Origin of the sequence: Erythrobacter longus, from assembly GCF_000715015.1 — a bacterium.
Classification (GTDB): Bacteria; Pseudomonadota; Alphaproteobacteria; order Sphingomonadales; family Sphingomonadaceae; genus Erythrobacter; species Erythrobacter longus.
The window spans coordinates 574,405-632,075 of the sequence record NZ_JMIW01000003.1; the positions used below are offsets into that span (position 1 = coordinate 574,405).

At 56.0% G+C, this 57,671-nt stretch carries 42 protein-coding genes and 1 pseudogene (2 of these 43 only partly in view); 30 read left to right on the top strand and 13 right to left on the bottom strand.

All coding sequences use genetic code 11. The features are described from left to right. Positions 1-316, bottom strand: partial view of a nucleotidyl transferase AbiEii/AbiGii toxin family protein gene (locus tag EH31_RS09885; protein ID WP_034959985.1) — the start only. Its footprint begins 602 nt before the window's first position; only the first 316 of its 918 coding nucleotides appear in the window; the start codon lies at positions 314-316; the stop codon falls past the left edge of the window. 6 nt (positions 317-322) lie between these two features. Next, complete coding sequence (locus tag EH31_RS09890) at positions 323-1,108, bottom strand: type IV toxin-antitoxin system AbiEi family antitoxin (protein WP_081853326.1); 786 nt, start codon at positions 1,106-1,108, stop codon at positions 323-325. 396 nt (positions 1,109-1,504) lie between these two features. On the opposite strand from EH31_RS09890, the gene EH31_RS09895 reads away from it, so the two are divergent. From EH31_RS09895 to arsH, 4 genes are read left to right on the top strand one after another with little or no spacing between them, the layout of a single operon-like run. Beyond that, complete coding sequence (locus tag EH31_RS09895) at positions 1,505-1,885, top strand: ArsR/SmtB family transcription factor (protein WP_034959986.1); 381 nt, start codon at positions 1,505-1,507, stop codon at positions 1,883-1,885. An 8-nt stretch (positions 1,886-1,893) separates the two neighbouring features. Continuing rightward, on the top strand, positions 1,894-2,400 hold the full coding sequence (locus tag EH31_RS09900; RefSeq protein ID WP_034959987.1) for an arsenate reductase ArsC: 507 nt from the start codon (positions 1,894-1,896) through the stop codon (positions 2,398-2,400). Beyond that, on the top strand, positions 2,397-3,446 hold the full coding sequence (gene arsB / locus EH31_RS09905) for an ACR3 family arsenite efflux transporter (RefSeq protein WP_241765889.1): 1,050 nt from the start codon (positions 2,397-2,399) through the stop codon (positions 3,444-3,446). The genes EH31_RS09900 and arsB overlap by 4 nt, the downstream gene beginning before the upstream one ends. Positions 3,447-3,473: 27 nt before the next feature. Next, positions 3,474-4,214 (top strand): arsenical resistance protein ArsH, encoded by a 741-nt coding sequence (gene arsH / locus EH31_RS09910; protein ID WP_034959988.1) that lies wholly within the window; start codon positions 3,474-3,476, stop codon positions 4,212-4,214. 144 nt (positions 4,215-4,358) lie between these two features. Here the strand turns inward: arsH and EH31_RS09915 are convergent, their stop codons facing one another. Next, the gene (locus EH31_RS09915) at positions 4,359-4,805 is read right to left on the bottom strand and encodes a nuclear transport factor 2 family protein (protein ID WP_034959989.1); all 447 of its coding nucleotides are present in this window, start codon (positions 4,803-4,805) and stop codon (positions 4,359-4,361) included. A gap of 78 nt (positions 4,806-4,883) precedes the next feature. On the opposite strand from EH31_RS09915, the pseudogene EH31_RS17965 reads away from it, so the two are divergent. Continuing rightward, a pseudogene (locus EH31_RS17965) lies at positions 4,884-5,033 on the top strand (helix-turn-helix domain-containing protein); the annotation flags it as partial. Positions 5,034-5,093: 60 nt separating this feature from the next. Continuing rightward, positions 5,094-5,651: an MmyB family transcriptional regulator gene (locus EH31_RS09920; RefSeq protein WP_034959990.1), complete on the top strand. Its 558-nt coding sequence runs from the start codon at positions 5,094-5,096 to the stop codon at positions 5,649-5,651. A 250-nt stretch (positions 5,652-5,901) separates the two neighbouring features. On the opposite strand, the gene EH31_RS09925 is transcribed toward EH31_RS09920, so the two are convergent. Then, positions 5,902-6,897: a hypothetical protein gene (locus EH31_RS09925; RefSeq protein ID WP_152553528.1), complete on the bottom strand. Its 996-nt coding sequence runs from the start codon at positions 6,895-6,897 to the stop codon at positions 5,902-5,904. Between the two features lie 178 nt (positions 6,898-7,075). Between EH31_RS09925 and EH31_RS09930 the strand changes: the two genes are divergently transcribed. Beyond that, positions 7,076-8,101: a DUF4238 domain-containing protein gene (locus EH31_RS09930; RefSeq protein ID WP_034959994.1), complete on the top strand. Its 1,026-nt coding sequence runs from the start codon at positions 7,076-7,078 to the stop codon at positions 8,099-8,101. A gap of 10 nt (positions 8,102-8,111) precedes the next feature. Then, positions 8,112-12,482: an NACHT domain-containing protein gene (locus tag EH31_RS09935; RefSeq protein WP_034959995.1), complete on the top strand. Its 4,371-nt coding sequence runs from the start codon at positions 8,112-8,114 to the stop codon at positions 12,480-12,482. Between the two features lie 374 nt (positions 12,483-12,856). On the opposite strand, the gene EH31_RS09940 is transcribed toward EH31_RS09935, so the two are convergent. Further along, on the bottom strand, positions 12,857-14,485 hold the full coding sequence (locus EH31_RS09940; RefSeq protein WP_034959996.1) for a right-handed parallel beta-helix repeat-containing protein: 1,629 nt from the start codon (positions 14,483-14,485) through the stop codon (positions 12,857-12,859). A gap of 185 nt (positions 14,486-14,670) precedes the next feature. Here EH31_RS09940 and EH31_RS09945 point away from each other — a divergent pair, with 185 nt between their 5' ends. The 9 genes from EH31_RS09945 (at position 14,671) to EH31_RS09980 (ending at position 28,521) form a co-directional block, all read left to right on the top strand. Beyond that, positions 14,671-17,724, top strand: coding sequence for a TonB-dependent receptor (locus tag EH31_RS09945; RefSeq protein WP_051699131.1), 3,054 nt, complete (start codon positions 14,671-14,673; stop codon positions 17,722-17,724). Between the two features lie 26 nt (positions 17,725-17,750). Further along, positions 17,751-18,533, top strand: a complete 783-nt coding sequence (locus EH31_RS09950) for a 2-keto-4-pentenoate hydratase (RefSeq protein WP_051699132.1) — start codon at positions 17,751-17,753, stop codon at positions 18,531-18,533. Next, complete coding sequence (locus tag EH31_RS09955) at positions 18,530-19,555, top strand: TRAP transporter substrate-binding protein (protein ID WP_241765890.1); 1,026 nt, start codon at positions 18,530-18,532, stop codon at positions 19,553-19,555. Before EH31_RS09950 ends, EH31_RS09955 begins: the two co-directional genes overlap by 4 nt. Next, entirely contained in the window at positions 19,555-20,046 is a 492-nt protein-coding gene (locus tag EH31_RS09960) for a TRAP transporter small permease (RefSeq protein ID WP_034959997.1), read from the top strand. Before EH31_RS09955 ends, EH31_RS09960 begins: the two co-directional genes overlap by 1 nt. Continuing rightward, on the top strand, positions 20,046-21,323 hold the full coding sequence (locus EH31_RS09965; protein ID WP_034959998.1) for a TRAP transporter large permease: 1,278 nt from the start codon (positions 20,046-20,048) through the stop codon (positions 21,321-21,323). The genes EH31_RS09960 and EH31_RS09965 overlap by 1 nt, the downstream gene beginning before the upstream one ends. Positions 21,324-21,369: 46 nt before the next feature. Further along, complete coding sequence (locus tag EH31_RS17870) at positions 21,370-21,537, top strand: hypothetical protein (protein ID WP_206742023.1); 168 nt, start codon at positions 21,370-21,372, stop codon at positions 21,535-21,537. 109 nt (positions 21,538-21,646) lie between these two features. Further along, on the top strand, positions 21,647-22,279 hold the full coding sequence (locus EH31_RS09970) for an RpiB/LacA/LacB family sugar-phosphate isomerase (RefSeq protein WP_034960000.1): 633 nt from the start codon (positions 21,647-21,649) through the stop codon (positions 22,277-22,279). Positions 22,280-22,313: 34 nt separating this feature from the next. Continuing rightward, a complete protein-coding gene (gene kduD / locus EH31_RS09975; RefSeq protein WP_034960001.1) occupies positions 22,314-23,072 on the top strand; it encodes a 2-dehydro-3-deoxy-D-gluconate 5-dehydrogenase KduD in 759 nt (252 codons plus the stop codon). 745 nt (positions 23,073-23,817) lie between these two features. After that, positions 23,818-28,521, top strand: coding sequence for a CARDB domain-containing protein (locus EH31_RS09980; protein WP_034960002.1), 4,704 nt, complete (start codon positions 23,818-23,820; stop codon positions 28,519-28,521). 47 nt (positions 28,522-28,568) lie between these two features. Here the strand turns inward: EH31_RS09980 and EH31_RS16940 are convergent, their stop codons facing one another. The 3 genes from EH31_RS16940 to EH31_RS09995 all read right to left on the bottom strand — a co-directional run bounded on the left by EH31_RS16940 (position 28,569) and on the right by EH31_RS09995 (position 35,831). Next, a complete protein-coding gene (locus EH31_RS16940; protein WP_051699134.1) occupies positions 28,569-31,160 on the bottom strand; it encodes an EAL domain-containing protein in 2,592 nt (863 codons plus the stop codon). A 176-nt stretch (positions 31,161-31,336) separates the two neighbouring features. Continuing rightward, on the bottom strand, positions 31,337-32,395 hold the full coding sequence (locus tag EH31_RS09990; RefSeq protein WP_034960004.1) for a tetratricopeptide repeat protein: 1,059 nt from the start codon (positions 32,393-32,395) through the stop codon (positions 31,337-31,339). Positions 32,396-32,456: 61 nt separating this feature from the next. Next, positions 32,457-35,831 carry a S8 family peptidase gene (locus EH31_RS09995; protein ID WP_034960005.1) on the bottom strand — a complete coding sequence of 1,125 codons (3,375 nt, stop codon included), beginning with the start codon at positions 35,829-35,831 and terminating at the stop codon, positions 32,457-32,459. Between the two features lie 606 nt (positions 35,832-36,437). On the opposite strand from EH31_RS09995, the gene EH31_RS17815 reads away from it, so the two are divergent. Genes EH31_RS17815 through prfH form a run of 3 tightly spaced genes read left to right on the top strand, consistent with a single transcriptional unit; the run spans position 36,438 to position 38,892 of the window. Continuing rightward, on the top strand, positions 36,438-37,175 hold the full coding sequence (locus EH31_RS17815) for a hypothetical protein (RefSeq protein WP_034960007.1): 738 nt from the start codon (positions 36,438-36,440) through the stop codon (positions 37,173-37,175). Then, positions 37,175-38,278, top strand: coding sequence for an RNA ligase RtcB family protein (locus EH31_RS10010; RefSeq protein ID WP_051699137.1), 1,104 nt, complete (start codon positions 37,175-37,177; stop codon positions 38,276-38,278). The genes EH31_RS17815 and EH31_RS10010 overlap by 1 nt, the downstream gene beginning before the upstream one ends. Further along, complete coding sequence (gene prfH, locus EH31_RS10015; protein WP_034960010.1) at positions 38,275-38,892, top strand: peptide chain release factor H; 618 nt, start codon at positions 38,275-38,277, stop codon at positions 38,890-38,892. Before EH31_RS10010 ends, prfH begins: the two co-directional genes overlap by 4 nt. Before the next feature lie 20 nt (positions 38,893-38,912). Here prfH and EH31_RS10020 read toward each other — a convergent pair whose 3' ends face one another. Then, positions 38,913-40,460 carry a sodium:solute symporter family transporter gene (locus tag EH31_RS10020; protein WP_034960204.1) on the bottom strand — a complete coding sequence of 516 codons (1,548 nt, stop codon included), beginning with the start codon at positions 40,458-40,460 and terminating at the stop codon, positions 38,913-38,915. A 223-nt stretch (positions 40,461-40,683) separates the two neighbouring features. Here EH31_RS10020 and EH31_RS10025 point away from each other — a divergent pair, with 223 nt between their 5' ends. From EH31_RS10025 to galK, 4 genes are read left to right on the top strand one after another with little or no spacing between them, the layout of a single operon-like run. Then, positions 40,684-42,858 carry an alpha-galactosidase gene (locus EH31_RS10025; RefSeq protein ID WP_051699139.1) on the top strand — a complete coding sequence of 725 codons (2,175 nt, stop codon included), beginning with the start codon at positions 40,684-40,686 and terminating at the stop codon, positions 42,856-42,858. Continuing rightward, positions 42,858-44,348 carry a glycerol-3-phosphate dehydrogenase gene (glpD, locus tag EH31_RS10030; protein WP_034960012.1) on the top strand — a complete coding sequence of 497 codons (1,491 nt, stop codon included), beginning with the start codon at positions 42,858-42,860 and terminating at the stop codon, positions 44,346-44,348. Before EH31_RS10025 ends, glpD begins: the two co-directional genes overlap by 1 nt. Next, entirely contained in the window at positions 44,345-45,427 is a 1,083-nt protein-coding gene (locus EH31_RS10035) for a galactose-1-phosphate uridylyltransferase (protein ID WP_051699140.1), read from the top strand. Before glpD ends, EH31_RS10035 begins: the two co-directional genes overlap by 4 nt. Continuing rightward, complete coding sequence (gene galK / locus EH31_RS10040; protein ID WP_034960013.1) at positions 45,424-46,455, top strand: galactokinase; 1,032 nt, start codon at positions 45,424-45,426, stop codon at positions 46,453-46,455. The genes EH31_RS10035 and galK overlap by 4 nt, the downstream gene beginning before the upstream one ends. Here the strand turns inward: galK and mobA are convergent. Further along, the gene (mobA, locus tag EH31_RS10045) at positions 46,452-47,051 is read right to left on the bottom strand and encodes a molybdenum cofactor guanylyltransferase (protein ID WP_034960014.1); all 600 of its coding nucleotides are present in this window, start codon (positions 47,049-47,051) and stop codon (positions 46,452-46,454) included. The two genes, galK and mobA, sit on opposite strands and share 4 nt — an antisense overlap. A 107-nt stretch (positions 47,052-47,158) precedes the next feature. Between mobA and EH31_RS10050 the strand changes: the two genes are divergently transcribed. The 3 genes from EH31_RS10050 to EH31_RS10060 all read left to right on the top strand — a co-directional run bounded on the left by EH31_RS10050 (position 47,159) and on the right by EH31_RS10060 (position 51,819). Further along, a complete protein-coding gene (locus EH31_RS10050) occupies positions 47,159-48,388 on the top strand; it encodes a saccharopine dehydrogenase family protein (RefSeq protein WP_034960015.1) in 1,230 nt (409 codons plus the stop codon). Between the two features lie 133 nt (positions 48,389-48,521). Then, complete coding sequence (locus tag EH31_RS10055) at positions 48,522-50,390, top strand: DUF1800 domain-containing protein (RefSeq protein WP_081853331.1); 1,869 nt, start codon at positions 48,522-48,524, stop codon at positions 50,388-50,390. Between the two features lie 10 nt (positions 50,391-50,400). Beyond that, positions 50,401-51,819, top strand: a complete 1,419-nt coding sequence (locus tag EH31_RS10060) for a DUF1501 domain-containing protein (RefSeq protein WP_034960017.1) — start codon at positions 50,401-50,403, stop codon at positions 51,817-51,819. 238 nt (positions 51,820-52,057) lie between these two features. Here the strand turns inward: EH31_RS10060 and EH31_RS10065 are convergent, their stop codons facing one another. Continuing rightward, positions 52,058-52,753, bottom strand: a complete 696-nt coding sequence (locus EH31_RS10065) for a Crp/Fnr family transcriptional regulator (protein ID WP_051699141.1) — start codon at positions 52,751-52,753, stop codon at positions 52,058-52,060. 89 nt (positions 52,754-52,842) lie between these two features. Between EH31_RS10065 and EH31_RS10070 the strand changes: the two genes are divergently transcribed. The 3 genes from EH31_RS10070 to EH31_RS10080 are packed head-to-tail and all read left to right on the top strand — an operon-like array spanning position 52,843 to position 56,130. Then, positions 52,843-53,547, top strand: coding sequence for a hypothetical protein (locus tag EH31_RS10070; RefSeq protein ID WP_051699142.1), 705 nt, complete (start codon positions 52,843-52,845; stop codon positions 53,545-53,547). Further along, complete coding sequence (locus tag EH31_RS10075) at positions 53,540-54,487, top strand: YdbT family protein (RefSeq protein WP_034960019.1); 948 nt, start codon at positions 53,540-53,542, stop codon at positions 54,485-54,487. The genes EH31_RS10070 and EH31_RS10075 overlap by 8 nt, the downstream gene beginning before the upstream one ends. Beyond that, positions 54,484-56,130: a Dyp-type peroxidase gene (locus EH31_RS10080; RefSeq protein WP_034960020.1), complete on the top strand. Its 1,647-nt coding sequence runs from the start codon at positions 54,484-54,486 to the stop codon at positions 56,128-56,130. The genes EH31_RS10075 and EH31_RS10080 overlap by 4 nt, the downstream gene beginning before the upstream one ends. 10 nt (positions 56,131-56,140) lie before the next feature. Here the strand turns inward: EH31_RS10080 and EH31_RS10085 are convergent, their stop codons facing one another. Both EH31_RS10085 and EH31_RS10090 read right to left on the bottom strand, forming a co-directional pair. Then, positions 56,141-57,442, bottom strand: a complete 1,302-nt coding sequence (locus tag EH31_RS10085; RefSeq protein WP_034960021.1) for a cytochrome P450 — start codon at positions 57,440-57,442, stop codon at positions 56,141-56,143. Between the two features lie 55 nt (positions 57,443-57,497). Beyond that, positions 57,498-57,671, bottom strand: the 3' end of a protein-coding gene (locus tag EH31_RS10090) for a hypothetical protein (RefSeq protein WP_034960022.1). The gene runs 732 nt beyond the window's last position; the window shows 174 of its 906 coding nt (coding positions 733-906); the start codon falls outside the window, past its right edge — the gene reads right to left on this strand; the stop codon is at positions 57,498-57,500.

The window sequence follows — 57,671 nt, forward strand, 5'->3', positions numbered from 1 at the left end:
CGTCAGCGCGAACGATGAGCTTGGTCAGGATTGTGTCCTGCGGGGAGGGCAGGCCTGTGACCGCCGCGCCGGGTATCTCTTGTTCGATCCGCTCTTTTATGCGGGTTAGAGAGCTGTCGATGGTTGCAAGTGAAGTCGCTCGATCCTGCACCGGAAGATAAGTCAGATCGATATCCACCGAGAGGCGGGGCAGGTCGCGGACAAAGAGATTGATTGCGGTGCCTCCCTTTAGCGCGAATACGTCCTCATCGGCGACAAACGGCATGGTGCGGATTAACAGCTCAACCTGCCGCCGATAGGACTCCGAGAAGGCCACGCGTCGCTACTCGAACAGCTCTGCTGGCAGCATAATGCCGTAGCGGGTATCGAGCTTTCCGCCCTCGACCAGCGCACGCTTTCCGGAACCAAGATCGATCTTCGAGAGGTCAAGATGTGAACGCCATGCATGGTTGTGCCGGTCAGCAAAAAAGAGAAACAAGCGCTTCACTTTCACACTGGAGCAGTTCTCAAGAAGAGGCTGCAATTTGCGTGGGCTAAGAGTGCTCATCCCCTCGAACAGCATATCGACTTGATGGAAGCTTTCATGCTTTGGCAATTCATCGAGAAGCTCGAGGGCCGCACGCTCTTTAGTCGAGTATCGTATGGGAAGCTGCATTCCGGATGCGCTGTATACGACCGGTGTCGGAAGCGGCGGCGCTTCTGCGTCTTTGGGAAACAGGCGGCGGTTGTTACGCCACTCAAATTCAGTCTCTAGGGGCAAATCGTCCAGCCATGTTGGCGGTTTTTTCGGCCCATAAAGATAGACGCGCTGGGTGACCGCCGAGATATAATGCGAATAGCCTTGTTCTTCGAGTGCGGTTCGCCCGCCGACTGTTAGTGGGAGGTCAAGCAATGACTGGAGGGAGATCACCGTCTGTTGCCAGGTGAGGTGGCCTCTTGATCTGCGATATACTCGCCGGGTCGGGCTATCGAGCCAGCCTGAGCTGAGATAATGGCTGCGCAGGGCCGACGAATAGCCCTTTGCCTCCAACCAGGCGGCATCGACCAAGAGGCCCTCAGGGAGCTCTTGCAGAAGCTGGTTTAGTTTACCGTCTGAACGCGTAGCCATATTTAGCGTTTTAGACTATAATCAAACCAATGTCGAGTTTAAAGTGAGCAGGAAACACTAAACTTGGTTTAACGAATGGCCGGTCGGGCAAACTGCAGCTGTTGCTCTCGATTGTCCATATTTTTTGGAACGCCGGGCAGAGACGCCGGTGCTTGAGATCCAGTGCGCGTCAGTAGAACCAATGTCGAGATCATGATCATTCTATCCCTTCATGTTGGCATCAGGCTCTGGGCCGGGTGCGGACTGTCCGGCTTCAGACCCTAAAAACGGGATAGCTGTCTTTCGGCACGCGATCCACCAACGACCATTAAGCAGTGCCCCAGACGTTTCGATAGTTTTCGAATTTTGGCTTGACCTCGAGCGCGGCTCACGTATTTCGATATTTCTCGAAAGGTGATGCTGGTGGACGATCTCAACTCTCAGATCTGGGCCGTGGATGCGCTTGGCGCGCTCGCCCATGAAACGCGCCTGTCGGTTTTCAGAGCTTTGGTGAAAGCGGGGGCGCAAGGCATGGTTGCGGGCGCCATTGCCGAATATTGCAGCGTACCGCCATCGACCATGTCGCATCATCTGGCGACCTTGGAACGGGCCGGGCTGGTGCATTCGGAGCGCGAAAGCCGGTTAATCCACTATCGCGCTGACTTTGCCGGGATGCGGCGCCTGCTGACATTCCTGATGCAGGATTGCTGTCAGGGCGCGCCTGAAATGTGCGGCGACTTGCTGGGTGAGTTTCAGGGCGATCTTGCCTGCCTCGCCGAACAACCCGCCAACGCTTGAGGCCGATCATGACCGACAAACCTTTCACCGTTCTCGTCCTGTGCACGGGCAACAGCGCCCGCTCGATCCTCGGCGAGGCTTTGTTCAATTACCTCGGCGGCGGCGATGTTCGCGGATTCAGTGCAGGCAGCAAGCCCAAGAGCAAACCGCATCCCGGCGCGCTCAAGCTGCTGGAGCGGCGGGGGATCGACACTGCGCCCTTCCGTTCCAAGAGCTGGGACGAGTTCTGTGGCGCAGGCAGCCCGCCAATCGACCTCGCTATCACAGTCTGCGGCAATGCGGCGGGAGAAGCGTGTCCTGTGTTTTTTGGCAGCCCGTTGCGAGCGCACTGGGGCTTGCCCGACCCCGCCGATGTTACCGGCACCGAGGCCGAGATCGATGCCGCGTTCGAGGAAACATGGCGCCTGCTGGTAATGCGGGTGAGGGCGTTTCTCGCGCTCGATCGGGCAGCGATGGACCAGCGCGCTTTGCAGGCGGCTCTCGCTGACATTGGCGCGATGGAAGGTGCCGCATGAGCGCCGAGGCATCGCCCATGGGCCTGTTCGAGCGTTACCTGTCGGTGTGGGTCTTTCTCGCCATTCTCGCAGGGCTTGGGCTTGGCCTAGTCGCACCGGATGCGGTTGGTGCCATGGCTGGGCTTGAATATGCTTCGGTCAATCTGGTGGTCGCGGTGCTGATCTGGGCGATGATCTTTCCGATGATGGTCGGCGTCGATTTCTCCAGCGTGAAGGATATCGGCCGCAAGCCCAAGGGGCTCGTCATCACGCTGGTCGTCAACTGGCTGGTCAAGCCGTTCACAATGGCAGCGTTGGCGGTGCTGTTCTTCGACTATCTCTATGCCGGGCTGATGTTGGATAGCGATGCCGACCAGTATATTGCCGGGCTCATCATCCTTGGCGCTGCGCCATGCACCGCCATGGTGTTCGTCTGGTCGCAGCTGACGCGGGGCGACCCGGCCTACACGCTTGTCCAGGTCTCGGTGAACGATCTCGTGATGATCGTCGCCTTTGCGCCTATCGTGGCGCTGCTGCTGGGCGTGACCGATATCGTGGTCCCGTGGGAGACGTTGCTTCTGTCGGTCGTGCTCTATGTCGTCATCCCGCTGGTGGCAGGAGCCATTGCCAGAGGGCAGGTCATTCGTTCACACGATGGGGACGAAGCGGCGGTCGATGCCTTTACCGCGCGGCTCAAGCCATGGTCGATCGTCGGCTTGCTGGCGACAGTTGTCCTGCTGTTCGCCTTTCAGGCAGGCACCATTATCTCCAACCCGCTGCTGATCGTGTTGATCGCAATTCCGATCATCATCCAGTCCTATAGCATTTTCGCCATCGCCTATGCTGCGGCGAAGGCATGGAAAGTGCCGCACAACATCGCCGCACCCTGCGCGCTGATCGGAACGTCAAACTTCTTCGAGTTGGCGGTGGCCGTCGCCATTGGCCTGTTCGGGCTGACCAGCGGCGCTGCGCTGGCGACCGTGGTCGGCGTGCTGGTGGAAGTCCCGGTGATGCTGTCGCTGGTGGCCTTCGCCAACCGAACGCGCGATCGCTTCCCCCCGTCCTGATTCAAGCCCTGAGATCAAGGAAGCTTTATGTCCCGTCTTCGCACCCTGTCCGACCCTGAACACTTGCCTGCGCTGCGGGCAGAGTATCTCCATCGCAATCCCGCGATTGGCCTGGGCACTATGGACCTGCCGCCGCGCATCCTGCTGCTCTATGGCTCGCTGCGGGAGCGGTCCTTTTCGCGGCTTGCGGTGGAGGAATCCGCCCGTTTGTTGCAGTTGTTCGGCTGCGAGACGCGGATCTTCGACCCGTCCGACCTGCCGCTGCCGGATCAGATTGCGGGCGATGACCATCCTGCCGTCCATGAACTGCGCGAGCATTCGCTGTGGTCGGAGGGGCAGGTCTGGTGCAGTCCCGAGCGGCACGGCCAGATGACCGGGATCATGAAGGCGCAGATCGATCACCTGCCGCTGGCTTATAAAGGCCTGCGCCCCACACAAGGCCGCACACTGGCGGTGATGCAGGTCTGCGCTGGCTCGCAAAGCTTCAACACGGTCAATACATTGCGCGTGCTGGGCCGTTGGATGCGCAAGGTCACCGTCCCCAACCAGTCATCGATGGCCAAGGCATATGAAGAATTCGACGAAGCGGGCCGGATGAAGCCGTCTGCCTATTACGACCGCATCGTTGATGTGATGGAGGAACTGGTCCGGTTCACCGTTCTTCTGCGACCGCATGCGGATCAACTGGTCGATCGGTATTCCGAACGCGTTGAACGCGATCAGCCGGTCGAAACACCAGCGGACAAAGCTGGAATTGCTTCCGAGTGAAGCGTTCTGGCGAGTAGCTCCCTATAACCAGTCTCGACCATAGGCACATGGCTGGACTTGGGCCGTTAGGCGACTGTCCGCAATTTGCACTTAAGGCTTGGAAAGTAGTCCTTCGGCAAACGACCCATTTTCGGACCTTGCAGGTCAATAGTAGCTCGGATCGAGTTCTGGCGCATGTTTCGCAAGCCATCCTAGCGCGTCTTGCACATCACCTTCCGCTACATCGTAGCAATCCTGCATTGATGAGATTTGGCCATCTTGGAAGCGCCATATGCTAGGTGCCGAAAAGTGGAGAAGAGGCAGTTCACCTAAGCGATAGACGCCCATAGCGCGTGCCTTGACCACATTTGGTTCAAACTCGCGTATGCCGACTGGAAACCACCAACGTTGGTCAAACTTGCGATCAAAGTTTGTGATAGATTTCTTGAAGCCACTGAGAACCGCATCGCTACCTTCAAGATGACACGAAAAAGGCGCGCCCGAGACGGTGTAGGTTACGTCTTTGGATAGCAGTGGCCTCAAGCTCTCCCAATCATCGCTTTCCGTCGCTGCATCAAACGCTGCTATCCATTTTTTCCATTGTTCAATCATATCAATCACTCCTTCTCGTGATTGAATTGATGGTCGAGGTAGTAGACTCAATTACCTCAATGTAATATTCGCCCACCGATGAACTTTGGCTCCAACCTAGCACGCATCCGCAGATCACGAGGATGGTCCCAAGAAGAGCTTTCTCTTCGCTCGGGAATATCCCAGCGACACGTTAGCTTCCTCGAAACCGGACGGTCTCAACCGGGTGATAAAAGCATCAGCAAGTTGTCTAGGGCATTGGCATTGAGGGGCTGGGAGCAGCGCGCACTACTTGAGCCGTTGGCACCGATGAGTGAACCTCAAACACGACAAGCGCCAGATGAAAATCTGATCAACGCAGTCATGCAACGGGCCTTTCCTTGGCCGGGATATGCTTTCAGGCCAGACGGATCACTGCTGACAGCCAACGAGACGTTGTCCAAGCTATTGGATGCGGCATCGCCGAAGCAAGATCTATGGACGGCAACGGCGCCCGAAGCAGGCCCAAACATTTATGATCTTGTCTTTCATCCGAACGGGTTACTTCGATGGATGGAGAACCCAGAAGAAGTTTTGCCTGAGACGCTTCGAAGGCTGCGAATTGAAGCCTCAAGTAGCCCGACAATACATGAAACGCTCATGCGCATTGAGAGCTATCCATCGGTTCGGTCACTTGAATCCCATGAAGTCCTGCCACCGCCAGTCTTGATCGAGCGCTACAAGCTTGGTCCAATATCTTTCTCAATTGTCTCAGTCATCTCGCATCTCGCTTCGCCCGGTGAACTTGAGATGGAGCGACTCCGCTTCGAGAGTTTCGTGCCGGCCGACGAAACGAGTGAAGAAATCCTCCGGAAGGTTTCGCGCTAGGCATGCGTCAAGCCAAATATGTTGACGTCCGCTCCCACCTACCAAACTCGGTATAGATCAGCTGCTCGATGTAGGCCGGACCTGGGCCGTTTGCGGACTGTCCGGTTTGAGCAACTGTAAACATAAAGCTGACATTTGCTCGCAGAGTTTGTGTGCCAACGCGAGGCAGCGAACTTGCGGAGAACGACCTTTATTAAGGCGTTATGTCGCGCCGCGTTCGAAGTAAGCGTCCACAAGGATAGAATTCGAGTTAGCTATCTCGGCCTGCCAAACGGTCGAGCCAACGATTACCTTCGAGCGACTCGCTGTAAGGACGGCGACTGGAAATGCCGGCAGCGCCGTCCTTTCCCCAGCGATTGTACTGTGACAGATCGTCAAGCAGCGGATCGAGCCAGTCATGGCCATGGTATTGGAATTGGCGATGTTCGCCACACCGAAATGCTTCAGTGACTTCTGGCTTATCGCCGCGATAGAACAAGAAGTTGCTAGCGTAGACCTGCGTAATAGCGTTAACTTGCTTCACCTCATTTGCGCTGAGCCGAAGGGTCACTAGCCGCGGCTCAGTCGGATATTGCATCGGAGACATGTAAATGATTGTCGCTGTCGGCAGGATCGGCAGCACCAGCTTGAGTCCGGAGTTGAGGGCGTCCTGCGATGCAGGAAAATTGTGTAGGAAGCCATCACCGGCGGTGACCTCGAGCTCGTCGCTGAAGAGGATCGCCCAGCGGCCATACATCATACGCTTGCAGTATGCATCATACAGCCCGCTCTGGTTAGCTGCTATCAGGCTCTTTTCGGCGGTCGGGTTGGCTAGGCCAAAGTTTTGGCGATAATATTCAGTGGTGCGCTTGATCGACGCGCGAATGCTTGGGCTTCGCGCAAGCAACGAGGCCGTTATACGAGCTAACTGCGTCGCGCGCTCCTCAGGTAGCGGTTGCGGCGCAATTCGTTCAACCATCGGCCGATTAGGTGCCTGAATCGCAGTTTCGAGCGTCGCCAGCCACTGCACGAAATCAGCCATTTCATTATCAGGTTTGTTGAAGATCGGTTCGAATGTCGAGTCCCAGGGACCGCCGATCTTTACATGGTGGGCATTCGTAATCGCACCGAATGCCCCAGGTGGCGCGCGGTGCACGGCTCCGTCTGGCCTGATCACTGAGACCATCCCATCACCTGCCGCCCAATGGTTGGCGAGCGTTCGCGGCCACCAATGATGTAGTTCTGTCTTGAGCGGCTTCTGTTTCATGGCTTTGCGCTGAGGGAGGTGTCAGCCGATGTCGGCACTTTGTGGATGCGGCGCAACTTGAGAATAATGCGGTGGTTCATCAACTAGATTTACGAACCTTCTTTGAAAAGTTCGAGTTCTTATTCTGAGTTTGGACGAGACTATTGCACCGTCGATGCTGCAGTACCATTTCAGGTAGATGTCTTCATCACCAACAACAGATCAGAAAGCAGAACGCAAACGCCACCATTTCGTGTCTGTGACATATCTCGAAAGTTGGGTCGACGAAATGGGCAAGCTGCAAGCCTATCGCAGCGACAACCCTGCGGAACCGCTGCACGTCGGCCCCAAGAATACCGGGTTTGAGAAATACTATTACAGCCAACTCCGCGAGGATGGCTCTCGCGATAATGACAGCTTCGAGGATCTTTTCGGCAATGTCGAAACGCGATGGCCGATGGTGCTAGAGGCGGTAGATGCTGGGGCGTTTGATCCGAACGTCCTTCATTGGCTTTACTCCATGCTCACGATGATGCGGACGAGGATTCCGGCGGCACGCGACTATAATGAGGCGCTGATGGCGCTGGAAACAAGGACTGGCTTCAAGGTACTCGCCGAAATGGGTAAGCTGCCGAACAAGCTGAAGCGTTACGAGGATGAGCTCGATACGGTTGAGGTGACCGTCAACCGGCAGCGCACACTCGGGACGATGAGTGAGGACATGCGCCGGTTCGCCGATATGACCCGGCGGCTGGGATTTGAAATTCTCAGCGACGATACCGGAACAGACTTCATCACTTCGGACAATCCAGTCGCCTATTTCGATCCCGATGATCGCGGCATCCGCAAGCCCTACATCGAGAACACAAAGGTTGAGCTCTATTTTCCGCTATCGCCGAGGCATGTCCTGCATGGCGCAAACCGGCTCAAGCGCTTCGGGCCGATACCGCGATTTCGCAAGATATCGGACCGAACGAAGGTCCACGCGATCAACCGCATTACCTCGCGTTTTGCGTATCGCCTCGCTTTTGCCGGCGACAGATCGAATGACGATCTTATTCAGCGCCACGCGGCAACATCGCCTGTGCTCGATGCAGATGTTGTGCGCAAACCCGGCAAGATCGAATACCATATCGGTCACAGGTTCGCCGCCCGGCCCGTTCTACCCAAATTCAGGCCCGAGGCGTGCGAAGATGATCTCTATGAGGAAGATTTCAGGCCATGAACGCTAAACAATGAACTCGAACAACCGACAGTCACCTTCGCCAATCTCGCGATCATTCCGCGATTTGAGCGCGGACGAAATCAAAGATCCCGAATTGTTGACAGCTCTTGCCGAGTTCGGATGGAGCGGCACATTCGATTGGCAAAAACTGCTCGAATCCGACCGCATACTCATCCTCTCCGAGGCCGGAGCGGGAAAGACACACGAATGCAAAGCGCAAGTGAGAGAACTGAGCGCGCGGGATGAGGCAGCATTCTTTTTCGCGCTCGAAGCACTCTCGAAACAGGACATCGAGTACCTTCAATCGCCCGACGAACGGGCGCGTTTTCAGGGATGGCTGCAGGACGGAAGCTCTACTGCTTACTTCTTCCTCGATTCCGTCGACGAACTGAAGCTCTCTCACGGCGACTTCCGGATCGCCCTCCGCCGCTTGCGCAAGGCAATCGACGGCCACCTTCATCGGGCAAAAGTCGTCGTCACCAGCCGTCCGCTTCCGGTCGAACTGGAAGCCTTTACCGCAGAGCTACCGATCGTTGATCCGCCGAAGGACAGAGATGTTCTCGTCGAATCCCGCGAGAGGTTCAGGGAGTTGATCAGCGGTGAAAAGCGGCGTGCAAAGCGCGACGCAGAGCAGGACGAAAGGCACGGAAAGTCCCGCAAACGCAAGCGCACGGTTGCCTTGATGCCGTTGTCCAACGAACAGATTTCGCAGTTGATATCCGGGCAGCGCATTGCCGATGCGGAAAAGTTGCTGGCAGCAATCGAGGGAAAGCGCGCCTGGGATCTCGCTCGCCGACCGCAAGAACTAATCGAGATATGCTCCTATTGGCGCCAGCACGGAGAACTGGGCAATCGTGCTCAACAAGTTGCCGAGGATATCCGAAGCAAGCTGGAAGAAAAGGGCGACAGAAAAAGACACACCAAACTGTCGGCTGAGCGCGCCCAAGAGGGCGCGGAAAGACTGGCGCTTGGGATCATCTTGACCCGCAAGAAAACCATTCGCGTTTCCGACCTGTCACTCGATGATATCGAACACGAAGCGGCGCTCGACCCGGCAGTGGTTTTGCCCGATTGGTCTGAACCCGATCGCGAAGAACTCCTGATGCGTCCTCTTTTCGGTTTCGCAAGTTACGGGCGCGTGCGCTTCCACCATCGTTCCGCTACTGAATTTCTTGCCGCGCAAAGGCTCTACAAGCTGGTTAGTGAAGGTCTGATGCCGATCCGCGCCTTGTACCGGCTGATCTTTGGCGAGCTATATGACGAGAAAGTGGTTTTCCCGTCCATGCGGGCCGTGGCGGCTTGGCTGTCGTTGTGGAATGATGATGTGCGATCCGACTTGATCGCCCGCGAGCCGGAAGCCCTGATGGATGACGGTGATCCGGAGAGCTTTTCGATCGAAGCGCGAAATGCAATCCTTTCCGCTTTCGCTGTCCGATACAAGCAAAGCGACTGGCGAGGCGTTCGGGTACCATATCCGCAGGTCATGCGGTTTGCGGCACCGGAACTGTCGCCCACCGTGCGCAAGTTATGGCAAGCCGGCACCGAAAGTCCTGAAGTCAGGGAACTATTGGTCGACTTGATCAAGACCGCGCGGATGACCGATTGCCGCGACATTGCTCTTGCCGTCGCATATGATGCCAGCGCCTATATCGGAGATCGCTGCACGGCGATCCGGGCAATCGCAGACATGAGCGAAACTGGTTCGATCGGAGAACTGGTTGGTTCGCTAATTGATCCAGATGCCGATTGGCCGTCATCGGTCAAAAGCGGCGTAATCGACGCGATGTTTCCCAAGCATATGTCGATCGCACAATTCTGCGCTCTTCTGAGTCAGATAGATGTCGAGAAGCGCCAGATTGGCGGTCTCGAGTGGCAATTGCCACATTTGTTCCATGAGGTCAGCTTGGACGATGGCGCACTGCCGGAGCTGCGGCGTTCCATTGCGAGTCTGATCCAATCGGGGATAGAGCAAACCGAGCACTGGCCGCACTACGCCAGCGAGTTTCAGCACCTGTCGTCGGGTCTGGCGGTCCTGTGCAAGCGGGAGCTGGAAACCGGAAAACTGCCAACCGCCGATCTGATACGCTCCATAGTGCTCTCGGCACGATTCAAACAATCAGAATATGGCGATGAAAAACCCACCGATGAGCTGATGCACAAGATCCGCACCAGTGGATCGGAGGTTCGGAAACTGGTTTTCATAGCCGAGAGCGCGCTTTGCTTGGTGGTTCTCCCGACCGATGATCCGGAAAAACACGCTATGCACATATGGCGAGACTGCTTGCTCGGAAATCTCCAAACCGACGATTTCTCGTGGCTGGTCGAGCTTGCCAGCGACGAGGCGCTTCCTTTCTTAACTGCCGATGCGGCGTTTTGGGATGCCCTCAAGTTCTGTTGGGACAAAGGGATTCCGGTCGAGGACCATGTCGAGAAGCTACGCGAACTGGTGGCCGACAATGAGTGGCGGCAGCAAGCGCTGGAAAGGAGGATTACTCCTCCAAAACGCGACCGAGAAGAGGAAGCACGAGAGGCGAAATGGGCGCAAGAGGATGCCGAGCGCGAAGCGAAACGGCAGAGGGACATTGCGAGCTGGGAAGACTGGCGCGAAGAAGTATTGCGCGATCCCGAGCCGACCTTTCCGCCGGATAAGCTCAAGCAGACGGTATGGGATTTTTGGTATGTCCTGGAACGCGACGATCACGAACTCACCCAGCGTACGCTCTGGAACAAAACCACAATCGCCGATATTTTCAGCGCGGAAATAGCTGATCGCGTCGAACAAGCGTTTCGCGACTATTGGCGTACACTCACGATCCCGCTGCGTAGCGAGCGTAAAGAGGATGAGCGTAACACCATTTGGTCGCACTGGATCATGGGCCTTGCCGGCGTTTACGCCGAGGCTACAACCGGAGAAGACTGGACCGAGCGGCTGACCAGCAAAGAAGCCAAGATCGCTGCCCGTTATGCCCCACTGGAACTCAACGGCGTGCCGTCTTGGACTACCGACCTCGTCAAAAGGTGGCCGGATGAGGTCGATCGCATCTTGGGCACCGAACTGACCGATCAACTCAACGACGCCGCTAGCTTCACCTTCCCCGATCTGCTCTCTGATTTTGCGAATGCAGACGAAGTCGTGCAGCGATTTTTTGCACCGCGCGTCTGGGATTGGCTTTCAACAACCGACTGTTCCTTTTCCGATGAAAGCGAGCAGAACAGCATATATGAGCACCTCAACCGGGCGATCGACCTGCGGCTTCGACATGGGCAAGGGCACGCAGATGAAGAACTGGCAGCACTGGCAATTCGTCATCTGCACGCCGGTCTGGATCAGCCGTTCGCGCTACTTTGGGTAAACGCGCTGCTCCGTATAGCGCCGGAATCCGGCATAGACGCAATCGAATTGGGTCTGGCTAAGCTGGACGGCGAAAAGCGGTACGAGTTTTGCGAAAACCTGTTCGCCGGAATCGGAGAACAGCGCAACGTGCGATTTGCTCCGAATCTGGACAGCGATGCCTATTCACCCGAGTTGCTGCATAAACTCCTTCGGCTCGCCTATACCGAAATCGATCGCAAGAATGACATAGATCGTGTTGGCGGTGGCACCTACAGCCCGACCGCCCGCGACGATGCGCAGCGTGGGCGCGATGCGGTCTTACTCTCGCTGCTGAATCAGGACGGGCCTACAGCCTGGAAGATCAAGCTCGCCATGCGCGATGACCCGCTGTTCACCCATTTTCGAGACCGCATCCATCAACTGGCGCGCGAAACGGCGGCAGCGGAAGCGGAGGGGCCACCGCTGCTCGATAGCGAACTGACCAATCTCGATAAGTATGGCGAAGCGCCTCCTGCTGACCGCGACGGGATGTTCGCATTGATGATGGATCGCCTGAGCGATCTTGAGCACGATATTACTGCGCATGAGTTCTCCGACCGCCCGGTGTTGGCCGGCATCGATCAGGAGGCGGAAATGCAGGTCTATCTTGCAAAGCGTCTGCAGGAACGCGCCAACAACGCCTATCGGATCGATCGTGAGGCAATGGTTGTCGATTCCAAGGAAACCGATATTCGGTTATTGTCCGTCCGCAGCGAACAGCAGGCTGTCATCGAGGTGAAGCTCGGTAACAACGGATATTCTGTGAAGGATTTGATATCGGCGCTCGAAGGCCAGCTGGTCGGAAAATATATGCAGCATGACAATTGCCGCGCAGGATGCCTGCTCATCACCTTGGCGCAGGACCGGCACTGGAAACACCCGGATACTGGAAAAATGTTGTCGTTCGAAGAGCTGCTCAGTTTCTTAAGCCAAAAAGCCGAGGCACTGTCCGACCGAATGGGTCATGCAATCAGGGTCGCGGTTTTCGGCTTGGATTTTCGTCCTTAGACCTACCTGGGAGAGCAAATGGGCGTATTACGCTTGCGCAGAGACGCCATCGTCCAGTTCAGGTGAAACGTCGGCTTTTGGAGATTTGGTGACGACTCGCCGATGTCTGGAATTGGGGCGCGAAGCAGACATAGAAGTGGGGTCATGGTCCTAATAAGCTATGCTGCTTCGCTCCAGCGGCTTGGCGAGATTTAGAAACGGTTCGTCGCAGATGGGGGTACAGTTGGGGGTATCGCCCCGACTGAAGAGTGGAAAAGCATGCAATAACTGATGCTTATTAGGGTAATGCGTGTCCCTCCTCCGCTACCAAATATTGCATTTGGCCGACATTCAATCTGTTTGTTCGCTTTAGCCAAACCGCAGGCAGCGTGCATCTAGCGTTTGCCAAGCTGGTACTCATACAGCGAGGAGACCGAGGTGATCTCTTCGTTCAGCATTTCGAGATAGGGAGCGGGCGTGAAATCGAGCTCGATCTCCCGGTTCCCGTACAGGCTGACGACCCTTGCATCAGGGCCTTCCGAACCGGCGAGCAGCACGAGCGGGCTGCCGGGTGGGACATTGCCCTTGGCGATCACCTGTAGGTTCCACGTGGTGTTATAGCGACCATGGCCAGGGTTCCAGTATCCGGCACCTCCAGCCTTGAATAGGTCATACATCGGCTTGCCATCGTCGGTGATCTGGTCAGCGACGACGTGCACTGTGATCCGGTCATACAGATTTTGATGGTTCGCCCCTGCGTGTTGGTCAAGAGTGGGCTGATGCCAAGCGACCGAGTCTTTGTAGACCGACTTTGTCGCCTGAGTGTTGAAACTGAATGTGTGCTCGGTCGGATTGAAAACTGTCAGTTCTTCAACCAACACATTATGCACATTACCAATATGCACACCGTAATGGGCCTTGTGTTTGCCATCGGTAACGACATTCGCAATCGTCACGTTCGCGGCGTCATCGGTGAGTATGCCTGCATCCGCGTCGCTGATGCGTACATTGCGGACCCAACCGTTGTGCACACCGGTGAAATATATTCCGTTATAGCCCGCTTCATTATGGTGACCAAAATAGGGGTTTTCCGGAAAGGTCAGGGCCAGGTCCTGAATGCCGACATTGGAAAGGTGGTCCCAGCGCGCAAAATAGGCCGGTAGCTGATTATTTATGTCATGCAGCAATGGATCGGCAATTGTTACGCGATTGCCGTCAATGGCCTCGATCCGCGTTGCCTGACGCACCAGCGGACGATCAGGCATTTCCCAATGCCGGCTCCCGACCTTCAAATCGGTATCGCCATAAAGCGATTTGATGAGCGCCCCGTCCGGGCCTTGACGATTGTGCCAATGAATTTGCAGCACGTCGCCCACGTTCAGCTGATCGGGGTTTGCCACCGTGACCTCACGCGTGAACTGAGTTCCTTGGCTGATCGAGCTGACAGTCTCAATCGGTCGGTCGTAGCTCTCTTTGTAGGTGGCATGCCGACCGCCAGGATAGCGAACCCATATGAAGCCGGCGCTCCAGCTGTATTCCGAGAAAAGCACGTTGAGATTTGCATCCGGTTGCCGCTCGTATTTGTCTTCTTCAGCCAAGTATTCCCTGACCTCTTTGAGCGCGCCGCCGTCATCCATCTGGTTGAGTGGGCGGGGCATGTAGAGCTGCGTCCCACCGTCGTCTGAACCGATGCCGGACAAGACAATGCCGCTTTTCTCGATCCATAAAATCTCGCTTAGAATGTAGCGACCTTGCTGCAACTGGACGCGGACTGGCCCGGCCATTTCATGCGCTGCGGCGAGCGCTGCCTTGAGGGCTACGCTATCGTCCTTACCATCATCGGGAATTGCCCCGTAGTCTGCGACATCAAGGACGTTGTCGACTGCAGGTATAGGCTGAACGCCAAAGCCATATCCGGCAAAGGAAAAGTCGGGAAGCGGGTATTGCGCCTCGGTTTTCTGATCACCAAGAATTCGGGGTATTTCTTGCGCGACCAAGGGCGCGCCACAGGCCAACAGGGCCATTGGGGCGCAGCTTAAACTCTTGATAAAAATACGTAAACCCAACATCCTACTCACCCTTTTGAACGCTCTTACTATCTTTTTCATCATGGGTATTGACGTTCATTGGCACCGGTGTCAATTATCGTGGTAACCGGTGTCATAAACCGGTCTGCATGTGGGAGTGTGCAGAAACATGGGAGAGAATCATGAGTTCACTAGCTGCTCGTTCGGCGAGAAAATCTGGCGTGCGCGTCACAAAAATGCGCTGCGCTTTGCTTGCATCAACCATTGCCTTGGGTCTGCCTGCCACTGCCTTTGCGCAAGACGCAGAGGAGGAACCAGTTGCCAATCCTGAAGCGCAAGTTGAAGGCAATGCAATCGTCGTTACGGGCATTCTGTCCTCGCTTGCAAGCGCGCTTAATGAGCAGCGAAATGCGGACAGCCTGGTTGAAGTCATCCAGGCCGAGGATATCGGCAAGCTGCCCGATCAGAACCTCGCAGAGGTATTGGAGAATATTCCGGGTGTTCAAATCACCCGCCGGGCCGGCGTTGGGTCTGGTGTCCAGATTCGCGGTACGAATGACAATAGAACCGAAATCAACGGTGTCGGAACCGTTGGCTCTGGTACTGGCCGGGGTGGCATCGACTTTGAAGACGTCAACGCGGCGATCATCGCCTCTTTGGAAGTGACCAAATCTCCAACCGCACAAACCATTGAAGGTTCTGTCGGCGGTACAATCAACTTGCGGACCATTCGACCATTGGACTTGACCGAGCGCCTGGTCGCTTTCCGGGTCCAGGGAGAATACAGCGAACTATCCGACAGCGTTTCACCGCGCATCTCCGGAAGCTTCGGCAACAGCTGGGACACGGGCATTGGTGAAATCGGCATCGTCCTGAGCGGCAGCTATGCCGAGCAGGAGGCCACATCATTCCGTCCGCGCGTTGATCGCGACACGCTAGTTCCGCAAGGCAGCGTCGTCGATTCGGCAGGCAATCCGGGTCCTAATTTCGATTTCATTGGCATCCAGTTCCTCAATCAGGAACTTGAGAATTTTGAATATGAGACAATCAACTTTGCCGGAACGCTTGAGTATGCGCCATCGAACAATTTGAAATTCTATTTTGACACAATCATCAGCGACCAAGAACGTCGTCAGGACAGTTCCCGCATTCAGGCATCGGGAGTTAGCTCGGTCCTTTTCAATAACGTTCCTGATGCGTTTGAGACTATCAACTACGGAACGCTGGACGGTGTCGACTTGGGCTCCATACAGGGCGCGCTCACCGGCACGATTGCGCCCAATCTGGCCAGCGATGATGACGATCCGAACTTGCGCTTCTCGAGCGACACGGGCGCGCGTCTGACGACCAGCCAGCTTTACATTCTGGGTACCGAGTTCAGCGCTGGCCGTTTTTCGGCGCGGATTGAGGCATCACGCACAACATCGAGCACAGTCAATCCAAACCTCAGCACCACGCTGAACTTCATCAATCCGAACGCGCCGCTCAACCGTCTGGACGCGAATGGTAACCCGACTAACAACACCAGCAACGATAACGCGGTTCCGTTTCGTTATGATCTGTCTGGCGGGTCACTGGCATTCGGCATCAATTTTGATTCGCCGTTTGCGCCGACCATCGAACAGTTGCTGGATCCCAGCAATGTGGTGCTGGACGCCGTAACGGTTGGCCGCGATACGATCGACAATGCGGAAAATGCTGCGCGGATTGATACGTCGCTTGATCTGGAAGACCTGACCGGTTTCATCACCTCTGTTGACGCAGGGTACCGCTACAGCAAGCGATCAAGCACGTTTAATGATATCGGTACAACGAGCGGCTTTAGCCGTTTGTTCGATAGCCCGAATGGATCACTGTTCGCTGATCTGCTGGTTCCAGGGCCTAGCAATTTTGGCGATGCCGATGGCCGTACCCTGGCCTTCCGTAACTTTCTGCTCATTGATCCAGACCGCTCCTTTAGCGATCCCGAAGGCACGCTGGATGCTATTCAGGCGGCGTTCCTGCAAACCGAGAACGGCGTTGTTATCGGTGAGCCTTCGGCGTCACCAGACGCGTTTTTCGACATCGATGAAACCACGCATGCCGTTTACGGGCAGGTGAACTTCGAATTCGGGGTTGTTCGCGGTAATATCGGTGCTCGCTGGGTCGATACAGCAATTGCTTCTGTCGGTAACACCGTATTCCCGGACGGCACGGTAACATCGGTTACCACACGAGGTAACTACACAGAATTCTTGCCGCGCCTGAACGTGATCGCCGATCTGACCGATGACCTCGTATTGCGGGCCAGCTGGGGTGAGGACATCAACCGTCCTGACTTTAATGACCTTTCATCCTCGGTTTCTTTCGGCACGAGCTCAACCGCTCCTGTCCGGGTTGGTAACCCCAATCTCGCACCGGAAACGGTAACATCGTATGATGCGTCTCTGGCATGGTATTTTGCTCCAGCAGCCGTGCTAAGCGTCGGTGCGTTCTACAAAGAGCGGACGAATATCTTCGTAACACAGCTTGATGAAGCAGAGGTCAGGCCGGGCGGTTCAAGCGGCTTGAAAGACATTACCCCACCTTGCGAAGGCGGTGGTATTTTCAACCCCATTGCAGACCAAGGCGTCTTTGTGACCGGTATTTCCGAGCAAGGTATCTGTGTCGATCTCCTGACCCAAACCAACGACAGCTCGACGACCAAGCAAAAGGGTATCGAAGTTGCATTCCAGTATGACCTCTCCAGTTTTGAGGACACCTTGGGCTTTGCTTCGGGCTTTGGTGTTGTCGCGAACTACACCTATCAGGATTTTAGCGGCGGCGAAGCTGTGAACCAATCCTCGGCACGCGGCACCACAATCCTTGAATCGAGCAGTGGTCTGACCGGTCCATTCACAGCTGTTCAAGGCCTGCTGGATTTCTCGAAGAACGCGTACAACGTCACGCTGTTCTATGAGAAATATGGGCTGTCGGCACGGGCACGCTACACTTGGCGTGACTCGTTCCGTACCCTTGATACCGCTGGCGGTGCCTCGCTCGGCAGTACGCTTGGTTTCCCAACAGTCACCGGTGCACGCGGACAGCTTAACGCGAGCATCAGCTATGACCTGACGGATTACATCAATATCGGTGTTGAGGGTGTAAACCTGATGAAAGACGATATTGAGCAGTTCTGCGTGAACGATGGGGCACAATTCTGCTTCCAGGGTTTGCCAGACCGCCGGATTACGTTTGGTGCGAATGTCCGGTTTTGAACGAAGCTGAGCTAAACGAGGAAAGCATGGATACGCAGGACTTGGCTGCCCAGGAAAGGCTCGGGGAAATATCCCGGGTTCTGGTAAGGGCAAGACAATCAGCCAAGGCCCTGCCCGGCTTTCCCGGGATGCTTCCACAAACCTTCGGGGAAGCCTATTCGATTCAAGACCTTTCCCGAGGGTTGTGGCAAGATGATGTTGTCGGATGGAAAGTGGGCGGCGTGCCGCCTGCTTTCATCGACAGGTTCGGCGAGACCCGCCTGGTTGGGCCGATTTTCTCTCGTTCAGTGAAGACAGTGACCGACGGCGGGCACGTTGAAATGCCCGTCTTCATGGGCGGCTTTGCGGCAATTGAGCCCGAACTTATCGTGCAATTGGGGGCAACGCGTGCTCATGACCGGATGTTCATCGGGGCTGAAATCGCCAGCAGCCCGCTGCCAGCGATCAATGCGATTGGCCCGATTGCGGTGATCAGCGATTTTGGCAACAACAACGGCATGATAATAGGGCCCGAAATCGTCGATTGGCGCGAGCGAGGCCTTGGTTCAATTCCGGTGACGTGCATGATCAATGATAGGTGTGTCGGCGAGCGCGACGTCAGTGACGTCATTGGCTCGGCCGATCAGACTATCGCTTTCCTGCTTTCACACGGTGAACGCAAAGGCATCGAAATGCTACCAGGCACGCATATTTCCACAGGCGCCATCACAGGTGTTCACGAGGCCGAAATAGGCGCAAAATCGCGCATCTCTTTTGGCGACTACGGATCGTTCTCTTTGTCGCTAATAGCCGCAGAGCCAAGCTCGTGAACGACCAGGCAAATGGGACCGCGAGTTCCAAGGTGATGTCCATTTCGCGCCGCATGATGATCGGCGGTTCGCTAGCGATGCTAGCGGCTTGCAATGGACGTTTTTCGAGCTTGTTTACCTCCACAGACACGCATGTGCTCGGCTATCCGACGGTTCAAGCCGTCATCCGTTTTGGTGAGACTTTGAGCGCGCAAACCAATGGCCGATTGGGCGTCAAAATGTATGCTGGCGGTCAATTGGGTAATGAACGCGATACTCTGGAGATCACGACATTCGGCGGACTGGATTTCAACCGTGTCAATCTGGCGCCGCTCAATTCGATTGAGCCGCTGACCAAAGTGCCTGCGCTGCCTTTTCTGTTTGAGTCAACCGAACACATGCGGACCGCCATGGACGGAGACATAGGCGATGAAATCCTTGCCTCGCTTGAACCGCATGGCCTCATCGGACTTTGCTTTTACGATTCCGGATCGCGGTCTTTCTACAACACACGAGGACCGATAAACTCCCCCGAAGACATGGTGGGTCTCAAACTGCGTGTACCGGGCTCTGATTTGTACATCGGAATGATTGACTCGCTTGGCGCTGACGCGGTCCCAATGCCGCTTGATGAAGTATACCAATCGCTTGCACAGGGAGTGATCGACGGCGCGGAAAACAATTGGCCATCCTTCGAAAATGGAAAGCACTTCGAAGTTGCGCGCTACTATAGCCTGACGCGGCATTTGCTTGCGCCTGAAATGTTCGTGATGTCCAAAATCAGCTGGGACAAATTAAGCGCTGACGATCAGGCACTGGTGCGCGATACGGCCAAGCAATCGGTCATCTATATGCGTGAGCTATGGGATGCACAGGTCGCAAAGAGCATGGAGATCGTGCTCGCATCCGGCGTCGAGGTGAACGAAGTTGATCCTGCGCCTTTCACGGAAAAGATGATGGGCATGTGGGGCGATTTTATTGATACGCCGCAGCAACAAGACCTCGTCGACCGGATCCTTTCGCTTCGCAAAGGGACAAATTGATGCAGCGAATATCGGATTTCCTGATCAAGCTTGGCGCGGCCGGGTTGGTCTTGATGACAGCGATTATCGGCTGGCAGGTGTTCGGTCGATTTGTATTGAACGATAGCCCCTCATGGTCGGAACAGGCGGCCTTGATCCTGATGATCTGGTATGTCTTCTTTGCCGCTGCAGCGGGCGTATATGAGGGCTTTCACATTCGCATTGCACTGCTCGAAAACAGCCTCTCTGAAGGCAGGGCCCGCATGGTTCGCAGAGTAATTCACGCGCTCGTCGCAGGCGGCGGAACTGTCCTTCTGGTCTATGGCGCTCAGCTGGTTTGGTTGGTGCGCGATCACGTTGTCCCTGCTTTGGGGATCAGCCGGGGCTTTGCGTATATTCCAGTTCCGGTTTGCGGCCTGCTTATTGCAGTCTTTGCGGCTCTTCACTTTGTGCGTGAGGGCGAGAGCGCCGGCGCGGGTGAGGGCAAAACCACTGAAAGCGAGGATATCTGATGGAAATTCTCGTCTTGCTCGGTGTGCTTGCCTTGCTGCTGTTCCTTGGCGTGCCGGTTGCGTTCGCACTGTTTGGCGCAGCGCTTGCCACATTCATGGTGATCGATATTCCGCTGGTTGTGGCCGTTCAGCGCATGGCCGCCGGGATCAGCGTCTTTACATTGATGGCAATCCCGTTTTTCATCTTCGCTGGCGATCTCATGTACCGTTCTGGCATTGCGGATCGGTTGGTTCGAGTTGCCGACGCAGCACTGGGCCGGGTTCGGGGCGGTCTGGGCCTTGTTGATGTTGGCGCATCCATGATGTTCGGAGCTGTATCGGGTTCGGCCATCGCAAGCGCATCCGCCATCGGGTCAACTATGGTTCCTCTAATGGAGGAGAAAAAGTACCCAAAGGACTACGCTGTAAATGTAACGGTGACGGCGGCGGTGGTCGGGCTGTTGATCCCGCCCTCGCACAACATGATAATTTATTCGGCGGCCTCTGGAATTGGCGTTTCGATCGGGGATCTGTTTCTGGCAGGCATAATCCCAGGCATTCTAACTGGCGCAATGTTGATGCTAACCGCCTGGCTTATCGCACGCAGGCGCAATCTTCCCAAAGGGCACTTTCCGGGCTGGCGCGCACTCTTCGTTGCCTTCGTTTACGCCATTCCCGGATTGATGACCGCCGTAATCATCATGGGCGGTATTCTTAGCGGCTTTTTCACGCCCACCGAAAGCTCAGCCATCGCGGTAATCTATACCGCTCTGATCGGAACGTTCGTATATCGAAGCCTGGGTTGGAAAGGCTTTATCGAAGCTGCGCAAAAATCGGTGCGGACCGCGTCGATGGTGCTGTTCGTGATCGCTGCGGCCAGCGCATTCGGCTTTGCTCTTGCTTTGCTCGAAGTGCCTTCGGCTTTGGCCAGTCTGATCGGCTTGATGACGGAAAACCCGATCCTCACGCTCATTATCATCAATGTGATGCTGCTTTTGCTTGGCACATTCATGGATATGGCACCGTTGATCGTGATCACCACTCCGATCTTCCTTCCCGTAGCAATGACAACAGGCGTTGACCCGGTGCATTTCGGAATCATCCTGATGCTCAATCTGGGGATTGGACTGGTTACGCCTCCGGTTGGTTCTGTTCTGTTCGTCGGCTCGGCCGTCGGCAAGATCGAAGTGCCTGCGATGGTGAAAACAATCTGGCCATTCTACCTGACTTTGTTGGCCGCGCTCGCCCTGATCACCTTTGTGCCAGCGCTTTCGCTTGCACTTCCAGCCGCATTCTGACTTTCGTATTGTTGGCAAGCCCGCTTAGCCCAATACGTAGTTTATTGTGAACGTGCAGAAGGGCGTCCTCGACGCGCTGGAGGGAACCGAATTTGGCCTGATGGTTCAACCGGTTGATCCGCCGATCTCAGAATGCCTGTTGCCATCGCAATTGATCAAGCGGGATTCCGTAACGCCCCGCCAGACGATTAAGCACCTGCATTGGGTGACCTGAAAACAGCGCTTGCATCGCTAAATGACACCGGTTACCCAAAGTTTGACAAACCCAATGAAGCGTTCCGTCAAACGGGTCAACACGCCAGCAAACCAGAGAGTGAAATGCCATGAAGATTGCTTTGATCACAGAGAACAGCCAGGCTGCAAAAAACACCATCATCCATGATGCGCTGACCTCGGTTGCTGAGCCGCTTGGCCATCAGGTTCATAATTACGGCATGTACACCGCCGAAGATGAGGCTTCGCTCACCTATAATATGAACGGTCTGCTCACGGGCATTCTGCTCAATTCAGGGGCCGCGGATTTCGTGGTCACCGGGTGCGGAACCGGCATGGGTTCCATGCTCGCTTGCAATGCAATGCCGGGCGTATTTTGCGGCCTCGTAATTGATCCGACGGATGCATTTTTGTTCAGCCAGATCAACGCCGGCAATGCGATTTCCATGCCTTATGCCAAGGGATTTGGCTGGGCGGCGGAGCTCAATCTTCAGGACTGCTATCGCAAACTGTTCGAGAATGAGCCTGGGCTTGGCTATCCAAAAGAACGCGCTGCGATCATGAAGGTCAATCGCGGCAAGCTGGCCGATCTCAAAGCGGCGGCGTGCCACGATATGCTGACAGTCCTTAAAAACGTCGATCAGGACCTGCTCAAAGGAGCAATTGCGGGCGAGAAGTTCGCAGAGCTTTTCTATCCGAATTCTCAGGATGAACAGATCAACGCCTATATTCGCGGCCTTTAGGGCCCGTTCCTCGCACTGAAATCGGGAGAGGCTGATGACTAACAATCCGTTCGATCTGTCGGGAAAAGTCGCAATCGTGACCGGTGCCAATACCGGCATAGGGCAGGGCATCGCCGTTGCCTTGGCGCAGGCCGGCGCCGACATTGCTTTGGTCACGCGCAGTGATGCGTCGGAAACTATTGGCCTGATCGAGCAGGCTGGCCGCCGTGCGCTCGTGATTGAGGCAGACCTCTCATCAACCGAGCCGTGCAATCGCATTGTCTCGGAAACGGTTAATGTCCTTGGGCGGCTCGATGTTCTGGTCAACAATGCCGGCATTATCCGCCGCAATGACGCGCTCGATTTCACTGAGGATGATTGGGACGCTGTGCTCGATACCAATCTGAAGGTGCTGTTTTTCCTCAGTCAGGCGGCGGCACGGCAGATGATCGGACAAGGCGGCGGTTCAATCATCAACATCGCCTCAATGCTGACTTTTCAAGGGGGTATCCGGGTCGCGAGCTATACCGCTTCAAAGAGCGGCGTCGGTGGGCTGACCAAGCTGCTTACGAACGAATGGGCGTCAAAGAACGTCACGGTCAATGCAATTGCGCCTGGCTATATTGCGACCAATAACACCGCCGCACTGCAGGCCGATGAGGATCGCAACCGGCAAATCCTTGAGCGTATTCCAGCACAGCGTTGGGGCGAGCCTTCGGATCTTGGCGGAGCGGCTGTATTCCTTGCCTCAGATGCGGCCCGCTATGTCCAGGGTCACATTCTCGCCGTAGACGGCGGGTGGTTAGCGCGTTAAAAATCTTCCGGGGCTATTCTGCGCCGCTCTCTCTCATTCTTTTGTCTGTCTTCGATATGCTGCATGCAGGGGATCGCTGTGCAGGCATTCGAACACAAGGCTTTCATCAGCTGGAGCTGGGCAGACGCCAAATGGGGCAATGGGGCACATCGCGTCCTATTGTCCTGTCGCAGGCGGAAAGCGCCTGTGGGGCAAGAGACCGAGATCGCTCCAGTTCCGCGCTCGCTGCACCCGCTCTCCAAGGATCGCGAGAAAGAAGCAGCCGGTGCCAGCATCGCGACCGCAGTGGAACCGTTTTGGCGGGCTCGCTATTCTCGGCTGTACCCCGTCAGCGCCTGTGGCACTACTGAATTAGGGCCAGGACCCTAGGTCTCGGCGGGGGTAATCAGCCAACACATTCTATTGAGCAGGCCCACCAAAAGAAAATACTCAAGGGTCAATTTGTTGATTTGAAGTACCGCCAATGCGCACCTTGTATTCTTACGTAGGTTGTGTTTGTTAGTTAGCCTGTAAGTGTTTTTAATTGGGGGCAGGCGTGGCGGGTTAAATCAGGGAGTTTCCTCTAAACCCGGACGGTGTAGCCCCCGAAACTGCACCTTTCGCACCCTTACCCCCGTTTGGGCCGAACACCGCGCGCAATGCATCCCTTGCCATTGGCGACCCGTTACAGCCCACGCCTGAAAACCTGCCTGATCTGGAAATCTCAGACGTTGATGTGGGGTCACAGGATCTGGATTTGGGTGAGGTGGTTCGCCAATCTTTTCGCGGCGGTGATGTAGTCGACCTCGAAATCGACATTAGGAACGCTGGCCAAGGCGATGCTCGCAGGAGCGAGGCAGCTGTCTTTCTGGTGATTGACGGTGTTCCTAGAGAGATGCGCTCCAATTCAACCAATGCATTGGATGCTGGTCGCTCTGACACTGGCGAGAGCCTCTCCTTCGCTCTGCCATCCGACCTGCAAGCAGGCCGGTACACTGTTTTGGTCGTGATCGACGCGCGCTCGCAGGTCGCAGAAAGCAACGAAGACAATAACAGCACGCTTTTCTTTATCGATGTTGATGGGCCAGCAGGGGATCCGGATTTAGAGATCACCGATCTGGATGTTGGTTCGCAGGACATCAATCCTCAGGAATTTGTCAATCAACCCTATGCACCGGGCGATACGCTATCGTTGGAGATTGATGTTCAGAACACCGGTGTCGGCAATGCAGCGTCCAGCACGGCTGCGGTTCACCTCTCGTTTGATAATGCCTTGCAGCAGATGGACACGAACCGCACGACATCTCTTGATGCAGGTGAAAGGGACACCAACGAAAGCCTATCTTTCGAAATCCCGACGCATCTCTCGCCCGGTGTTTATGGGCTTGCGGTCCGGGTCGATGATGGCGAAGTCATCGACGAAGCTGATGAAAACAACAACAGCATCATTTTCTTCATTACGGTCGAGGACGATTTCGCCGATCAACCGGGCGACAATGATACGATCAACGCCATCGGAAGCCTGCAACCGGGCGGCAATGTGTCCGGCGTCATTAGCGGCCCGGATACGAATGACGATTCCTTCGGTGACCGCGACGTATTTCAAATCACCTTGGAAGAAGGGCAAAGATACACCTTCACGCTTGAAGGCGACAGCGACCTTCAAAATGGGCTGTTCACGATCCGGGACGGCGACGACTTCAACATACGTCTTGGGCAAAGCGCTGAAGGGCGAACAACTGATTTAGAGTTCGTCGCGCCATCATCCGGTGTCTTTTATATCCGTGTTGGGACAGGTCAGGAGGGGCAGACCGGGGCCTACACCTTGCGCGCTTCGCAGGGTGAGATTCCGCCCCCTCCACCCGGGGCCGACCTTCGTGTGATCAACGCAAGGCTGGACGAGACAACGGTCGAACAAGGCGAGTCGCTCATCGTCCGCTGGGAGATTGAGAACATCGGCAATCTTGCGATTGGCGCGACCAGTGTCGCTATCCGATTGCGCGACACTTCTGATGGCAGTTATCTCATCAACCCAGAAAACGGGACGCAGGTTTTTGCATCCGGTAACACAAGTGCCCTTAATCCGGGGGAAATAGATACCAACGAAAGCGCAAGCATTGTCGTGCCTTCGAGCATTGCAGTGGGCAGCTATGAGGTCGAAATCCTTGCGCTGCCAGGCGATGAGCTCGACACCGATGTCAGCAATAATATTGAGGCATTATCGTTGGTCGTGACCGCGACTGAGACGCCGCCGACCAACCCTCAAAGCAATGACGATTACGCCGATCAGCCCGGAGACTTTGACAGCGTCAACGGCGTGGGCATGCTCGCTATGGGATCGTCCATAAGCGGTGAGATTGGCCCGCGTGATAGCGATGATGGAACCTATGGCGATAAGGACGTGTTCCTTGTCAGTCTTGAGGCAGGGCAGACGTATCTGATAGAGCTCACCGCGCAGGGTCTGCCATTGGGCATTTTCACGGTCCGCGATCCTTCCAATTTCTCAAACGTGCTGCAAGTCAGCCGGATCGGGCAGACCACTGCGACCGAGTTCACCCCCGGAGAAACGGGCAATTACTGGATCAGGGTTGGCACAGGCGGGGAGCCCAACGATCAGGGCGGCTACACCCTCTCCATTGATAATATCACGTCGGGCCAATCCGACGAGCCGGGCGCTCCGCCAGCGCCAGCGGATGATTTCCCCGACTTTCCCGGTGATAGCGGTGCAACAAGCGGCATTCCGACGCTTTCATTGGGCAGCTCAATTCGCGGGTCGATTGAGGTTGCAGGCGACAAGGACGTGGTCGCAGTCGATCTTGTCGCAGGGCAGCGCTATCAATTCTCCCTTGAACAAGCGGGCAGGGGCGCAGAAGCGCTGCAATCGGTGTTCATGACCATCCGCGATCCCGATAATTTCAACGACGTCGACGCGCGCGGCGGCGGAGGCTCACAAGCCACCATCACTTTTGATGCGACAGAAAGCGGGACATTCTTCGTCCGGGTGGGTTCGGGCGAGGTTGGGGGGAGTGGTGATTACCTTCTGAATGTTGAAAACATAGGGATGACGCCTGCGCCGCCGAGCACGGGCGGCCCTCCACCGGAGGATATCGTCGATCAAGCATTCGATGAATTCGTCGAAATTCTAAGACTTTCAGTCCTTAATTTCTCTGACCCATCAACTTGGGAGGGCCTTTTAGCCCTTACTATTTTGATGGATGACGTGGAGTTCGAGAGGTTCGCCCGAAAGATCGTAGACCTCAAGATTGCTAAGACATTTCCATTGCTGGAAACTGCAGATATTGGAATCGAAGTTCTATTTGCTGTGCAGACTGCTGATCCTGGCCAGGGCGCACGCGAAGGTGTCGGTCAGCTGTTTGAGAGTCTTGCTGGCGCCGCTGCTGGTTTCGTCGGTGCACAGATCGGGCGAGCGGTTGGGGGGCTGATCGGAGGCCTTGGAGGAGGTGTAACAGGGTTTGTTGTTGGCTCATGGGCAGGAGCTGCAATTGGAGGCGTCGTTTTCTCTGAGTTGGTTTACACTCAAGATACACAGGACGACGCGCGGCAACTTGGATACGATTTCTACGACTTCTTTGCCGCACGATCAATATTTGCCGAGAGCGAGTTTGGAGAAATATCGGTCGGAACAACAGCGCTCTCGATCGACGAAGCCGAGCTCGTACAATTCGATGAGCAATGGTACGTTGAAACTTACCCTGACGCTCTATCCGCTCTGCAAAGTGGTGCAGCTGGAAGCGCGTATGCGCATTTTCTGACAACTGGCATTGATCTTGGGTATCAGCCAAACCAAGCGCAGACGCTGACCCGCGCTGATCTCGCCACGCAGCTTACCGACAACAATCCGCTCGCACTTGGCAACACTGCGGTTCTGACCCTCGCATTGGGCGAATTTGCGGGCGATGGACTTTCGGACGTTGAGAGGACTGTAGGCAGTCTTATCAATGGCGAACGAGGCACAGGCGCACTCCTCGATTTTGACGCAGGGCTCTCGTCGATTGCAAGCCGCAAAGCCACTGACCTGATTGCAAACTTTACCGATGACGCCATTGCAGCAGCGCTTGCCGAGGCAGACAGTGGATGGGCGCAAGGTTGGTCAAACGGTAATCAGCTGACCCAGCAGTTCAGAGGCGTGATCGAAGAGCTTATTGGCGAGAGCGCCGATGCGAGCCGCCTTGCTCTGTTTGCTGTGGCGTCTGAAACGGGTGATCCGGCAGACATTTTGAGCGAGCTGCAAAACCAGGCCGAATTTGCTGCGGCCATGTCGAATGCCGCCTTTGATACCATTGGCATCGCTGAATTTGGCGGGCTTTGGGTTGTCGTTCTTGCTGACCGGGAGGCGGATTACACGATCATTGAGCCGGGCGCGGATACACTAACGCAAACTTCCGTATTTGGCGGGACCCAAAATGACCAATTGATCGCAGGGGGTCGTTCCGCGCGCCTCTATGGCCTTGACGGTGATGACAGCCTCATTGGCGGAAACCGCGTGGATTTCCTCTCCGGTGGGCTTGGCGATGATAGGATCGATGGCGGCAGCAATGTCGATACAGCGGTGGTTGCTGGCCTGCGGTCTCAATATACGGTCACTCAAACCAGCACAGGCCAGTTCACTGTCGTGGGCCCAGAGGGCACCGACACTTTGAGCGCGGTCGAATTCCTTCGGTTCGATGATGAGCTCTTGCGTCTTCTACCGGGGGCCGGCGTGTCGGTTGCATTCGATGGGGTTGCGCCTGCAAGCTATCAATCCGCCATGGAGAACATTCGCGATTTTGACGGTAATACTCTTGGCGGAGACGGCTCATGGCTCTGGATTGGTGCCTCAGACATCAACGGCGATGGGGATCAGGACCAAATTCTGGTCAACCGCGAAATCGGCCGCTTTGCGACAGTTGGTACAGGACCAGACGGCCTTGTGTATTTCGACGATTTCAGCTGGGCGGGAGAGACTAGGGTTGCTGGTATCTACATCGACCCACTGGTCGCTGATGGCACGGTCGAGGCCGGCGGCGATTTTGACAGTCAACGCCGCTTCCAAAACGATTTGCAGATTGAAAACATCAACCGGGTGCTGGGCGCTGATGACTATGACGGCGACGGCATTCAGGAGGTCTATTTCGCGCTCACCGATGGCACAGCCTATCTAAGGGCGCTGATGCATGCAGATGGCAATATCCGATACGCCAATTATCAGAGCGAAGAAGAGGTGAGAGAATACCTCACAAGCAATGGCTTTGACGCGGGCACTTTTGGTACTTGGTTTACACAGCAGACCGATGGGGCAGCCTTGGCATTGGACCAATCGGTTGCTGCCATACTCCCGCCTGAGAGCGCTGTTGGGCTCCTTCCGGCAACAGGGCCATGGGGCAATTCTAATAGTGAGGCAGGCTTTGCACCCGGGGCACCAGGCCTCTTTCCACCGGAATTGCAATTGGTTGGCGAGGTTTACGGGTAGGGGCGCGAATACCCTCTATTTGCCCGCGTTTGCAGGCTTTGCAGACTTCAAGCAGCGGCTCTTTTTGCAAGGGGCGCACTGTTTTCGGCAAACTGACGAACATTGCGTTGAGGGCGCCCGAAATAGAACCCCTGGAAGCAATTGCACCCAAGCTCCGCCATCGCCTTGGCCTGTTCCTCTTGCTCGATCCCCTCTGCCGTGACGTCAATTTCAAGCGATTGTGCAAGAGCAACAATCGCTGACACAACAGCCTGGCTGCGCTGTGAACCGGCGGCGGCAGCTTGAACGAACTCACGGTCGATCTTGATCATCGAGAAGTCCATCTTGTCGATGTAGTTGAGCGAGGAATACCCGCGGCCAAAATCATCAAGCGCAAAAGAGACGCCCAAAGTCTGCAGGCTTTGGAGGAGCTGCTCAATCTGCGCATCCATTTCAAGCACGAGGCTCTCAGTGAGTTCCAGCACAAGCCGATTGGGGTTGAGGCCGCTAGCAGCCAGTGCCTGTGCGACTGTCTGCAAGAAATGCGGGTCGCTCATCTGAAGGGTGGAGACATTAACGGCCAGTTTGACGTCGTCTGACCAGCTTGCTGCTTCACTGCATGCCGCTCGAAGCATCCAGGCACCCAGTCGGTCAATGAGGCGACATTCTTCTGCGACGGGAATGAATATCTCTGGTGAGACAATGCCGCGCTCTGGATGTTTCCACCGCATCAAGGCTTCGAAACACATCACCTCATCGCCATTGTCCCTGACGATAGGTTGATAACAAATCGAGAACTGTCCCTTCTCAAGAGCGCTTTCCAAGTCTTTTTCGAGGCTTGAGCGATCTTCAAGTTTTTCCCGCATAGCCGGTTCGTAAACCACACAGGTTCCACGGCCGCGATCCTTTGCCGCATACAGCGCCAAGTCGGCATTGGTCATGTGGACACTTGAGTTTACCGCATCGGTGTTTTGGGCAAGCCCAATTGACGCCCCGATCAGGATTTCAAAGCCATCGATCACAAATGGCTCGCACACTTTGTCGATGATGTCGTTGGACAATTCGATCGCTTCATCAATGGTCGAGGCTTCAGGCAGAAGAAGTGCGAATTCATCACCGCCCAAACGGCCAATGACAGCGTCTTCGCCAGCCGCTTCGCGGAAACGATCTGCAACCTGTTCAAGAAGCTGGTCACCTGCGGCGTGACCAAAGACGTCGTTCACCTGCTTAAACCGATCAAGGTCGATGAACGCAAGGATCGGGGTATCACCGGTTTTTACACTTGCAGCAATTCGGCTGTCGAGGAGCGTGCGGAAATGGTCGCGTGCATAAAGCTCGGTCAGGCTGTCGTGTTGGATAACATGGGTAAGCTTTTCGTTCGCTTCCTCGATCTGCTTGCGGCTTCGGCTCACGGCTCTCAGAGACAATAGCGCGGCAAGGAACGCAAGGATCACGAATGCAATTGCGACCGATAGCAGGATGACCTGTTGCTGCGTGCTGTTGAGCTCTGCTTCGTTCGCCGCTTTTTCCAGTGAAAGCTTTTCAATCCGAAGCTCGCGGTTGGCGGCATCAAATCGCGCTGCGAGAAGCGCGTTGTTCGCGGTCGAAGAAATTTTGGCCGCCTCGCCATCAATCCGGTTAAAGGCGGCAAGATGCTGCAAAGCGAGCTTGTAGTTTTCAGACTTAGAATACGCCTGATACGCCGTCTCGTGAAAGTCCCGGAAATAGGGCGATGTCGAAGAGAGGTCTTCGCCTTCAAAAGTGCGGCCAAAATACATCCGCGCAGTTCCGGCATCGCCTCTGGCAAGCGCGATCTGGCCCCTTACGCCGTAAACAAATGTGAGCCATTCCGGTGCGCTGTTCGATGCAATGGCGTTGGCCCGCTTGATCGACTGATCGGCTGCATCAAGGTTGCCAGCAAGATATTGCGCCGATGCGATGTTGGTGAGGATGCGAGCTTCGAGAAGGGGGCTATCCATCTCCATTGAAACGCTCAATGCCTCTTGGAATTCCGCCTCAGCCTCTTCGTAACGGCCCAGCTCTTTCAGCGCATTCCCGGTGTTATTGTGCGCTGAAAGCGAGAGAGACTTGTCCTGTGGAAACGCAGCTTTCGCTTGTTTGTAATAGCGCAGCACCCGTTCGTAATCGCCTGCATCAGAATAAAGCGAGCCGATGTTCTGGAGAACAATTGCGCGGCTACGCTCTTCGCCCAATGCTTCGTACAGTTCGTGTGCTTCAAGAAAGCACGATAGCGCATCGCCGTAATCGCCCTGGCTCACCTTCAGGCTCGCTTCTGAGCGCAACAGATCGGCGTGAAGTTTGGAGCCAGGGAAGTTGGCGGCAATTTCCGTGATGGCCGACCTGATGGTCTGCGCCGCTTCGTCCGCGCGGTTGAGGCGCATCAGTGCCTCGCCTTTAAGCCATTGTGCCGTAAGGCGCGCTTTTTCCGCTTCTTCGCTTTCGCCAATGACAAGGCGTTCTGCTTTTTGCGCACTTTTCAAAGCAGCGGCAGAATCAGCCATCATCATGGATTTCGCTTCACCAATGGCGGCTTCGAATGCGGCTTGATCGTCGGCGGAAGTTGCCAGGGCAGGCGATGCAATCGCCAATAGAACCGGTGTGGCAAGAATTGCCCAGCGCTGTGCGCTTTTCTTTGTCATTGCAATTCTCCCCGGTTGCCAACCGCTCAGCGACTAGGCCCCAACTCGTTTCCCAATTTCAGCTTTGCAAGAGAGGGAGTTGCTACGCTTGCCTCCGATGCCGCTGCTAAACATTTTCCTTCGCGACTAATGACTTGTATTCTCGAACATCTGGTTAATGTGCGAGTCGGTTTGAATTAACCTTCAAGCTGGGCAACCTTGGCATTCAGTCTTGCCAATGCGGACTTGTGCAGGTCGCTTTGGTTTTGATCACCAAGCTGCGTGTAAAGTTCAGCGGCTGTCTCGTGAAAATCCCGAAAATGTGCGGCCGTTGCCTCAAGGTTTTCGCCTTCGAATGCGCGCTCGATATGCGCTTTCGCTATGTCGAGATCGCCGTTTGTCATTTCGACCTGAGCAAGCACGCCATCGACAAACCGGGCCCAATCAGGCGCATGTTCCTGCGCAAGTTCCATTGCTTTGAGCGCGGTTGCCTCGGCCTCTTGCGAACGTCCGTCAGCGACCTGAACAGCTGCGATATTGGTCAGAATACGCGCGGTGAGAAGAGGGCTGCCCTTCGCAGGCGCCGTCTCAAGCGCCAAAGCAAATGCACTTTCGGCCTCGGAGTAACGCGCCAGTCCTTTCAGAGCATTTCCAATGTTATTGTGCGCTGACAGTGACAGCGCAGGATCTTCTGGAAACGCCTGCTGACCTTGCTCAAAATACATCAGTGCATGCTCAAACTGGCGAGCGCCTGAATACAGCGACCCGATGTTCAGCAATACAATCGCCTGGCTGCGTTTCTCGCCAAGGGTATCGTACAGGGCCTGCGCCTGCTTGAAGACGGGCAATGCGTCAGCGAATTGTCCGCTGCGAGCTTTAATGCCGCCGTGTGTACGAAGCAGATCAGCGTGCAGCTTTGAACCATGAAAGCTGCCTGCTGCTTCTTTCAGCGTTACCTCGATAATCGGTGAGGCTTCGCTGGAGCGATTGAGGCGCATCAAGGCCTCAGCTTCCAGCCAGCTTGCGGTCAGCCTTGCCATTTGAGCCTTGGAGCTTTCACCCCGAGCAATCTTGCGAGCGTTGCGAGCGTGCTCGAGTGCTGCTGCTGATTGGCTCATCATCTTTGAGCGTGCTTCGCCGATTTCACTATCGAATGCGGCTTCTTCGGCACTTGAAAGAGCCATGGCTGGCGCGCCAATGAAAAGGACAGTGGCGGCTGCGATGCTTGTGAGTTTACGAGTTTGTGACTTCAACATCCTCAATCCCCTTTGAGAATTCTTAACCTGAGAATACAAAATAATTCGGTGTATCTGTGAGTTAGAAGTTGAGGTTGAAGTTACCGCCGACCACAAAGCCAGCCTCGTTCGCAGTGTTTCCGGCCGACACATGCCTGCCGAATAAGGCGAAGTCGGACCTGGTACTTAACGGCATAGAATACACCGCTTCTGCTGTAATCCGGCGCTCGGTTTGAATGCCGAAGGTCTGCGTCACCATGCCAAGTTCGCCGGTTTGACGGTCGATTACCTGCTCGCTGGTGAATTGCAGTTCACCGCGTTCAACCTGAAGTGGTTGAGCAAGTGAGAAACGCAGTGTGTCGCGGTTTGACAGAACTCCGTGTTTGGTGGCCGAAATCTGGCCCGCGGTGCTCATGACGCCGCCTGCGTTCGTCAGGAATTGTTCGCGAGACGTTTCAGTGCGCGCACCGGTTGCTGACATGTCGAGCGAGAAGCCGCTGCCCAGGTCAAACGATGCAGATACGGTCATGGCTTCGGTTCGTGCGCCATTGCCCAAAAGTGCATCGGAGCCGGTTTGCTGACCAAGGATAGCATTGTCCTCGTCCAGAAGCGTGTACTGGAAGCCCAGCTTGATGTTGTCATTGACCTTTTGTTCAATGTCGAAAGTCAGAGCCTGAGCCGGACGATCGCCAAATTGACGTTGGAGCAGCACCTGCTGAGGGTTGCTATTGCTAAGGTCGTCCCAGCTTTCGCGGTTTTGCGAGAAGCCGACGCGAACGGTGGTCGAGGGCAGGATCTTGTATCCGGCCTGTGCAAAGGTTTCGCCAGAGGCAAAACCGAGCAGCGGGTTAACACCGCCGGTGATCGGATCGTAATCGCTCTGGATACCGAACTGGTAGCCCGACAATGCCATCGCGCCTTGGCCGTGGCCAACCGTGAAGGACATGTTGCCTTTGGGACTGGTCAGTGTCGCCGCGCTGTGGACCATTTGCAGGCTGCCCTGTTGGTCGAAACGAGGTGCCATGGCGTCAACTCGAAGGTTCCAGCTGTTGCCAATTTCATTACCGTTCGAGCGCACCTCGCTGAAACCGGCGCGGCCATTGCCGTTGCTGTCGCTGCCTTTGCTCTTGATCCAGTTCGTGAAACGTTGGCTCACGTAATCCTGAAAACGCTCATTACCGCGGCCAAGGGCATCTGTTTGAGAACCATAAGTGAACGAGGAAACCGGGATTGAGAAATCGCGGTAGGTGCCTGCAACATTTTCAAAGCCGGTGAAAAAGGCATTTTCGGTTTCCCAATGGAGCGGAATGCCAGCTGCGAAGAGTTCGTTTGCGGAAACAGATGACTGCATCATGCGCTTAAATAGACTGCTCCAGCGGAACATGGTGAAGGACATCGAATTGAAGTCGAGCGGTGACTGCGATGCGGTCACGTCGAGAAGGCCCCAACCATAGACTTCGTCCGGTCCCGGCGCGCCCAGATCGCGGGCGGAGCGGAAGATGATCTGAGCCGAAGCTTCGGGAGCCTGCGAAAGCCAGGGCCAACGGTCATGCAAAAGGGCAACTGCGCCCGACACAAGGGGAGCAGCAAACGATGTGCCGTTATGGCGTGTCACACCGCCGTGACCATCGGACAAAAGCAGCATTTCACCCGGCGCAACAACCGTGCGCAGGTAAAGCTCGTTGCCGGCATTGCATACGCCGTTATCGAGCAGGCAAGTGCTGCCTGGACGGTTAGAGAAGGACGAGATTTCGCCCATCGGATTGATCGAGCCAACAAAGATCGTGCTCGCTGCGTTTTCGCCGTAGCGCCATTCGATGTCAGTTGTTTGGGTAATGCCTTCGTTACCAGCAGCAATCACATACAGCGTGTCGCGGTTGACGCTTTGAATGTCAGTGCGCGCGAACATGTCAGCCATGGCTTGCGGAATGACCCAGCCTTTTTCGCCAAGCGACATGTTGATGATGCTGGTGCGACCGACCGCATTGGCACCTTGCATATTGCCCGGCTGCATCGCGAGGATGCCTTCAGCCACTTCATTCCAACCCGAACCGCCTTCTGGATTGAACGGGTTGTAGGTCGCGATGCTCACATCAGGAGCGATGCCCATGACACCGAAACCGTCGTGGTCGCCTGCGATCAAGCTTGCAACACCGGCACCGTGACCGCCAACTTCATTGTCAAAGCCGCCAGCCCAGATAATGTTGTTGCCAAGGTCGGCGTCGTTCGAGAAGCTGCCGTCGATAATACCGATGATTGTATCAGCGCCGCGGCCTTGGATCTGGGTGAGTTCCGGGGTCCAGTTGATGGTCGCCATCCAGTGGTCAACCGCATCAATGCCAGAATACAGATTGATCGAATCGTGCCAGTCCAAAAGCAGCGCACCGCGCTCGGCAGCGGTCATCACTTCGAGGCTTGCGCGGCTGTTTACGTCAAAGCCGTGACGGCTGAAGATTTCGTCGACGAGAACGCTGAAGTCGTTGCCTGTGCGTGCGGTGTATTCAGCACCAAACTGGCCTTCGGCCTGAGAGATCAGGTCGTTGACAGCATTCATCATCAGGCTTGGTGTGCCGTCGCGTACAATGTTGCCAAGCACGTCGCGCTGGATCGCATCAAAGCTCTGGTTCACCGCTTGAATCTGTGAACGGTGGACGTTCCAGAAGTTGCCAAACGATTCAAACCGGTTCGCGTCAAATGCGATGATGTCGCCGTAGAACGGGTTGATATCGCCCCAGAACGCGGTGATGTCGCCGTAGAACGGGCTGATATCACCATAGAATGGATTGATATCGCCATAGAACGGATTGATGTCGCCCCAGAACGGGTTGATGTCGCCCCAGAATGGATTGATGTCACCCCAGAACGGGTTGATATCACCGTAGAAAGGCGAAAGGCTGCGCAGGGTTACAATCCCGGTTTCGGCCGCGCCTTGGACCTGAAGGTTGGTGGACACCAGGCTGCCGCTAAGGTCGCCAGCAAAGTTGACATTATAAACGGCCTGCTGCGCGTCCTGGCTAAGGCCAAAGGTCGCAGAGTGTGCCGCGGTATCGCCATAACCAAGCGATACAGCATTGATGATCGGGCTGGAGTTTGCAGACTGGAACGGTGCGAATGCGGGAATGGGGGTATTCACAAAGCCGTCATCACCATCGCTGGTGAAGTCTACATCATAGATAGCCTGCTGGATATCATCGCTCAGAGCGACCTTGGACACATCCTCAAGCGCTGCGATCTCGATTGTCGCAATGCTTTCATCAAGCCGCTTTTGATCGACCGCGCTAATAAGCAGCGCTGGGCTTTCAGTTTCGTGTGTGCCTTCCTGCGCGATAGTGACAGTCGTCACAGACGGGTCGAATGCCACGGCAATGTCTGCTGTGTTTTCGTTCGCGTGTGCGGCGCTCATGGCTGATACGGCCAAAGCGATGCCTGCTGTGCTGCGTGCGAGTTGAGCTTTCATAAAGAACACCAAAAAATTCCCCCGGACAGAACTATTCCATCTCGTTAGCCAGTGGTTTTAGCCGGGAGAGTTGGTGATGCGGTTCATGGGCTTAGTTAAGATTTTAAGAAGTTAACATGCTCGCCATAGGGGCCGAAATGCACCCCGAATTTTGCGGATTGGTGCAAGTGTGGGTGACGCGATCGTTAAGACTAAGTGAACGCGCAAAACACGACCCGGGGCGCAAGATGTAAACTCTTCGCGAGCGTTAACTGGGAGGGTGGCTTTGGCTCGTGCTCCGCGAATCGCCTGCGTACAAGCATTTGGCGCAATCGCTCTGCCTGGCGTCAAGGCGCGCTTGCTTTTTCAAGGAACCTTCCATAATAGCGCTGCCACCGCGAAATTGTTCATTATCAAAGAAGGGAATGCATCATGCAAAACACAGCGCATCACGACGCAATCACTTCATTAAAATTTGATACTCAGGAACAATTGTCATGGGCAATTCGATCCAAGGTGGGCGCGCTCACCTAACTGGTTTTAGCCGCCGTAATATACGCGCGGTCGTTACTCACATTCGTCGGCTGACACTGGCCTCCTTCTCATTCAAGAGCGGGGAGACAGGCCATGCGTGCTGATATGTTCAAAGTCATCGTGGAACGCCCGCGGTGGGCGTCTCGTCATGCCCCTGCGGTAAAGCTTAAAAAGGACAGAAATGTTGCTCGCAAATTCGTAGGACACAAGCGGCACGCATGGGAAGAAGCGCCGTACACGAAATCCCTCAGCGAAAACCTCGCACCGCTAAAGCGCTATTTGAATAAGCAACGCGGCCGCCGGTGGGATGATGTTTTCAGTGAGATATGCCAGTCTCTCGATACAGGTAGCACCGTGAAGATGCATGTGCGCGAGCACGTGGAAGACTTCATCATGGTGCGCGTTCGCGTAGACAGGCAAGGTACGTGGCTTGGCCAGCACAAATGGCGCGGCGCGCAGCCTCTCGATTCGTGGTGGCCGGACCTTTATGTCGATCCCGACGATGGCATTATCAAGGAAACGAATGCTCTTCGCAGTGCGCTTGGGCTGCCAGGACGGCATGCCTTTGTCCGCGTCTGTACCTGCTATCCCCAAGGGCCTTTTGCTGATTTCAAGCGGCTTTGCGAAACTTCGATCCTGATCAAGCGCAAGGGGCTCTGGTTCCACTGCGAGCTGGACCGCGACCCGAAATGTGGTGCCCCCCATCTGCGTTTCGAGCTTATCGAGAAGCAGTGGGAAACGCATGAGCGATGGAAAGTCGTCAAGATGGCTCAGCTTTCGAGCAAGGCGTTGAAACGCCATGGGCTGCACAATTGTGGGGGAGACATGTGATGACCAATAATGTTCAGATTATTGCCTCCGCCCGCAATTGGATTGAGCAGTCGGCCATCGATCAATTACACCGAACCGCGCAGCTTGAGGGGATCGAGCGCGCTGTTGGGCTCCCCGACCTGCACGCCGGGCGAGGGATCCCCATTGGCGCAGCGTTCTGGTCCAGCACCCACGCCCACCCGCATTTGATTGGCAATGATATCGGCTGCGGCATGGCGCTTTGGCAAACTGACATCAATGCAGGCAAATTCAAGCTGGATCGGGCGGTTAAAAAGCTCACCGGCTTGGATCAACCCTGGGCCGGTAATCAGATTAGCGCGCTTGAGCAGGCGGGGCTGCCCCTGCACCTTGCAGGAGAAGCCTTGGGGACCATTGGTGGCGGCAATCACTTTGCCGAGTTTCAGAAGGTCGAGGCGATCATCGATGATGAGCGCTTTACCCAGATGGGGCTCGATAAGTCGCTGCTCTTTCTGCTGGTTCATAGCGGGTCAAGAGGTCTGGGGCACGCGGTCCAAGAGGATCACACCCGGCGGTTCAATGCAGAAGGCTTGAACATCGCTAGCGATGCGTTCGCGCACTATTTGACCCGGCATGATCAAGCAATGACATGGGCGAGGCTCAACCGGGACATCATCGCCAATCGCTTTCTTGCAAAGCTTGGCGCTGATGCTGAGTTGAAGCTGGATATATTCCATAACAGCCTGACCAGGCACCGGGACGGTTGGCTCCACCGGAAAGGCGCAGCACCCGCTGATAAGGGCCCCATCGTCATTCCCGGTTCGCGCGGGAGCATGACCTATCTGGTTTGTCCAAGGCCAGAGAATGCCGATGTCGCACTGCACTCGCTCGCTCACGGCGCAGGGCGCAAATGGCCGCGCAGCAGCGCGAAGGCAAGGCTGGGCCGGAAAGTCACTTTGGCCGAGCTTGAAAGAACGGCGCTTGGCGGCAGGGTTTTGTGCGAGGACAATCAGTTGATATTTGAAGAGGCGCCGCAAGCCTACAAGGATATCGAGACGGTCGTCTCGGACCTCGAAGAGGCGGGCCTTATCACGGTCATTGCTGTGCTGCGCCCTGTCATTACTTACAAAACGAGGCGCAAATGAGAGAGGTCATCTTGCACATTTCTGCAGGGCAGGGGCCTGGCGAATGCCGCTGGGTGGTCGCCAATTTGGCCCGCGTGTTTGCAAAGGAAGCCAACAGCCAAAGGTTGCAATGCGAGCTGCTTGAGCAGGCGGACGAGAAGGCGGCTTCTCTTTTGCTGTCGATCACAGGCGATGGGTGTGAGAACTTTGCAGCCGAGCGGGTGGGCACGATCCGGTGGATCGGGAACAGCCCCTTTCGACCACGCCATAAGCGCAAGAATTGGTACGTGGGGGTCGGTCTGGCGCCATCGCCCGGCGATACCCCTCAATTGAAAGAGGGGGATATCAAGTACCAAGCCATTCGAGCCTCTGGTCCGGGCGGCCAGCACGTCAACAAGACAGACAGCGCAGTGCGTGCGACGCACGAACCCACCGGGCTATCGGTCGTCTCGCAAGAGCAGCGCTCGCAGTTTGCGAATAAGAAGATCGCTCGGCTCAAGCTCGCTTTGGCTTTTGAGGAAAGGCGTAAGTCTGGTGAAGCCAGTGCAAAAACCGATCTATGGGAGCAGAACCGTGATTTGGAGCGCGGGAACGAAGTGCGCTGCTATGAAGGCGTCAAATTTGTGCTCCGCTGATTGCGCAGGGGCTCTTACCATCACGCCGCCTTGGCGCGGCCAAATCCGATGAACTGGGCACTTTGCCTGAATACGATTTTGTTCGTGATAAGCGCCACTGCAATTGATGAGAACAGGACAAAGACCATCACGTCGATATAGTGCAACCAATCAAGCCCGAGATATCGGTAATAGGTTGTCCCGCCCCAGATGTCTCTATCGGTGTAGAGGAAGAAGGTATGGAAGGCGTAGATACCGACCCCGTAGACAAGGCCTGCAACCGCTGCGCGTGCGTCCATATTTCGGAACAACAATGCAGCGGCAAAGGCTGACAGGATGGGCATGGACAGAAGACCGTTCAGCTGTTGCAAAAGGTCGATAATGCTCTCTGCATTGGCGTAAAGCGGCACGAGCGCGATTGAAAGCACCATTGCGCCAATCCCGACCTTGCGGTTGAGTTTTACCACGTCGACTTCCTCGTTGATAAATTTACGGTGAAAGTCGACCGACCACAGCGTGATGGTGGCGTTCATTACGGCGGAATAGGTTGTGAGAACGGCTGCGGCGATCATTGCTGCAAACAGGCCGCTGGTCCAACTGGGCAAGACCTGATCGACCAGCATTCCATAGGCCTTATCGCCCACGCCTCCAAACAGCTTGTAGGCGACAACGCCGGGCACAACCACGATCGGCGGAACGATCAGCAAGCGGATCATCGCGGCTGCCATAATCCCTTTTTGTGCCTCTTTGACATTGGGTGCAGCCAATGCCTTTTGCGTGATGTTCTGATTGGTGGACCAATAGAAGATCTGGATGAAGATCATGCCCGTGAACAGCGTGTGGAACGGGATTTGCGAGCTGTTATCGCCCACCATTGAAAGGCGCTCCGTCGGTACGCCGGAAAAATCAAACCCGATGGCTTGGAGGGCAAGAAACACCACCACCAGCGCCAAGCCCAGAATGCCAATCCCGCTGTAAGTGTCCAGAACAGCGACCGCGCGAAGGCCGCCAAGGATTGCGTAGGCAGCACCGACGATAGCAAAAACGGCTGCGATCATCAGCAAGGTTGGGTCAACGCCGCGGCGTGTGGTTTGCTCAACTATCCCTGACACCGCCGTTTCATCGATGCCAAGCCCAAACAGCGACATGAGAAAAAGCGAGCCTGAATAAATGACCGCTGGCAAATAGATGAAGATATTGCCCGCCAGAAACAGCCCGGAGATAACCGTGCGAATGCTGCCGCCTTGGTATTTCTTTTCAAGCAGCTCTGTCACCGTGGTGCAGTTGTTACGATAGTAAATTGGCACAAACACAAAGGCGAGGAGCATCAGGCCGATAAACCCGGCAATCTCCCACCACGCGAGCAGGAACATCTGCGCCCCGTTCATCCCGACAAGCTGATCGGTGGACAGGTTGGTAAGAGTGATTGCGCCCGCTACAAAGAACCAACTGAGCCCGCCGCCTGCAAGGAAGATTTCCTTATCGGCTGATGCATGACTGGCAGCCTTTGCCGCGGCCACCTTGGCCCATGTGACATAAGCAAGCGCCACCATCAGCCCGAAGAAAACGGCGACCTGTACGACATTCATTGTGTTTGCTTCTCCCTTGCGCGCTGCTGAGCGCGTGTTGGACAAGCGTAGCGGCTGCTATCTCACTCTTCCAACTTAGCCCCAAATCAGCAAGTTTTTTGCGCAATTTGCAGGGGATGCTCTTACTCCTCTTTCACATCGCTCCTTTCAAAACACTCACAAACTACGCTAGCTCAGGTTCCGATGTGCTGGACATGGCGCTTTGATGGGACGGAATTCTTGCATGGTTGAGACGACGCAGCCGGTATCGATGGATGAGGGCGTGCTTACCCTTTCGGGTGGCGGCGTGCTGGTCATGGTTGATGCAAGGCAAGGTGAACGACCCAGAATCATCTACTGCGGGCCTGAATTGGCGGGGGCTGATCCTGAGCAATTGAAGGCGCTTGCCGCATGGCAATATGTCGATGGAAGCGCGGGGCAGGAACGGGCTCTGACGCTATCCAATGAGCTATCGACTGGCACCCTTGCGCCTGCGGGACTTTTGGCGAGCCGAAATGGCGAAGATTGGGCGATTGACCTGCGGGTGGAAAGTGTGCGGAGCCTTGAGGGGCCGGGCGTCGAGATCCACTGCCTTGATGCGCGCACTGAGGTTGGTGCGAATTACACGCTGTTGCTTGATCAGAGCGCGGGTGTCTTGACCTCTAGAACCAGGATCACAAACCACGGCGATAAGGAACTCACCGTCGATTGGTGTGCAGCGCTGTGCCTGCCGCTCGACTTCCGATTGAGCGAGATCATGGGGTTTTCAGGACGCTGGGCCGGGGAATTTCAGCGCGAGGAAATTGGCGCATTTCAGGGCAGTTATGTGCGCGAAAACATGGCAGGGCGCACCAGTCATGAGTGTTTTCCGGGGCTTATTCTAAAGACGCCCGACACCAATGAAGCCCACGGCCTTGCTTGCGGATTTCACCTTGCCTGGAGCGGCAATCATCGTTTGCGGGTTGATCGTTTGCCCGATGGCCGCTGCGCCTTGCAGATGGGAGAGCTTTTGTGGCCGGGTGAAATCCGGCTCGCTGTTGGCGAAAGTTACGGCACTCCTGATCTCTTGGCGACTTGGTCAAATCAGGGCGTGGGCGCCGTCAGCCGTGCCTTTCACGCGCATCTAAGCGGCGAAGTCCTCGATACGCGCACCGCATCAAAACCGCGCCCGGTTCACTTCAACACTTGGGAAGCGGTCTATTTCTTCCACGATCAAAGCACCATCATCGACCTTGCCAAGCTCGCCGCATCGGTGGGCGCAGAACGATTTGTACTCGATGATGGATGGTTTGGCGCGCGCCGCAACGACAAGGCAGGGCTTGGCGATTGGTGGGTTTCGCCCGACGTCTATCCCCGTGGCCTTCACCCCATCGTCAACAAAGTGCGCGAACTTGGCATGGAGTTTGGCCTTTGGTTTGAACCCGAAATGGTCAATCCGGACAGTGACCTGTACCGCGCTCACCCCGATTGGGTGCTCGATGCGCCCGGTGTCGATACAATCGCCTTTCGCAATCAACTGACCTTGAACCTTAGCAAGCCCGAGGTGGCCGATTACCTTTATGAAAAGATCGCGGCCCTCGTGGATGAGTATAAAATCGACTACATCAAGTGGGATATGAACCGCGATTGCCACCACCCCGGTGGGGGTGCGCAAACGGGTGGGCGTGCGGTGATGCATTTGCAAACGCTCGCTGTGTATCGCCTGATCGATCGCCTGCGCGATGCGTTCCCAAACCTTGAGATTGAAAGCTGTTCGTCGGGTGGGGGAAGAGCGGATTACGGCATTCTTCGGCGCACAGACCGCATTTGGACGTCCGACAACAACGATGCCCGCGACCGCCAACAAATTCAGAAAGGTGCGTCCTATTTCTTCCCCTTGCGCGTGTTGGGAAGCCATGTGGGGCCAAAAAAGTGCCACATCACCGGCCGCCGCTTCTCCATGCAATTTCGCGTGGCGAGCGCCATCTTTGGCCACATGGGATTGGAGCTTAATCTCGCCCACGAAAGCGAAACGGACCGGGCGGTTCTGGCCGAGGGGATCGCGCTTTATAAAAAGCACCGCGCTCTGCTTCACACAGGCGCATTTCACCGTGTCCCGTCTGCGCCCCATGCCAATGTTGTGGGGGTCGTTTCGCCATCTCGTGCTGAGGCAATGTTCAGTTATGCGTTATTGGAATCGCGCCCCCGAACAGCGCCTGACCGGTTGTTCTTCGCAGGCCTTGATGAGGCGCGCCAATACCGGGTGCGGATCGTGTGGCCGGGTGTTGACCCTTCCATCAATCAACCATCCATTGTTCAAAGTTGCGATTTGATGAGGAAGGGCACGGTTTTCTCTGGCGCTGCCTTGATGCAATTCGGTATGCAAACCCCGCCGCTTCATCCTGATAGCGCCCTGATCTACCACCTCGAAGAGGCCTGATGTCCCAAACACCTGAATATGATCTGCTGATTATTGGCGGGGGCATCAACGGTGCCGGCATTGCCCGCGATGCTGCCGGACGCGGCCTTAAAGTCCTTTTGGTCGAGATGAATGATCTCGCCAGCCACACGTCGAGCGCTTCGACCAAGCTTATCCACGGCGGGCTTCGATATCTTGAGCATATGGAATTTCGCCTTGTGCGCGAAAGCCTGATTGAGCGTGAACGAATCCTTAGAATCGCGCCCCACATCGTGTGGCCGATGCGGTTTGTCCTGCCCCATGACAAGGGCCTTCGCCCCAAGTGGCTGCTGCGGTTGGGATTGTTTCTCTACGACAATCTGGGTGGGCGCAAACTCCTGCCAGCGACGAAGACGGTGAACCTTCGCGAGGGTGCTCATGCGAGGACGCTCGAAGACCGTTTGGTCAGCGGGTTTGAGTATTCCGATTGCTGGGTCGAGGACGCACGGCTTGTCGCGCTCAACTGCATGGATGCTGCCGAGCGCGGCGCACGGATCGCAACGCGCACGAAGTGCACCGGGCTGACCCGCGAAAACGGGCAATGGTGCGCCACTTTAAGCAGCGATTCAGGCGAGGAAACCGTGCGCGCAAAGACCGTTGTGAACGCCGCGGGACCTTGGGTGGATGAGGTGCTGGGCAAGGCCAAGAAAGGTACCCACAAAGACCATGTGCGGCTGGTTCAGGGCAGCCATTTGGTCTTCCCCAAGCTCTTCGATCACGATAAGGCGTATATCTTCCAGAACAAGGACAACCGGATTGTCTTCGCGGTTCCTTATGAGCAGGACTTTACGCTTGTAGGGACCACCGATGTTTTGTGGGAAGATGACCCGGCGAAGGTCACGATCTCGGATGCGGAAAAGCAGTATCTGTGTGATGCGCTCAATGAATATTTACGCGTCGATGTGACCCCGGATCAGGCCGTTTGGGACTATTCCGGCGTCCGCCCGCTTTACGACGATCACAAGTCCGATAACTCGACAGTAACGCGCGATTATGTGTTTGACCTCGACGAGGCAGACGGCGCGCGGGTCCTGTCGATCTTTGGCGGAAAGATTACAACCTATCGCAAGCTTGCAGAGCATGCCCTTGAAAAGCTTGGGGTAGGGGGCAAGGGGTGGACCGCGGATGAGCCATTGCCGGGCGGTGATTTTGGTCCGATGCAATTCGAAGAGTTGCTTGGCGAGTTTCAGGAACAATACCCTTGGGCTCATAAGCGAATGCTGCGCCGTTTGCTGCGCGCATATGGCACGCGGGTTCACAACCTGCTTGATGGCGCGACCAGCGTGAATGGACTTGGCGAGCACATTGGCGGCGACCTTTATGCGCGCGAGCTCGAATACCTTTGCGAGCAAGAATTTGTGCGCACCGCCGATGACGTGCTTTGGCGGCGGAGCAAGCTGGGACTGCATCTGGATGAAGGCGCGAAGACCAAGGTTGCAGCGTGGTTTGCCAATCGTGAGAGCGCGCGGTGAGCAAAAGTCTTCCATTGGCGCGCACGTTGGGCAGCAAGCCGACCTATGTGCGGGAGCACCGCAAGGCCGATGGGCGGATGCTAAGGCTTTATGGGCGAGAGGCTCATTCGCTTGAGCCTTCTGCGGAAAGCGCGGACCCCATCGCGCAAGGGGGGGAGCTGCGCTATCATCCCTTGCGCTCCGAATGGAATGTCTACGCCGCACACCGCCAGAACCGGACATTCAAACCTTCTGCCGCAGATGATCCGCTCGCTCCAACGGTCGCGGGCGGGGTGGAAACAGAAATTCCGTTTGCCGATTTTGAGTTGGCGATTTTCGAGAACAAATTTGCCGCTTTCCACCATTCGGCAAGCGATGCGGCGGACCTCGCTGGCATAGCTTGCGAACCAGCCAAAGGCGCGTGCGATGTGGTTGTCTATGCGCCCGACGCGAGCGGAAGCCTGCACACTATCGGGCAGGACCGGCGACAGGTTTTGATCGCGGCTTTGATTGATCGGTATGATGCGCTTTTCAGGGCGGGCTGCAATTATGTTCTCCCGTTCGAAAATCGCGGGGACGAGGTGGGCGTCACGCTGAGCCACCCGCACGGCCAGATTTACGGGTTTGAGCGCACGCCGGTCATCCAGCAGCGCGCGGTTGATGCCTTTGCGGGCGGCTATGACCTTGCCGCTGAAATCGCGGAATGCATGCCCGATTACGGGCTTGGTGAAGAGGGCGGGGTTGCCGCTTTCGTGCCGCGATTTGCGCGGTTCCCTTACGAGGTGTGGCTCGCTCCCAAACAACGCCGAGAGGGGCCTTGGGATTGCAGTGATGAGGAACTTGAGGGGCTGGCCTCTTGGCTGGGTGAAATGACGCGCCGCTATGACGCGCTGTTTGACGGGCCAGCTGCGACCATGATGGCGTTCCATGCCGCGCCTAAAGGGGGCTCTGCGGGCTATCATTTCACCGTGCAATTCTACCCGCTTCTTCGCGCCAAAGGTCGGGTGAAATACCTCGCGTCGGTCGAACAGCACACGGGCACCTTCACAGTCGATGTGATGCCAGAGACCGCGGTGCAGATGTTGCGAGACGTGGCATGACCGGTTTCGCAAGCGCGCCCGGACGGGTGAATCTGATCGGCGAACACATCGACTATAATGGCGGCATGGTTCTGCCTGCTGCGCTATCGGTTGGTGTGAGCATCGAATTGGAGCCGCGCGAGGATGACGGCGTGTTTGTGACTGCGGACCAATATGATGCGCCAGTTGAGCGTCAGCTTTCCAAAGACGCCAAAGGGCACTGGTCCGACCCAAGCGTTGGCGCTCTTCGCGAGGCGAATACCTTGGGGCTCCTTACGGGCGGGGCCAATCTCACCGTCCGCTCAAACATTCCGCAAGGGGCGGGGATATCATCCTCTGCTGCGTTGACTGTCGCGATCCTGAAAGCGGCGCGCGATGCGTCCGGCGTAAGTGCTCTCACTGACCAGGACATCGCTATCGCCGCGCGCCGGGTTGAGAACGAATATCTCGGCGTTCCATGCGGGATTATGGATCAGTTCGCTGTGGCGATTGCGACGCCGGGCAAAGCAATGGCGCTAGACACGGCATCGCTTGAATATGAGCTGTTGGACTTGCCCGCGAACCACACATTTGTGGTCATCCATTCGGGTGTTTCGCGCAAGCTGACCGATGGGCGATACAAGGAACGCAAGGTCGAATGCGACGAAGCCAAGATCTACTTTAAAACGGACAATTTGTGCGCACTTGAGCCCGAGGAGATCGCCGCATCTTCCTTGCACGAGGCTGCTCGCAAACGGGCGCTTCATTGCGCAACCGAACACCGCAGGGTTCTTGCAACCGTCGACGCCCTGAAAGCGGGCGATGTGGAAACAATCGGCGCAATGATGAATGAAAGCCACGTGTCCATGCGCGATGTTTTCGAGATGTCGGTTGCGCCAATCGATGCGCTTGTTGCCTCTGCTACCGAAGCCGGTGCATTGGGTGCGCGGCTGACGGGCGGCGGTTTTGGCGGGTGCATTGTGGCCCTGGTCGAAAAGACGGGCAAAGAGGAATGGTTGGCGCGCTTGCTTGAAGCGCATCGCGATGCCTGGTTCGTCTGCGAAGCCTAGGTTCGCGCTATAAGGCGCTGGGCTGCAACCATATCGTCCTGCGTGTTGACGTTCCAGAACGGGTCCACGCCATCCGGCCCGTGGTCAAACAGAGCGACTTTCGCGCCGCAATGCTCAGCCCAGCCATGTGCAGAGCGCTTGCCGCTTTCAAGGTAGGCCCCGAGCGTTTCCGACTGCGACGCAGTCCAGATGCCGTTCACCGGATGCCATCGCTCTTTGGTTGCGGCGATTGAGGGGACGCCCGATGCACTCAGCCTTGTGACAAGGTCGAGCGGCGCAAAAGGCAGATCAACCGCCAGCGTGATGACGGTTTCAAAACCCTCCTGCGATGCCCAATCAAGCGCAGTGTAAATCCCGGCGAGCGGTCCGGAGCTTTCCCATGCCGCGTCGCGCAGCAGCGGGAGACCAAGCACTTTGAAAGCCTCGGCATTGCCCGTGTTGATGGCAATCGGGCCGATTGTCTGATCGTGCACCCGGTCCAGCACATGTTCCACCATGGGCCGACCATCAAGCACGGCAAGCGCCTTGTCAGCGCCAAAACGCCGCGATGCGCCGCCAGCCAGAATGCAAATCGGGATGTCGGGTTTCTGCGCCATTGCGCGTCCCCTAATCACGGGCGCTGCGCTTGCAAAGGGGGAGGTCTTCACCCAAGACGCCCACGTGAAGCTATACGACCTCGTATTCAGCCAGTTAAGGACCCCCAATGAGCGACCCCAAATTCGATCTCGTCATCTTTGGTGCCACCAGCTTTGTGGGCGAGATCACCGCTGACTACATGCTCGACAAATATGGCGCAGATGGCCCAGTACGCTGGGCAGTCGCAGGACGATCCGAGGCAAAGCTTGCCAAGCTTAAGGAGACCTTGGGGAGCGCGGCCAATGACTTGCCCACCATCCTTGCCAATTCCGATGACGAGGCCAGCCTTGAGGCGATGTGTGATCAGACGCGGCTGGTGATTTCCACGGTAGGTCCATACGCCCTATACGGAGACACCTTGGTCAAGGTGTGCGCGGCATCCGGCACCCATTACTGTGACCTCACCGGAGAAACACAGTGGATCGCGGCCATGCAAGAGGCGCATGAAGACGCCGCCAAGAAGAGCGGCGCACTGATCGTCCATTCCTGCGGGTTCGATTCCATCCCATCGGACATGGGCGTTCATTTCCTGCAAGAGCAGATAAGCCAAGAGTTCGGCCAAACTTGCGAGAAAGTAGAGATGGGCGTTCAGGCAGCCAAAGGCGGTTTAAGCGGAGGCACAGCGGCGAGCCTTATCAACGTTCTCAAAGAAGCGCAGGCCGATCCTTCACTGCGCAAGAAACTCGCGGACCATTATCTGCTTTGCCCCGAGGGCCATTGCTTTACCGCCAAACAGGAAGAACGCGCGCGCTATTATTCGGATGCTCTTGAAAGCTGGTGCGCGCCCTTTGTGATGGCCGCGATCAACACCCGCAATGTGCACCGCTCCAACGCGTTGCAAGACAATCGCTACGGCGCAAATTTCCGCTACAGCGAATACACCATGACCGGAGATGGCTTTAAAGGCAGCCTTGGTTCGATCGGCATGACGGTGGGGATGGGCGCATTTATAGGCGTGCTTGCCCTTGGCCCAACACGCAGTCTGGCAGAGAAGTTTCTGCTGCCCAAGCCGGGCGAAGGTCCATCGCCAGAGGACCAAAAGAACGGGTTTTACAAGCTTTTGTTCGCGGGCACTTTGCCGGGCGGGGAAGTACGCCGTGTGCGCGTTACGGGAGACCGCGACCCGGGCTATGGCTCGACCGCCAAAATGCTTGCCGAGGCGGCCTTGTGCATTCTGGACACCGCCGAGGGTGGGGAGGCGAAGGGCGGTTTTTGGACGCCTTCGTCCCTGATGGGCGGTGCTTTGCGCAAACGCCTGAGCGAGAATGCCGGCCTTACATTCGAGGTGGTCCAGTAGCGGCGGTGCCAATTGGCTTACTCGCCCTAACTGCCTCGACTTCGGGTCTATTGCCATGGCCGCGATTTGACTAACGGCGCGGGCTTGGGCACATTCAACTGTGCGCGGGTCATAGCGCCACAGGAGAAGTGATTTGACCGATCACGAGCAGCTAGATCTGCAAGACCGGTCTGAACTCGAATACGAGGCAGACGACGCCCCCAACCATGGGACCGGGCACGACACGGATCGTGACCCTCAGGAAAAACCCCCGAGCAAAACCTCACTCGCGGCCGTTTCCACAATCGCTCTCGCGACTGCGGCATGCGGCGGGGGAGGAGGTTCTGGAGGTGGAGGAACACCGCCGCCGACCGGAGGAGGGGGAACGCCCGCTCCAACCGCTCTGTCCCCTGACACCGATGCCCAGGCGGCGCGTTTTGCATTGCAGGCGGGCCTTTCCGTATCGACCGGCGATATTCTTGAGATGCGCTCTGAAGGGTATGAGCGTTGGCTCGATAACGAGATTAATCAGCCGATTGAACGAAGCGCGCAGCAATTCCTGTCAGACATCGGCTTTGAAGCAATCGATGCGGAGCAATGGTTCTTCCGTTCTGACCCTGCCGACTACATGATCTGGAACCAGTTGCTGACCGGTTCCAACTCGGTGCGCAAACGCGTGGCTCTCGCGCTCAGCGAGTTTTTCGTTGTTTCCGTGAACAATATCCAGATTTGGCCAAGCACTTCGATCGGGGCCTATTGGGATATCCTCAAAGAAGGCGCGTTCGGCAATTTCCGCGATATGCTTGAGGCTATCACCTTGAACGCAGGGATGGGTGTGTTCCTCAACACGCTCGGCAATCAAAAGGCGGACCCTGCGACAGGGCGCGTTCCTGATGAGAACTACGCGCGTGAGGTCATGCAGCTGTTTTCAATCGGCCTCTTTGAGCTCAACATTGATGGCACTGAACGTCTGGATGGATCGGGCAATCCAATCGAGACGTATGACAATGACGATGTCACCGGCATCGCGAAGGTCTTCACCGGATACAATTACAGCTACGAAGGCAATATCACCTTCCAGAGCCCGCCTGACCGGCCCAATCTGAACATCCCCGAAGCGCGCCTTTTGCGCAATCCGATGACGGCGAACAGCTTCTTCCAGATACCCAATCGCGGGGATCAACATTCGATGGAAGAGAAGAGCTTTCTTGGCGTGACCATCCCGTCAGGGACCGGCGCACAGGAGAGTTTGCGGATCGCGATGGACACGCTGTTCAATCATCCCAATGTTGGCCCGTTCTTCGGCAAACAGATGATCCAGCGGTTGGTCACCAGCAACCCGTCGCCTGCCTATGTTCAGCGCGTTGCGGAAGTGTTCAACAACAATGGCTCGGGTGTGCGCGGCGATTTAAGGGCCGTGTTCAAGGCGATCCTGCTTGATGATGAGGCGTTGTCCCTGCAATCGCTTGCAGACCCGACCTTTGGCAAATTGCGCGAGCCGATGCTTCGCTTTGCGCAGTGGGGGCGGACCTTTGGTGCGCGTTCTGAAACCACAGCATGGTTGATGCGCGATTTGTCTGATCGCTCGCGCTTCCTTAGCCAATCGCCGCTGCGCTCGCCTTCGGTTTTCAATTTCTTCCGTCCGGGTTTCATTCCCGCCAACAGTCAGGCCGCCGAACGCGACCTGCTCGCACCGGAATTCCAGCTGGTGAACGAGACCACTGCAGCGTCTTACGTGAACTTTATGGAGCGTACGATTGATGGCCGTGGATTTTGGATGTTCGATATCAAAGCCACCTATCAGGACGAGCTTGAGATCGTCGATGATACCGATGCTCTTCTTGACCGGCTCGACCTGCTTTTGACTGCGGGGCAATTGTCCGAGACCAGCAGAACGACAATCGCCGATGCTCTCAATGCGCAGACGGTAACCGCCACCAGCAGCGAGGAGGACAAGCTTGCGCAAGTACATCGCGCCGTCCTTCTGGTGATGGTGTCCAACGATTACCTGATTCAGCGATAGGAGGGCGGACATGTTTCATATTGGCAAATCCAAAGAAATCTCACGCCGGGCCTTCATGCACCGGTCCAGTCAACTGGCCGTTATGGGTGCCGCATCAGGATATGCGATGGGCCTTGCCGGGCTTAGCGATGCCGCGGCATTCGATAACTCAGGCGGCTATAAGGCGCTCGTCTGCGTGTTCCTTTTGGGGGGCAACGATCATGCAAATACGCTGATCCCGTTCGATGTTCCCAACTACAATCGCTATGCCCAGATCAGGGACACAATCGCGATAGGGCGCGATCCGCTCGCAGCCCAGGTTCTGAACCCGCTGCAACCCCAAACGCTGACCGATGATATGCAGTTGGCTTTGGCGCCCACGATGCCGCGGTTGAAGGCGCGCTTTGATCAAGGTGTTATGGCACCGCTCCTCAATGTCGGGCCGCTGATTGCACCGATTACAAAGCAGCAGTTTGAAAGCGATGACGTCGCCCGCTTCCCGCGGCCGGCAAAGCTTTTCTCGCACAATGACCAGCAATCGACCTGGCAATCAGGATCGCCTGAAGGGTCGATTTCGGGCTGGGGAGGGCGGATCGGCGATCTCGCGGCGAGCAGCAACACCAACTCGATGTTCACCGCAATCAATGCAACGGGCAATGCGGTGTTCTTGTCCGGTGACCAGATCCAGCCCTACGGAATTTCATCCAATGGCGCTATCACTGTGAGGGCTTTGGACCGAAGGCTCTATGGCTCGCAAGCTGCCAGCGATGCTTTGCGGACCCTTTTGACGGCGGGCAATGGAACAGTGTTTGGCAATGACTATGCCATGGCCAATGCACGCTCGATCCAATTCTCTGGCTTTATCGACGATGCAGTCTCCGGGGTTAGCTTGGGCACTCAGTTCAGCGACAGCAGCCTTGCAAGCCAGCTTGAAATCGTGGCCCAATTGATCGCAGCACGCAGCGCGCTGGGTGTGACACGTCAGGTGTTCCTTGTATCAACCGGCGGTTTTGACAATCACGATGGGTTGATTGGTACCCACGAAGGGCTCTTGGCAGGCGTGGATACGGCCATGGATGAGTTTTACCGTGCGATGGAAGAGATTGGCGCGGCTGACCAGGTCACGACTTTCACCGCTTCTGATTTTGGCCGCACTCTTGCGTCCAACGGAGATGGATCGGACCACGGGTGGGGCGGGCACCATCTGATCATGGGCGGCGCGGTCAATGGCGGCCAGTTTTATGGCACAGCGGCCAAGATTTCGGTTGATGCCGACGATCAGGTCGGGCGAGGCAGGCTTCTGCCTTCAACCTCGGTCGACGAATATTCGGCCACTTTGGCGAAGTGGCTCGGGGTTGAGGCAGGGGAGATACCCATCATTTCGCCCAACATCGCCAATTTCAATTCGCCCGATCTTGGCTTCATGCGAGCAAGCGTTCCGGCCGAATGACCACATGGGTCTCTGGGAGTGAGCAGGTGTCATCCAACCAATTCTTTGCAAAAAATCTCTCTGGGTTTTCCCATAAGTGACTTTATACACATTGATCATCTGTTGAGTTGGCTATCAGGCTGCCCATGGGCCACGAGTTCCTGGCCCAAGCGACCCGAAGCCTTAGCTCCCCGTTTTGCGGGGAGCTTTTTTTTGGCCAGTCGAATAGTGCGAGTTTGTTGTGTCCGTGCTTGCGCCGCTACACGTCTTCGCACTGGTCCATCAAGCCATGGATGTTCGGGATGACAAGGTTACGGCCTTGTTTGCGCAAGAGGCCAAGACCGGTCAGTTCGCTAATCGCGCGTGTGATCGTTTCGCGCTGGCCGCCCACCGTTGCAGCCCATTCTGCATGGGTTGGCGGGTTGCGAAGCACGATCTCATCGCCCTCGCTGTCTTGCTCCATCGCGGTGCGAATGAGTTCTGTATAAAACCGCATTTTCACCGAGCTTGCCGTCGTTTCATAGATCCGATCTGAAAGGTCCCTGATCCGGGCTGACAAATCACGCAAAAGCGCCTGTGTCACACTGGGCAAAGTTAGCATGAGTTCCCGGAATGCAGCGCCGCTTATGCGGCCCATCACCACCTCGGAAAGGGCAACGATATTAACCGAGCGCGGCTGCCCATCGAACACCGCCAGCTCTCCGACATAGGAGTTGGCAGGCAATCGGCGATAGCTGATCTCGCGCCCCGCAAGCGAATAGCGGTTGGCCAGAGCCTGTCCTTCGAGCAGCAAGAAGACATCCGTATCGCGCGCTTCATGGGCGATGATCGTCTCTCCACGTTCGAATCGGACGATAGATATCTTGTTCAATACAGTCTGAAGATCTTCATCGCTCAAGTCTTCAAAAATACTGAAAAGGCGCAGCTTATCTTCAAGATTATTGTCTGCTGTCATGTATGAAACCCTCATTGCCCCTAACTCACTTGCCAGATGGCCTCATCCTATGGAATGGTGTGTCAGGGTACTAAAAGAGGGGGGCTCAAGTGTCCAATGTTGCTGGAAAAGCTTATGGGATGATTGTCATCACCCCACTGGCCAAACGGTTGGGATGGACCAATAAGTGGGTATTCCGCTTTGGTCGCAGTTTCCCTGGGATTTTGGCTGGGCTGATTGGCCTTAAGTTCATTCATTTTGCGCGCTGGGTGATTATTCCCAAGGACGCATGGCCCACGCTTTCGGATGATCGGGAAACGCTCGACCGGGATACCATGCTGTTCCTGTCGAATTTCAACGGGACCTGGGACCAGTATATTGATGCGTTTTCGGACGGTATTCCGACAGGGCTCGACCTGTTTTGGTATAAGAATGCGCGCTACCCCGGCTCTGTACCGATTACGCCTTTCAAACAGTATATCCGCGCCAACCAAATCAATTGCGACTTTTATTACAATGCGACTCCGGGCGCGGCATACCGCGATGTGGTTTCCGCTTTGCGCGTAAAGCGCGCGCTGTTGGAGCTTGAGGATATCTACCGCGACCCGAGAACTTCGCCCGAAGACTTTGCAAAAGCGTATCGCGCAAGGCTCAAAGTCATTCAGAATGATCTGACGACCCAAGGCTTTTCGCCGGTTGCGTCAACCTCAACCGACCGCGCCGAAGAGCATCGCCAACAGTTCAACGCGCTGCAAAACAAGTTCAACGAAGCCTGGCAAAAAGAGCACAATCCGGCGGGAGGCACAGATGCCTAGCATCGATAGCGGATATTATTTTCTGACGGTGCTTGTGCCTGTGCGGTGCGCGTGGGCCAATGGCGAGGAAAATGAGCGGGCGGCGCCCATCATCGAGCTTCGCAAGACACTGGCGCAGATGCCGACCGCGATGCAGACACCCCACAGCCACAACAGCGGTGAGATCAGCGCGTTTTCGAAGTCCACGCGTACTCATTTTGCCCGTTTCGCGGTGATCGACCGGCTTGGCTATAATGGCTATGAGGCAGCCGATCCCGTGTTTGAAACAGTGGGATTGGCCAAGCCCAGCCTTGCAAGGACTGAGCTTTCAAGCCCTTATCTTTTGTTCGCAGCTGAATTCGATGCACCAAGCGGGTCGCGCAATTATGACCTTGCGGTTTATTTGCGCGAATTGTGGGATGTGATGGAAGAGGATTTGCTCGACATCTTCTCCAATTGCGTTGCGTTTGACCGGGACACCATCACCACCGCAGCTGACTTCATTGAATATATCAAAAAGTGCGAGCTTGAGACGACGATGCCCTTCAATTTTTATTGGGCAGAGCCTCCCAAAAACCTGCCATCGCTGACGATAAAAGGGCTTGCCGCAGGCGGAGTGTTCACCGGCGCCGTAATGGCGATGGTGTTTTATGCGCTGTTTGCCCAGGTTGGCACTTATGTGGCCATAATCGCTGCCGTGATCGCATTTCTTGGGGGCGCGATTGGCTTTGTCGCGATGAGGTTCAAAAAGTACGGCGACAGGCCCTTTCCTGCGCCGCCTGACGGGGATTTAATGTCGGTCTTAAAGGGGCTTCACCTTCAAAATACTTTCGGTCAATTCGTGGTCGACAACCAAGGGTCAGATGTGGCGGATTTGCATAAGGCCTTTGGCCATTATCTCGATGAAAATCAGCCCCAAAAACCAGATCCGCACCACCCGGCCGGGGAGGTCTATCGATGAGCAAGGTTGGAGATAACGAGCGGATCGCGCTGCGGCTTGCCGATATTCAGGGCAATATCCTCAATGCCTATGGCAAGCAGGGATTTCCCAAGGGGCGGGCCATATTCCTGCACGTTGAAAAGGGGGAAAAGGGCCGGGCATTTCTGGAGAAATTTTATGACCGGGTGACGACCGCCGTGCGCTGGAAAAGCGACAACCCTTACGCCCCCAAGGCAGAGACAAGCGCGCCTGAAAGACCACCGGTTACGTTAAATTTTGCCTTTACCTTCGATGGGCTGGTCGCGCTTGGCGTGCCGATCAAGACGCTGTCGATGATGCCGGCAGAATTCCTGCAGGGGATGCGTGCAAGGGCACCCATTTTGGGAGATACCTCGCCGCGCGGTGCGCTCGATCGCTGGGACGATGTGTGGAAAGGCGAGGAAACGGCCGGAGGCAGCAACGCGGTTCACATCATGGCGCTGCTCAATTCCAAAATGAACCCGGTAACGGGCAATCCTGTGCCGGAAATGGATGAGCTCACCGAGATGATCCGGAGCGAATGCAATGCGCGCGGAGGTGTTCGCATTCTCAAAGGCCACGGGGTGGGCGCCGAAGAGTATCAGGACATGAGCGCGCGGTTGATGCAGGACCCGGAAACCGGGCATTTCAAGCCTGTGCCACTGGAACACTTTGGTTATGTCGACGGCATAAGCGACCCTGTGTTCGAAGGTCAGTTTCTGCCCGAGGACGAGGCGGTCCGCAAAGTGGGCAATGGCAAGTTTACAGGCGAGCTGAAAACAACGCAAGAGATTGAAAACGAAGACAATTGGGAGCCGCTTGCAACTGGTGAGTTTTTGCTTGGTTACCCCGATGAAGCCAAGGAAATGCCACCTGCGGCAAGGCCCAATCTCTTTAGCACCAACGGCACCTTTATGGCTTATCGCAAGCTTCAGGAGAACGTTGAGACGTTCGATGAATATATCGACAAGACCGTGCCCGAGTTTGCGAAAGTTTATGGTATCGATGATGAGGCCAAGGCGCGCGCGACACTGCTCGCAAAGTTTTCTGGTCGTTGGCAGGACGGCGTGCCTTTGGCGCTTGCCAAGAATTACGAGGAATGGCTCGCCTTCAACGCCGAATATCAGGACGATGTGACGAAGCGAAAGAAGCTCTCGCGCTTTATCTACGCCGATGATGAACAGGGCGCCGCCTGTCCGGCAAGCTCGCATACGAGGCGCGTTCACCCGCGCGATATGCTTGGGCCGACGCCGGGAAGCGGCACAATTCTGGTCAATCGCAGGCGTATTTTGCGACGCGGGCTGCCCTATGATGCGACCAATGATAATGGTGAGCGTGAACGCGGGATTGTCATGCTCATCTGCTGCGCCAGCCTGGAGCGGCAGTTTGAATTCGTGCAGCAGCAATGGATCAATTACGGCATGGATTCCAACGCCGGGAATGACACGTGCCCGATGCTGGGTTCGCGTCCGGTGGATGAGCTGAAGTTTGTTATCCCGAATGACCCTGACGCAGACGGGGAGGGCGCGCCCTACATCTGCTCAAATCTGCCACAATTTGTGGAGACGAAGGGCGGCGCTTACTTCTTCGTGCCCAGCATGACGAGCCTCAGGATGATCGCGATTGGAGTGATTGACCCGACTTAGGGCCGGGACACTAATCGTATTCGACCCAAAGGCTTTCGGGGAAGGGGCCAAATCTGGTCATTTCCCCTTTTGCACCCGGTGCGCGGCGGACAATGTCATATTCGAGCAAAGCTTTGAAAGTTTGCGTGATTTGAGCATAGGCAAGCGGCGCACCGATGCACCAATGAAGGCCAAAACCCATCAGCATGGAATCGTTGCGTTTGCGGCGAGGATCAAACGCTTTGGGGTTATCAACCCTGCGCGGATCGTGCATCGCCGATTGGGTTGAGACGACCATATTGGTGCCTTTTTTGATCAGCTTTTCGCGGCGAGTCCCAGCAGCGATTACAAAATCCTCACCCGCCACACGGAACGGTCCAGGGTTAATCGGCCAAAAGCGCATAGCTTCAAACAGGCAGCCGTGGAGAAGGTCATCATCACCTGCGCGCGCGGCGTGTTGAGCTTGCCGCATCCAATCTCGATTGCTCAAAAGCAATTCCAGCATATGTCCCGAAGCCATCGTATTGGTCGGCACAAAGCCGGTGATCATGCCCAGCATAATGCCCCGGATGATGTTGTCAGGCATCGCCTCTGGGTCTTCTTTCTGGCGTTGAACCAGCCGCGCAATTACAGTGTCGCCCGCTGGGCCCGCCTGCGCCCGATCAATCGCCTCATCGACAATCGGCCGCACCATTGCTGCTGCTTCCATCGCGGCTTTCTCAAGCTCTGGATCATTGGTCGGATCACCAAACATGTAAGAGCTCATGGTGATCGTCCAGCGCACAAAGTTAGCTTTGTCTGCGATTTTCAGGCCGTAATACTCCTCGCAAATCCGCGTCGGAACCATCGCCAGGACCTGAGAGATAGCGTCTATTTTGCCACTGCCATTGCTCAGCTGTTGCTTTGCCTCCTCATAAGAAAACGGCGCGATGATCGCATCATTGTCCTTGCGCGGGAAAACCTGAACGATCTCGTGGTGCATTCTTTGGTAAGCGTCGCTGTCAGCCATGCCGAGCACGAAATTGGGCCCGGCTGCCATTGCTTTCATCTTGGGGCCAAAGGGGACTGCAACTGATTTATCGTTTTGAAGCGCCTCAGCCACATCATCATAGCGCGTGACAATCGCCCAATTGCCAATCTTCGCGATAGGCCAATATCTGCGCAAGAACGCCATGAAGGGATAAGGGTTGCGAATGATGCGCGCTGTAATGCGAGACGCAAGGCCTTTGGGCTTCATCACCGCCGGATCGAACAGCTCACCAGTGTGACTGGAAGTGCCATTGGTTGAAGCGTCTCGCTGCTCGTCTTGTTCTAGAGCGGCCACATCATTCATATTGTCCCCCACACCAATATTCGCGCTCTATCAAACAAGAGCCAAGATCAGTCTATTACGAGACACTATTTGAAATCCCGTAGTTTTCCCATAGCTGAGTGTTCAATTTTGAACAAAGGGCCGCATTTTGATCGCTGGCCCATTTTTTGGCCGTAAGCATCGCCTGCTGCGCCTCATCGGGCTTGTTGCCCTTGTGGTCCAACACCGCCTTGAGGCCATAATATTCGGC

Bases quoted from the DNA above. Each gene is read 5' to 3' on its own strand.
- EH31_RS09890 (WP_081853326.1), bottom strand. From the start codon at position 1,108: ATGGCTACGCGTTCAGACGGTAAACTAAACCAGCTTCTGCAAGAGCTC.
- EH31_RS09895 (WP_034959986.1), top strand. From the start codon at position 1,505: ATGCTGGTGGACGATCTCAACTCTCAGATCTGGGCCGTGGATGCGCTT.
- EH31_RS09900 (WP_034959987.1), top strand. From the start codon at position 1,894: ATGACCGACAAACCTTTCACCGTTCTCGTCCTGTGCACGGGCAACAGC.
- arsB (WP_241765889.1), top strand. From the start codon at position 2,397: ATGAGCGCCGAGGCATCGCCCATGGGCCTGTTCGAGCGTTACCTGTCG.
- arsH (WP_034959988.1), top strand. From the start codon at position 3,474: ATGTCCCGTCTTCGCACCCTGTCCGACCCTGAACACTTGCCTGCGCTG.
- EH31_RS09915 (WP_034959989.1), bottom strand. From the start codon at position 4,805: ATGATTGAACAATGGAAAAAATGGATAGCAGCGTTTGATGCAGCGACG.
- EH31_RS09920 (WP_034959990.1), top strand. From the start codon at position 5,094: ATGAGTGAACCTCAAACACGACAAGCGCCAGATGAAAATCTGATCAAC.
- EH31_RS09925 (WP_152553528.1), bottom strand. From the start codon at position 6,897: ATGAAACAGAAGCCGCTCAAGACAGAACTACATCATTGGTGGCCGCGA.
- EH31_RS09930 (WP_034959994.1), top strand. From the start codon at position 7,076: ATGTCTTCATCACCAACAACAGATCAGAAAGCAGAACGCAAACGCCAC.
- EH31_RS09935 (WP_034959995.1), top strand. From the start codon at position 8,112: ATGAACTCGAACAACCGACAGTCACCTTCGCCAATCTCGCGATCATTC.
- EH31_RS09940 (WP_034959996.1), bottom strand. From the start codon at position 14,485: ATGGCCCTGTTGGCCTGTGGCGCGCCCTTGGTCGCGCAAGAAATACCC.
- EH31_RS09945 (WP_051699131.1), top strand. From the start codon at position 14,671: ATGAGTTCACTAGCTGCTCGTTCGGCGAGAAAATCTGGCGTGCGCGTC.
- EH31_RS09950 (WP_051699132.1), top strand. From the start codon at position 17,751: ATGGATACGCAGGACTTGGCTGCCCAGGAAAGGCTCGGGGAAATATCC.
- EH31_RS09960 (WP_034959997.1), top strand. From the start codon at position 19,555: ATGCAGCGAATATCGGATTTCCTGATCAAGCTTGGCGCGGCCGGGTTG.
- EH31_RS09965 (WP_034959998.1), top strand. From the start codon at position 20,046: ATGGAAATTCTCGTCTTGCTCGGTGTGCTTGCCTTGCTGCTGTTCCTT.
- EH31_RS09970 (WP_034960000.1), top strand. From the start codon at position 21,647: ATGAAGATTGCTTTGATCACAGAGAACAGCCAGGCTGCAAAAAACACC.
- kduD (WP_034960001.1), top strand. From the start codon at position 22,314: ATGACTAACAATCCGTTCGATCTGTCGGGAAAAGTCGCAATCGTGACC.
- EH31_RS16940 (WP_051699134.1), bottom strand. From the start codon at position 31,160: ATGACAAAGAAAAGCGCACAGCGCTGGGCAATTCTTGCCACACCGGTT.
- EH31_RS09990 (WP_034960004.1), bottom strand. From the start codon at position 32,395: ATGTTGAAGTCACAAACTCGTAAACTCACAAGCATCGCAGCCGCCACT.
- EH31_RS09995 (WP_034960005.1), bottom strand. From the start codon at position 35,831: ATGAAAGCTCAACTCGCACGCAGCACAGCAGGCATCGCTTTGGCCGTA.
- EH31_RS17815 (WP_034960007.1), top strand. From the start codon at position 36,438: ATGCGTGCTGATATGTTCAAAGTCATCGTGGAACGCCCGCGGTGGGCG.
- EH31_RS10010 (WP_051699137.1), top strand. From the start codon at position 37,175: ATGACCAATAATGTTCAGATTATTGCCTCCGCCCGCAATTGGATTGAG.
- prfH (WP_034960010.1), top strand. From the start codon at position 38,275: ATGAGAGAGGTCATCTTGCACATTTCTGCAGGGCAGGGGCCTGGCGAA.
- EH31_RS10020 (WP_034960204.1), bottom strand. From the start codon at position 40,460: ATGAATGTCGTACAGGTCGCCGTTTTCTTCGGGCTGATGGTGGCGCTT.
- EH31_RS10025 (WP_051699139.1), top strand. From the start codon at position 40,684: ATGGTTGAGACGACGCAGCCGGTATCGATGGATGAGGGCGTGCTTACC.
- glpD (WP_034960012.1), top strand. From the start codon at position 42,858: ATGTCCCAAACACCTGAATATGATCTGCTGATTATTGGCGGGGGCATC.
- galK (WP_034960013.1), top strand. From the start codon at position 45,424: ATGACCGGTTTCGCAAGCGCGCCCGGACGGGTGAATCTGATCGGCGAA.
- mobA (WP_034960014.1), bottom strand. From the start codon at position 47,051: ATGGCGCAGAAACCCGACATCCCGATTTGCATTCTGGCTGGCGGCGCA.
- EH31_RS10050 (WP_034960015.1), top strand. From the start codon at position 47,159: ATGAGCGACCCCAAATTCGATCTCGTCATCTTTGGTGCCACCAGCTTT.
- EH31_RS10060 (WP_034960017.1), top strand. From the start codon at position 50,401: ATGTTTCATATTGGCAAATCCAAAGAAATCTCACGCCGGGCCTTCATG.
- EH31_RS10065 (WP_051699141.1), bottom strand. From the start codon at position 52,753: ATGACAGCAGACAATAATCTTGAAGATAAGCTGCGCCTTTTCAGTATT.
- EH31_RS10075 (WP_034960019.1), top strand. From the start codon at position 53,540: ATGCCTAGCATCGATAGCGGATATTATTTTCTGACGGTGCTTGTGCCT.
- EH31_RS10080 (WP_034960020.1), top strand. From the start codon at position 54,484: ATGAGCAAGGTTGGAGATAACGAGCGGATCGCGCTGCGGCTTGCCGAT.
- EH31_RS10085 (WP_034960021.1), bottom strand. From the start codon at position 57,442: ATGAATGATGTGGCCGCTCTAGAACAAGACGAGCAGCGAGACGCTTCA.